Here is a 57,671-nt window from a genome sequence, read left to right as displayed (position 1 = left end):
GTCGAAGAGGAGTGGCAACACCTCAAGGACGGCCCGGCGCAGTTGACCGAGGACGAATATCAACGGGTCGCCAGTGCCTTTGTGCCGCCGGTTTATCACAGCCTGGCCGACACCGATCTGGACTTCGGCACGCGGCTGGCCGAAAGCCCGGCGTTCGCCCGTTGGGTCGCGCGCAATGTACAACCGCACAAGGTGCCGGGTTACACCAGCGTGGTGCTGTCGACCAAACCGGGCATGGCCGCACCGCCGGGCGATGTGACCGGCGCGCAGATGCTGGCGGTAGCCGACTGGTCGCAGCGTTTCGGTTTCGGCGAGATTCGTATCGCCCATGAGCAGAACATCGTCCTGCCCGACGTGGCGAAAACCGACCTCTACGCGCTGTGGCAACTGGCATGCAAACACGATCTGGGCAGTGCCAACGTCGGCCTGCTCACCGACATCATTGCCTGCCCCGGTGGCGATTTCTGTGCATTGGCCAACGCCAAGTCGATCCCGATCGCCCAGGCGATTCAGGCGCGTTTCGACAACCTCGACTACCTGCATGATCTGGGCGATATCAGCCTGAACATCTCCGGTTGCATGAACGCTTGCGGCCATCACCACATCGGCAATATCGGCATCCTCGGTGTCGATAAGAACGGCAGCGAGTGGTACCAGATCACCCTTGGCGGCGCGCAAGGCAAGCACAGCGCACTGGGCAAAGTCATCGGCCCGTCGTTCAGCGCCGCCGAGGTACCGCAGGTGATCGAACGCATCATCGGCACCTTTGTCCGCTATCGCGAGCACGAAGAGTTGTTTGTCGACACCGTGGCGCGGATCGGCCTGGAGCCGTTCAAGGAGCGGGTCTATCCGAAGACGCTGGAGGCGGCGGTATGAATAATCTGTTGCGGCTGGAGTCGGGTGTGGCGCGGATCGTCACGGATGATCCGTGGACGCTGGTGCGCGAACCCTCGACGCCACAGCCCTCGGGTTTGCTGATGTTGCCGCTGGCGCACTGGCTGCAATCGCCGTCGACCCACGCCGTGTGGCTCGGCCCCGACGATGAGGTCGAAAGCCTGCTGCCGTGGCTGGCGTCGTTGCCGCTGATTGCGCTGGACTTCCCGAGTTTTCGCGATGGCCGCGCCTACAGCCAGGCGTATCTGCTGCGCAGTCGGTTTGGCTGGGCCGGGGAGCTGCGCGCGATTGGCGATGTGCTGCGCGATCAGCTCAGCCACATGCGCCAGTGCGGCTTTGACAGTTTTGCCGTGCGTGAGGACAAGTCGGCTGAGGATGCGCTGAAGGGGTTGGCTGGCATGAGCGTGCTCTACGGCCGCTCAGTCATCGAACCGCGTCCACTGTTCCGAAGACGCTAAGCTCCCTCGCCACAGTTTTGCGGTGTTGTCGGGACCGGGGAAACCCTTAGAACCTTCGCCATTCGGGCATTTTCCCTTGGGTCAGTGGTGGCCTTTTGGTAGAGTCGCCGTCGCCAGCGGGTTTTCGGCTGGACGATGGAACCGAAGAAGGGAGTCTGATCAGTGAGTCCGGGCAAAAAAATCCTCGGCCTCACGGCGTTGCTGTTAATGCTGACGCTGTGGGCCAGTTACTTTTACGTATTCAAGGAAAACCGCGACGGCCAGCTCGGCGGCGTCGGCGAAAGCACCGCGTGGTGCGGCACGCCACCGTCCAATGAAGCGGCGTTGCTGGGCAAGGACCAACTGACCTTGCGCGTCACCAACAACCTGCGCGGTGAGTTCATGCTTAGCGGTTCACTGGTGGTCTCCGAACGTACGTTCAACCGCTATGACCTGGGCCGCAACGAACTGCGTTTGCGTATGGAACCGTTGCAGTGGTCCTACGGCGTCACGCCGATCTTCCTTGAACAGGTCAAGGTGCAGCCACTGAGCCGCAACCTCTCGGCCACCAACAAAAGTGCCTACGCCGAACTTGAACCGCGGCCGATCGGCGTGCAGGGTCAGGTCACTGAATTCCCTTTCGACACCTATCGCTACGGCTACAAACCGGTGCTCTATTACCTCAAGGGCAGCGAGCGCATCGACCTGCGTTTCAAGAACATCACCACGCTGATGGAGATGTCCAACACCTTCACGCCGATCCAGAAATACAACCGCGTCGACTACATCAGCGAGAAAACTTCGATGATCCGCGACGAGGATTACAAGGCTTATGGGCCGCACGAATGTGCCTTCAGCGTTGAGCGCAAGGGGTCATTCAAGGTGGTCGTGCTGATGCTTCTGCTGGTGCTGTGCCTGCCGTTGATGCTGGTGTTCTACCGTAATGAACCGGGGATCGACTTCCTCGCCACGCTGTTGGGCGCCGCGATCGTGCGGGTGCTGCTGATCGGGCCGGTGCAGGATTTTCAGCTGTACAACATCGACTTCCTGTTGGGCGCGGCGATTTTGCTGGTGGGCACGGTGTCGCTGATCAAGGCGATGCACATCCACAGCCGACGAGAGATGGCGTTGCGCAGCGGTGAGACTTCGTCCTGGTAATCGGGTGAACCCTTAAAAGCCCCTCACCCTAACCCTCTCCCGGAGGGAGAGGGGACTGAATGGGGAATATTTGAGAAATACACCGACCTGAGCGATTGGCTTTGAATCCATATTCGACTCTATTTTTCAGGTCGATGTATCTCGCCAGATACCTCGGTCGGTCCCCTCTCCCGGAGGGAGAGGGCTAGGGTGAGGGCCAACAATATTCCGCCGATCACTTAAGCGCCGGATCCCCCATATTCATCTTCTTCCACCCCTGCAACAGCACCTGCGCCTTTGGCTCCTGCCCGCTGTCGAGGTACCACTGGATCAGCGACAACCGCGCATTGCGGTTCGCCGGTTGCAACTTGAGCAGCCCTTCCAGCACCGCGCAGGCCTCATCGACCTTGCCGCTCTCATGCAACGCCACCGCCAGCACATAACCGTACTGCGCGTTCTGCGGTTCCAGTTGCGCGGCTTTTTTCAGCGCTGACATGGCCTCGGCCGGCTTGCCAGCACGGATCAGCGCTAGACCCTGGGTGTGCTGCAACAGCGCCGCGTCCGGGTGTTGCTTGAGGCTGTCATCCAACAACTGTTGCGCTTCGGCAACACGGCCATTGGCCTCCAACCATTGCACCAGCGTCACCAGCGCCGGATAGAAGTCCGGATCGCGCTTGAGCGCCGAGCGCAGCAACGCTTCCACTTCCGAACCACGGCCACTCGCCTGATACAACATCGCCAGATTCAGATTGGCCTCGGCACGTTCCAGCAGACTCTTCTGCACCGCTTCGTACTCGGCAATTGCCGCATCCCAGTTGGCTTGCGCAGAACCGAGACCGCCATTGCGCGCCACACCGAGCAGATCCCGCGCGGCAACGATGCGCACGGCTTTCACCGGGTCGCCCAGCAGCGGTGCCAACAACGGCGCACGCTCCGGCGGCGGCAAGAACGCGCTGATCGCCCGCACGGCGCTTTCGCGTACCTGCGGCGCCGGGTTCTTCAGATCCTGCGTCGCCAGTTTCAACGCCTGTTCGCTCGGATACAGCGGCAACTCCGCGAGCAGGGTCGCGCGTTGAATCGCCGGCAGGTTGCTGCGCTGCAACTGCTCATACAGCGCATCGGCAGCACCCGGTTGACCATTGCGGATCAGCCACAGGCTTTCGTCATAACGCGGTGCCTGCGCTGCGCTGGTGGCGCTCCACAATTTGAACTGCGCGGTGACCTTGTCGCCAGCCTTGCCCTGATGGCAGGTCAGGCAGGCATCCGGCGTGCCGAGTTTCTGCGCACGCACAGGGTCGGGAATGCTGAAGCTGTGGTCATGGCGGAAATCGTTGCCCATGTAGAACTTGCCGGGCATATGACAATCCACGCACTGCGAACCCGGCTGGCCCATGGTGTGACGGGTGTGTTCGATGGAATCGTAGTTCTTCGCTTGCAGGCCCTTGCCGTCGACGCCTTCGACTGACGTCTTGCCGGCGGTGTTGTGGCATTGCAGGCACACCGCGTTGCCCGGTGCCTTCAGTTCGCTGCTGTGCGGGTTGTGGCAATTGCTGCACCGCACGCCCTTGTCGAACATTTTGCTTTGCAGGAACGAGCCGTGTTCGAACACCTCATCCTTGATCTTGCCGTCCAGCGCATAGAGTTCGCGGGTGAGGGTGCTCGGCAGGTAATCGTCCATCAAACGCTTGCCGACGGTGTAGCCATCGCCCTGCGGTGCGCGGCGGGCATGGCAACGGGCACAGGTTTCGATCTCGACGGTGGCGTTCTTGTCCTTGAGGTCGACGTCAAAACCCTGATGGATCAGATCGCCTTTTGTCTGCGTCCACTCCAAGTGATTGGACGCCGGGCCGTGGCACGCCTGGCAACCGACGCCGAGGCTGTTCCAGTGACTATTGAACGTGTTGCTGGCCGCATCGAAATTGCGCTTGAACCCGGTGGTGTGGCACTCGACGCACATGAAATTGGCGTTCTGGCTCGGCTTGCTCCAGTGCAACGGATTCTTGAAGTTCACGCCCTGGCCGGGGTAGAGGTGAAACCAGCGGTGTTTCTCGGTATCCCAGGCGACGCCGAGCGCCTGTAATCGGCCTTCGCCAACCTCGATCAGATACTGCTGCAACGGTGCGATGCCGAAGGTGTAGGCGACTTTGAAGTCAGCGTTCTTGCCATCGATGCCGGGCGTGTTGACCCAGAACTCGTCGCCCTTGCGCGCGAAGCGTGTGGTCTCGTTCTCGGCCTTGAAGGTGACGTTATTGAAATCGCCGAGCATGGTCTCGGCGTTCGCCGCTTGCATAGCCAATTGGTGATGCGAGCCTTGCCAGTCCTTGACCTGTTCAGTGTGGCAGCCTTGGCATTGTTGCTCATCGACCATCGTCGCCGGTTTACTTGCGAGCACGGCTTGCGGCTTGGCAGGGGCGGCAACGGGGGCGCTGACCGGCACAGGTTTCACCGGCGCCGCAGCAGGGCTGAACAGAAACCAGCCGATCCCCGCCACGGCGGCCAGCAGCACGCCAATGGTGATCGGGAACAGATATTTTGAGAGTGAAGATCGAGTCGAATCAGGGTCAGGCTGTGCGGTTTTATTTTTATGCTTGGGCATTGCGACTTCCGTAGTCCAGGTGCATTTGCCGTCTGGCGTGCGTTCAAGCTCGATGCAGCTTTGCCGGATGACCGGCGTCTGTCAAATGACCGTTGTGATGCGCCACGCAGCCTTGCGTGAATATTGTGCTTTGCCAGCGCAATTACTGAGGTTTTAGCTATACCTGTAACTCCCCCGGCAAAGTTTTTGGCCTTCTGACAGGAGTTACAGCATGAAGCTAGCAGTGATGATGGGCACACTGTGTTTTGCCACCCTCGCAGTGGTGGGTTGTTCCAGCAAAACCGTCGACCCGAAAGAGTACTCAGGCTTTCTCAAAGACTACAGCCAGCTCAAGGAGGCCAAATCGCCGTCCGGTGCCGAAGTGATGCGCTGGATCGATCCAAAGGTCGACATCAAGAAATTCAACAGTGTGTACATCGAGCCGACCCAGCTTTACCCGAAACCGCAACCGACCGCGAAGATCTCGCAACAAACCCTCAACGGCATAACCTCTTATTACGATCAGGCGCTCAAGCGTGAGATCGGCAAGGACTTGCCGTTGGCCACCGGCCCGGGTCCAGGCGTGATTGTGGTGCGTGCGGCGATCACCGCCGTGAGCAGCGCGACCGAAGGCCTGCACGCCTATGAAGTGATTCCGATCGCCCTGGTCGCCGCAGCGGTCAGCACCGCCAGCGGTATCCGCGATCAGGAAACCACGCTGGCCACCGAAGCGGTGTTCCTCGATGGCGCCAGCAACAAAGTGATCGCGCAAGTGGTGCGCAAAGGCACCGGCAAACCACTGGAAAATGATACTCAGGCGATGACGGCGAATGACGTCAAACCGGTGATCGATGGCTGGGCCTCGGACATGCGTCAGTCGTATCTGAAGCTCAAGTCAGGATCCAAATAACTCAGCGCAGTTGATGGCCACCTCGCGGGCAAGCCCGCCCCCACAGGATTCGGCGTTGTGAATACGATTTTTGACTCACATCGATCCCTGTGGGAGCGGGCTTGCCCGCGATGGCATTTGCTCAGGCGCTACATCATTGCCCGGTAAACCAGCGGAAATACGGATTCCCGCCATCCCACCGCATCACCTCGCGCATATCCCGCCCCCACGCATCCCGATCGCCGTCATAGGCATGCAGACTCGCCCGATAAAACTGCATCAGGCGCTGGCGGTGCGTTTCCACCCGCTCCATCAAGCCGGCATCGGCATTTACCAGCGCAGGCGCCTGATACAGGTCCAGCAGCGCCGGCAGCACGCGGGTGATCTCCTTGCTGCGCACCCATGGCGCGTACTCGATGCGTGGTTGATCGTCGGTCACCGCCGGCGCATCGGCGGCAAAGCGTTCAAGCCCGGCGCGATCCGTCACCCAGGTCGCGAGCAGAGCGGCGGCGGAGCCGATGCCGACATCCTGCAAGGTGCTGCGTACGCTGTCCTGCTGGAAACGCGCGGTGATTTTTGCCGCGTCCAGTGGCATCGGCTGCATTGAACCGACCAGCAACATTTCGTGGAATTCGCTGGTCCACAGCGAGGCATACGGAAACACATCCAGGAAACTGCGCACCAGCGAACGTGAATCGTCGATGTTCTGCGTCGGCAACGGTAGCCATTGCGCGACGATGCCCTGTTGCTCCAGACGGCTGGCCGCCAACTGATAGAAATCGCGCGAATACAGATTGACCACGCCGGCCGCAGAGGGCGGCGGCGGTTCGAGGGTGATCAGGTCGTAGGTTTGCGCGCTGCGCAACAGTTCCTGACGGCCATCGCGCAGACGCACGTCAACCCCCGGGTCGCTGGCGGCGTTGAAGTTGCCCTTGAACAGCGGCGCGGCTTTGACCACCGCCGGCAACAACTCGGCCACGACTCGATGTTCCAGTCCCGGGTAGCGCAGCATGGCGCCGGCAGTGATGCCGGTGCCGAAACCGATCACCAGCGTCGAGCGTGGCTCGCCGTTGTGGATCAGCAGCGGCAGCAGCGCCTGAATGCGCATGTAACGCAGTGAGGGCATGGCATCACCGGTGTTCGACACGCCTTGAATATACAAACGGTGAAAGGTGTTTTCGCCGCGACCTTGCGCCACCACCGCCACCGTGCCACCGCGACCTTCTTCGTAGAAGGCGAGCGTGCCGTTGCGTGCGCCGGGCAACAGGCTGGCGAGTTTGTCGACCGGAGTGAATACGGCCAGAACAACCGACAACAGCCCAAGGGCAACCACGGCCTGACGCCGGCCTTTCTTCACGTGATGACCTTTGCGCACCGCACAGTAGCCGATAGCGGCGGCAATGACCGCCAGCAGGCCCAGTGTGCGCACCAGCCCCAACAGCGGAATCAACACAAACCCGCAGAGCATCACCCCGATAATCCCGCCGAGGGTGTTGAACGCCACGACTGCGCCGACATCGCGGCCGACCCGCTCATGCCCGACACTCAGCCGCAAAGCCAGCGGAAACGCCGCACCGAGCAACAGCGTCGGTATGAACACAATGCTCAACGCTGCGACCGCGAAGCGCGCGCTCATGCCGGCCAGCTCACTGGCGCCCAGACTCAACAGCCACATTTCCGCCTGGCTCTGAGCGATCACCAGCCAGCGCCCGAGCAGGGCGATTTCGAGCAGGGCAATCAGGCCGGCGCCGGCAATCAGCAGGCCAAACACGCCCCACGGATCACGAATGCGCTCGACCCGACGCGCAAGCAGGGCGCTGCCGATAAACAACCCGGTCAGATACGTCGCCAGCACCACGGCAAACGCGTAGGTGCGTGTGCTCATGAACTGCACGATCGATTGCGACCAGACCACTTCATAACCGAGCGCCACGCCACCGGCGATGGAATACAGCCACAACGCGGTGCGATCCGGGGCTTTTTCCGCGTGGTGTTTGATGGTGGTGGTCAGGGGCGCCGGATGCTGCCGGGCCAGCCATAACGCACCGATGGCTGCCAGCAGATTGAGCATCGCCGCGAACAACGCGCTGCCACGCACACCGAGGCTGGCGATCAATACGAAGGCGGCGAGCAGGGTGCCGATAATCGCGCCCAAGGTGTTGGCCGCATACAACTGACCGCCGGCCTTGCCCGGGTCAGATGCCAACGCACGCACCAGCACCGGCAGCGTGCCGCCCATCAGCACCGCCGGGGCGCCGACCAACACGAACGGCAATAGCCACGCGAGTACGCCGACGTGCCCTTGCAACCAGGCGAACGGGCTTGCCGCCAGGCTCATGGCCACCGTCGCGCCGACGCCGAGAATTGCCACCAGCACTTCCAGCCCGGCATACAGCAGAACCGGTTGCTGCAAACGATCCGCCCAGCGACCAAACAGCCAGCCACCGATCGCCAGCCCGGCGAAAAATGCGCTGATGCCAGTGGTTATCGCGTACACCTCGACCCCGACCACCAGCGACAGTTGCTTGATCCACAACACTTGATAAACCAGCGCGGCGGCGCCGGAGATGCACAGGAGCAGGGCGGGGGCGAGCAAGGCTGGGGAGGTGGTTTGCGGTACGGGTATGGCCGATGGCTTGCTGGCGATACGTGAGGACATGCGAAGGCCTTAATTCAAGAGTCACTGTGACTGTGCTGGCCCCTTCGCGAGCAGGCTCGCTCCCACACTGGACCTGTGGCCACCACAAATCCCCTGTGGGAGCGAGCCTGCTCGCGAATGGAGCCAACACGGTCCCAAGTCAAAAAGAGGGCCGCCCGCCGGTGAGGGCGGGCGGCAGTCTTGCGGTTTTACTGGGCTTTTTTCATTTTCTCTTCGATGCGGCGGTCCACGTCCTCACGGATCTGGTCGATGCTGAAGCTCGCCGGACGCTGGCTTGGTGGGTAGTCGACGAAGGTCTGCAGGAACTTCGCAGCCCTGCGGGTACCGTCGAAAATCAGATAGTCGTTTTTCGTCAGCCAGTCATAGTATTGGTCAGACACGATGTCAGCCCGTTCGTACGGGTCCATGCGCAGGTTGAACATTTTCGGTACACGCAGGCACACGAACGGTTCGCTCCACACTTCCAGACCACCGGGAGCACGCTGCTCACAGAAGACCAGTTTCCAATCGTTGAAACGCATGCTGACCAGCACACCGTCATCGTTGAAATAGTAGAACTCGTCACGCGCGCTCTTGTCGGTTTTGCCCGTCAGGTAATCCAGCTGGTTGTAACCGTCCAGATGCACCTTGAAGTTCTTGCCGCCGACGTCGGCGCCTTTGAGCAGGCGATCCTTGATATCGGTGTCGCCGACCGCCGCCAACAGCGTCGGGAACCAGTCAAGACCCGAGAACAGCTGCGTCGAAACTTCACCCGCCTTGACTTTACCCGGCCAGCGAATCATCGCAGGCACTCGATACGCACCCTCCCAGTTGGAGTTTTTCTCGTTGCGGAACGGTGTGGTTGCCGCATCCGGCCACGACCATTGGTTAGGGCCGTTGTCGGTGGTGTAAACCACGATGGTGTTGTCGGTCAGTTTGAGGTCATCGAGCGTTTTGAGCAGTTTGCCGACGTCGCCATCGTGCTCGATCATGCCATCGGCATACTCGTTGCCGACCATACCGCTCTGGCCTTGCATCGATTCGCGCACGTGAGTGAACGCGTGCATGCGAGTGGTGTTCATCCAGACGAAGAACGGTTTGTTCGCCTTCGATTGCTTCTCGATGAACGCCTGAGCGGCGGCAGTGGTTTCGTCGTCGATGGTCTCCATGCGTTTTTTGGTCAACGCGCCGGTGTCCTCGATCTTGCCATCGGCAAAACTGTGGATCACGCCACGCGGAGAGGCTGCCTTGACGAACTCGGCATCATTCTTGGGCCAGTACGGACGCTCCGGTTCTTCTTCGGCATTGAGGTGATAGAGGTTGCCGAAGAACTCGTCGAAACCATGATTGGTCGGCAGGTATTCATCTTTATCACCGAGGTGGTTTTTACCGAATTGGCCCGTTGCGTAACCTTGGGCTTTCAATGCTTGGGCGATGGTTATATCGCGGGGCTGCAAGCCGACTGGCACGCCAGGCATGCCCACTTTCGAAAGGCCGGTACGCAGCGGCGTCTGACCGGTGATGAACGACGATCGTCCAGCCGTACAGCTGTTCTCCGCGTAATAGTCGGTGAACATCATGCCTTCTTTGGCGATGCGGTCGATGTTCGGGGTCTTGTAGCCCACCACACCCATCGAATAGGCACTGATGTTGGTCTGGCCGATGTCATCGCCGAAGATCACGAGAATGTTGGGTTTTTCAGCCGCTGTGGCAGTTGCCGACAGCGCCATGACCGAAGTCGCCACCAAGGCGAGTTTCGGAAGCCACTTGCGTATGCGAGTCATATGACTAGCTCCTTTGCGCGGGGGTCGTTTATTGCGACTAACGTTTATTGCAGTCCTGCAGCACGCTTTCTTATTGCACCTGCTCGGTTGCCGGTGACTCGAACGGGTAGATCCGACGCCATTCGGACGCCATGTCGACCACGATCCAGCCACGGGAACTTGCTTCGTCGAGCGCCTTGTCGAGGCGCCCGATATCGGATTTTCGGTCATACGCCCACTCGCGCTTGGCGTCGGTGTGGTGCACCAGGCCCATGAGGCGTTTGCCAGAACCGGCGGCGGTCCACTGGAGCATTTGCAGGTCACCGTCGGAGTTGCCGAACGCCAGAATCGGCCGCCGGCCAATGACCGCATCGATGCTTTCCGGTTTGCCCGGGCCATCGTCGTTGTGCGCCAGTTTCGGCGTGCGCACGATCGAGGCCTTGCCGTCCTTGAACTGGAACGATGTGATGAAGGTGGTACCGATCACCTGCTCCGGCGGGATGCCGTAGACTTTTTCGGCGAAGGCGCGCATGAACGCGGTGTCACCGCCGGAAACGATGTAGGTCTTGAAGTCCTGGCTGCGCAGGTAGTCGAGCATTTCCAGCATCGGCTGGAAGATCATCTCGGTGTACGGCTTGCCGGTTTTCGGGTGACGGGCCTGGCTGAGCCAGGTCTTGGCGTAGTCGTCGAAGGCTTCGGTGGTCATGCCGGTGTGGGTCGCCCCGACGATTTTCAGCAGGCCTTCCATGCCGGACGCGGCCAAGGCTTTGTGATCGTTTTCCAGCACGGCTTTGAACGGCTGGGTGGTTTTCCATTCCGGGTGCTGCGGCGCGGTGCGTTTGACCTCGTCGAAGGCGAACAACAGTTCGAAGTAGGCCGGTTGCTCGCTCCACAAGGTGCCGTCGTTGTCGAACACGGCGATGCGCTCGGCGGGTTTGACGAAGTCCTTGCTGCTCTGGTCGGTGACCGCCTGTACGAACTCGATGATGCTTTTTTTCGCCGGCCCCTCGTTCCACGAAGGCAGCGGTTCGCTGGCATGCGCAAGTAATGGCAAAGCGAGCGCAAACAACAAAGCCAGGCTGAAGCGTTGGCGGTGCTGCGGCGGGTTCGTCATGGGAAATCCTTCTCGTGAACGGGGTTGAGCGGGCGCAGGGCCGAGGCCGGTTTTGCGTGCTGCTGTTCGGCCTGACTGTGAAGCGTAGTCAACGATTGGCGCAGTTGAACAAGTGTTTGCCCGGCGGCAGGTTCGCGGCCGTAAAGCCCGCGCAACAGGCCTTGCAGGCGCGGCCCGGCATCGACCAGTTTCAGCCCGAGGCGACTGCGCCGCAGCCACAGGTACAAGGCGCTCAATTGCGCCGGTGAGGCGGTCAATTGCGGCTCGATTTGTTGCCAGGCGAAGTCCGCCGATTGCACCCAGGCCAACTGCCGCGCGTGTCGGCGAGCCAGCCATTGGTGGTGGGCACGGGTGACGGCGGGGCGCAGTAGATAAACGCAGACGACGAGAGCAACCAGCGCCGTCAGCCACAACAGCCAGCGCGTGGAGAAGTGCAAGCGATGCTGGCCGAGTTGCTTGAGGTCCTCGCTGATCGAAAACACCGGTTTGTAGGCGCTGTTGGCTGTCGCCGTAAACGTCACGGCTGGAACTTGCGCGGTGCGCGTCTGGCGACTGGTCGAGTCCCACCATTTCACGTCGATGGCCGGCAACGTGTGTGAGCCGCTGCTGTCGACGCGATAACTGACCGTGTCGATGCGCTGGCCGCCGAGGATATCGCCGCGACCGTCATCGAGGCGGGTGACCTGCGGGGTGTTGATGTAGCGACTGAGCCCGGCGACCTCGGCGAACGCTGGAACCGGCAGGGCCATGGCCAGCGCACCGTCGGCTTGCAGGGTCAGTTGGCGGGCGACGGTGTCGCCGACTTTCAGCGGCGTGGCCGAGTGAGTCACGGTTTGGCTGAAGCGTAATCCGCTGGCCACCAGCGGTGTTTCGTTGGCGCTGAACCCCGGTGGCTGGGCGGCGCTGAAGTGCAGCGGTTGGCTTTGAGCGCTGATCTGCGTCGTCGCCTGTCCGGGAGTGGCACGCACGGTCAGCGCTGGAATATCGAACGTGCGCGCAACGTTCGGGGTGATCAGGTAGCTGTAGCGCAGACCGCTGAACGCTTGACCGTCGAGGGTTTGATTGAGGTGCTGGGCCTGACCGTCGGGCGGCATCACCAGCGCGCCGTCGAGTTTCAAGTCGGGCAGGGTGGCGGCGCTGGTGAACCAGGTGTCGGTGAGGACGTCGACTTGCAGTTCGACGAGGCCGCCAACCATGGCGCCTTCGGCGGGTTGCAGGTGGGCCTGGACTTTGAGTTGGGGGTCGGCGGCAAAGGCCTGAAGTGTGAACAGGCCACTGGCTAGACCTATCAGCAGAGCTGTGGTGATCCGGCGGGCCCCTTCGCGAGCAAGCTCGCTCCCACAGGGGGGCTGCGGTGTACACAAGTCCACTGTGGGAGCGAGCTTGCTCGCGAAGGCGGCAGGAGGGTTTGGAAGCTTCATGGCTTGGCCCCTACCTGATCCTGCAAGCTGAACTTCTGCTTGAGAAATTTCGCCGGCGAGGTGGTCAGGTTCTGCAGCCACAAAGCATCGGACGCAGCCTGCTCGGTCTCAACCTTTTTGCTCTGGCCCTTGCCCGGCGCCTTGTCGAATTTCACCTCATCGGGTTTGGTCGCCGGGGCGTTTTTCTCGGCGCTTTCGGTGTCCTTGAGCAGCGCTTGCGCCAGCGCCAGATTGGCCGTGGCTTCGGGGAACTGCGGTTGCAGCTTCAAGGCCTGCGTATACGCGGCGATGGCTTCATCGAACTTGAAGCGGCGCACGTAAATATTGCCCAGATAGAAATACGCCTGTGGCGTGTCCAGCCGCGCAAACGTTGCCAGCGCAAGGTCGTAATCGGCTGCGTGATACGCCGCGACGCCTTTCCAGTACGGGTCGACAAACAGCGCGGCGGCCTGCGGCAAATGCTCATGTTCGAACGCCCAGCGCCCTTGCTGGTCGCGCGTGAAAAACGCATCGGTCAGGGCGTTGGCCTGCGCTGGTGCTGCTGGCCAGCTCAAGCCAATCGCCAGAGCCAGCGCGGGCATCCAGTTGACGCTCCAGCCCTTGCGCACATTGCACAGCGCCAACAGCAACAACGGCCAGCACAGCCAGTAACCGGCATCTTTCCAGTGCAACTCGCGCTGCTCGGCGCTGGCACTCTGAAAATGCCGCTGCGCGTGCAACTCGATCCAGTCCAGATCATCGTCATTGACGGTCAGGCTACCCAGTGGCGCATCGAGAGCGGAGGCCAGTTGCTTGATCGCCGCCTGATCGAAACGGCCCAGCGCCGGACGGCCATTGGCATCGGTGCGCGGTTGGCCGTTGGCGTCGTGAATGATGCCGCCGTCCTCACTGCCAACGGCCAATACCAGCACTTGCAATGGACTGTCGCCCACACGCTTGTCGAGGCCGTCGAGTTCTGCGGTGTCAGCGCCGTCAGTGATCAGCAGCAGGCTGCCGGGTGTTTTTTCGGCATTGAGCAAGCGTTTCGCCTGATCGATCACCGCGCCGACGTCTTTGCCCGGTTTATCGATCAACCCGCTGCCCAAGGCTTGAATGAAGGTGTCGAGCAACGCCGGATCATCGGTCGGCGGCAACACTAGATGGGCGCTGCCGGCGTAGGCAATCAATGCGGTGCGCGCGCCGGCGCGGCGCTGAATCAGGTCGTGCAGTTTGTGTTTCGCCGCTTCCAGTCGACTCGGCTGCACATCGCTCGCGTCCATCGATGGCGATAGATCCACGGCGACAATCAGCGGCGCACGATTTTCAAGGAAGTCCGGTCGATCCTGTTCCCAGGTCGGCCCGGCGGCGGCGACGGCGCCGAGGATCAACAGTGCGCACAGCAGGTGCACCGGGCGCAGGCGCTGATGGTCTTGAGGGGTGATGAGTAAATGCGGCAACAAGTGCTCGGCGATATTGCCGCGCAGGCGTCCTTGCAGGTCGCGACCACGCCGCCAGAGCAGCGGCAGCACGGCACCGAACAGTGCGAGCAGCAGCCATAGGGGGCGCAGGAAATGGAAGTCACTGAGGTTGATCTCCATTTCAGGCCTCCTGCCGCTGACGGGCAAACGCCAGACGCACACGCAGCAACGCGCCGAGGTGATACAGCCCCAACAGCGCAACCGCCGCGCCCAGTGGCCAGTAAAACAACTCGCGTTGTGGTTGATGGCTGAGGGTTTTCACCTGGTGCGGGGTGAGGCGATCAAGGGTGCTGTAGACCTGATCCAGTGCGTTGCGGTCCTCGGCGCGGAAGAACTGGCCGCCGGTGGTTTTGGCGATCTGTTCCAGCGCCGACAAGTTGACCTTGGCCTCACCGGACGCGCTCGGGTCACCGATGCCGATGGTGTGAATGATCACGCCTTTGTTGGCGGCCATTTCAGCGGCGTGATCCGGGGTGATCGCGCTGCTGGTGTCGTTGCCGTCGGTAAGCAGGATCAGCACTTTTTCCTGCTCGTGGGCCTTGTCCAGCAGCTTCAGGCTCAAACCGATCGCGTCACCGATCGCCGTATTGGGGCCGGCCATGCCGATACCGGTGTCGGCCAGCAGCAGCGAGAGGCTGGCGTGATCGAGGGTCAGCGGCGCCTGCGGGTAGGCGCCGGTGCCAAACACGATCAGACCGAGGCGGTCGTCCTTGCGCTTGTCGATAAAGCCCTGCACCACGTCTTTGACGGCAGCGAGGCGGTTGATTTTTGCGCCGCTGGCGTTGGTGAAGTCTTCGGTTTCCATTGACTGCGAGAGGTCGATGGCGAGCATCAGGTCGCGTACCGGTTGTTGCCGTTCGATAGGCTTTTCCACGAAAACCGGGCGTGCGGCGGCCAACAAAATCAGGGCCCATACCAGGAAACTCAGCAGCAGTTGCCAGTGATTGCGGCGGTTGCCGACGATGCCCGGGGCCTCACCGACCGCGCGGCTCATGGCTGCGAAAAACGGCACGCGCACGGCGCTGCGGGCCTCGTTGTAGGCAGGCAGATAGCGGTAAGCCAACCAAGGTAATGGCAGCAGGAGCAACAGCCAGGGGTAATCAAGCTGCCACATGGTGATGCTCCATCCAGTATTGGCAGGTGTCGAACAGCGCCAGGCGTTGTGGCGCAGGGAGGGCGAGCAGGGTGTCGTCGGGGGCGTAGGCGAGTTGTGCGAGTTGTTCGCTGAAATCGGCCGGCAGCGGCTTTTTGCAGTGTCGCTGCAGAAAGCCTTGCCAATCCTCCCTCCCAAGCGCCGCAACCCCCTGTGGGAGCGAGCTTGCTCGCGAAAGCGGTATGTCAGACACCACAGATGTTGAATGTGCCGGCCTCTTCGCGAGCAAGCTCGCTCCCACAGGGGTTGCATTCCATAAGAAAGGTTTGTGTGTTGGCATTGAGAGGGCGACGCGTTTGAGCAGCTCCGGCAACTCGCGCAGAGCATTGAGGTCATCACTGCGGCTGCGCAATTGCGCCAGACGCGCCAGGCCCTCGCGGCGATAAGCATCCCTCCGCCATTGCCAATAACGGCGGATACCGATCAGCAAAGCAGCCAAAACCAGAACGGCGAGCAACACCCACCATCCCCACGTCTGCGGTGCATAGCTGACCGGCTCGGGCAGGCCCAGCTCTTTGAGCTGTTCAATGCTCGGGATATTCGGGTTCATCGCCGTGCTCCGGCGCTTTTACCCAGCTCGGCGCGCAGTTGTGCGTGGGCCTCTTCGGCGGTGCTGAACATCATCAGCGGCACCTGACTGCGGCGCAGCAGGGTCGCAACGTCCTGCAGCCGACCGCTGAGAAAGTCCCCCAACGGCTGGTGCACATTGCGTTTTTCCACCGCCAACTCGACCTGCAACTCGCCCTGAGTGATCAGCAAGCGGCCATTGTTCGGCAGCTTCATGGCCAGCGGGTCATAGACCTGAAAGGCGATCACATCGTTGTGCGCCGACAGCTGCCGCATCAGTTGCAAAGTGCGTTCACCGGCCCCGGCAAAATCGCTGACGATGCAGATCAAATGATCATGTCCGGCCAGGGCGAGACAGCGCTGCAAGACCTTGTCCAGTTGGTCCTCGTCTTCGGCATCGGGGTTGGCAGCGTTCAATGCCTGATTCTGTTCGGCGATGCGACTCAGTAGGGCTTCGACGCGTTTACGGCTGCGCAGCGGGGCGATGCTGTCGATGCGTTGATCGTTGAACACCAGCCCCCCGACCCGATCACCGGCGTTGAACACCATCCATGCGGCCAGCGCCGCGAGTTCCGCGGCGAGGGCAGATTTGAAACTGTGGCGCGAGCCAAAGAACATCGACATGCGCTGATCGACCACGATCAATGCCGGCCGGTCGCGCTCTTCGGTAAAGGTGCGCACCACCGGTTTGCCGGTGCGCAGCGACGCGCGCCAGTCGAGGTGGCGCAAATCATCGCCCGGCTGGTAGCGGCGCAACTCATCGAAATTCAAGCCGCGTCCGCGCAGGCGCGAGGCATGGTTGCCGGCGAGGATGCTGCCCCGGGGCTGTCGCGCCAGAAAACTCAGGTCACGGGCCTTGAACTCCAGCGCCATCAATTGCGCGAGAGAGACGTAGACCCGTCCTTCATCGTTCACGCCGGAATGGCCACTTTGTCGAGAATCCGGTCAAGCACCTGATCGGCACTCACACCATCGGCCACGGCGTCGTAGCTCAATTGCAGACGATGACGCAACACCGGATGCACCACCGCGCGCACGTTGTCTGGCGAGACAAAGTCCTGACCCTGCAACCAGGCATCGGCACGTGCGCACCGGTCCAGACCGATGCCACCACGCGGGCTGGCGCCGATGGCGATCCAGCGCGCGAGGTCTTCGTCGTAATCGGCGGGGTGGCGGGTGGCGTTGATCAGGTCGATCAAATAATTGTCGATGGCCGGCGATACGTGCACGGCGCTGACTTCCTTGCGCGCGGCAAATATGACGTCCTGAGACAGGCTGAAACCCTTGGCTGGCGTGGTGCTCGCACCCTGGGCGAACTCTTCGTTGCGCAACAGACGCAGCACCTGGCTTTCGTTTTCCGCGCTCGGGTAATCGAGCAGGACTTTCATCAGAAAGCGATCCATCTGCGCTTCCGGCAGCGGATAGGTGCCTTCCTGCTCGATCGGGTTTTGCGTGGCCACGACGATGAACAAATCAGGCAAGGCATGACTGTTGCCGGCCACGGTGATCTGCCGTTCTTCCATGGCTTCGAGCAACGCCGCCTGGACCTTGGCCGGGGCGCGGTTGATTTCGTCGGCGAGGATCAAATTGCCGAACAGCGGCCCCGGCTGGAAGCGGATTTCATTCTTGCCTTCGACCTGATGCAGCACCTCGGCACCGGTGATGTCCGAGGGCAGCAGATCCGGGGTGAACTGGATGCGGCTCATCTTCGCGTCGAGGTGTTTGGCCAACGCCTTGACCGTGCGGGTCTTGGCCAGCCCCGGCAGACTTTCCAGCAACAAGTGACCGTTGGCCAACAGGCCGAGGAGGATCTGGCGGATCACCTGATCCTGGCCGAGCACCGCTTCGGCGATGCTGGCTTGCAGGGCGTTGAGGTCGCTGAGCGCAGTCATGGGACAGTCCTTTGTGGCCGATCTAGAAAAATGCCAGGGTCAGGTTGACGCTGAAGCCATTGCCTTCAGGGCGGTTCTTGGTGTCGAACTCCGGTACCCAGCGCGCACTGATGTTGGCTTGGGCATCGGCGAATTTGCCGGTCCAGCCGAGCACCGGGCCGGCACCGACAGCGCGACCGCGATAGCCATTGAAGGTGTCGGCGGTCTGGCCCTTGTCGTCGGTCAGTTGCTGGATATAACCGGCGGCGACACCGGCGTTCCAGCCATTGCCAAAGCCATGGGTCCACAGGGCATCGAGGCGGAAGATGTTGCCGTTGCGGTAATCGGTGATGTCGTTTTCGGTGTAGCGCTCGAAGGCACTCATCAGGCTGAACTCGCCACCCTTGCCATCCAGATGCGTGAAGGCCACCGTCGGCATGAACGTGTAGTTGTTCTGTCCGGGGTTGGCCAGGCGGTCCTTGTTGTAGGCGCCGGTCGGCACGTAGATCGGCAGCGAAAACGAGATGTGATTCAGTTCATCGAAGTGGTAACCGGCGGCAATCGGCGTGATCAAGGCGTCGGCGAATTGCGTGCCGGAATCGCTGTCACCCAAGGTGCGGCCGCGCGGGCCGGTGATGCTCGCCTTGATGTCGGTGTACTGCACCGGCACGCCGATCGCCGAAGCGTAATTCCAGCGACCTTTGCCGGTGTCCCAGACGTGGGTGAAGTTGCCCATGGTGTAGGAGACTTTCATGTCGATCCCGCCACTGACCGCACCGGAAATCGGCGCGCCGGAACTGCCCTTGAGCGAGCCGTCGTACCAGATGCTGGACAGCGACATGACCCAGCCCGGTTCGGGTGGGACGATCCCGGCGTTGGAAAACACCTGTTGCCCGGTGATCGGTCGGCCGACGCCGCCCTCAGCTGCGTAAAGCAGAGGACTGCCGATCATGCACAGCGCCAACAACGGGCGCACAACGTTGGGCTTGATCATCACCATCTCCGCTTATTGTTTTGAATTGATCGGGTTGAGCATCGGCGCCGCAGTGCCGATCCGGTTGAAGGGCGCCTCGACGCCCGTGCGCTTGGCGATGCCGAGGGCTTCTTCAGGGCTGGCGCTGAAACTCTGGGCGCCAACGCCACAGCTGACAAACATGATCATCAGGCAGTAACCGGCGACTTTGAGGGCAGCTTGCATGGCATTTTCCTTATTTGCCGAATGTCACGTTGATGCCGGTGTACACGACGAACTGCGGCAGTCCGTCGCCCTTGCGATCAACCGTCCACTGCGGCTCGACGAAGGCGTTGAGAATGTTGCTGCCGGACTTCCAGGCTTTGCCGACACCGAGGCCGAGCGGGATGTAGTGCGTGTCGTTTTTCAGGTCGAAAGTCCAGGTGCCGGTGGAGCGCAGGTACCAGCCTTTTTCCAGGTTATGGATGATGAACGGCTGCATCGTGGCGCTCTCGACGTGCTGACGATCGTTGTCGCCGGCAAACGAGCTTTGATATTGCACCAGGGCGCCGAGCAAACCGCGCGGCGAGGCGTCGATGGCTACGGTGGCAAGGCCACCTTGCCATTTGCCGGTACCGAGTTCGTCCTGTTCGGCGGTCGGTGCAGTGATCAGCGGGCCGACGCCCAACTGCACGCCTCCGGTTTTCACAATGAAGATATCGAACAGGTTCAGATCGCCGATGCCGGTGCTGTAACCGTGGTGCGGATCGGGGCGGGTGCTGATCGGCAGCGTGGCGCGGACCAGTTGCGGCACGCCGATGAAATCGTTCGGGGCGATCGGCAGGGTGCCGCGCAGCAACACGTCATTGCTGTGCGCATTGCTGTCGTAGAGTCTGGGGGTGTAGTAGTCCTGCAGATTCGCGCCCGGTGCGACGTTCAGCGGGTTGTTGCTCTTGTTGGAGTCCTCGGCGTTATCCGCCCGCGCGCAACACGCAGCCGCCAGCGAACTCGCCAGAAAAAGAGTCTTCCCCACTCGATTGAACATCATCCCCGATTCCCTGGTGGCCTATGGATAACTCGGCACTTGTCAGCCGTTACGGCGTAATCCCTTTCTTATCAAGCCTGTAGGACGCGTCTGGTTGACGCTAGCAGCTAATCGGGAGTTAGCCAGCCGAATGGATTAATTCTTTGGTTTTGTGTACGGGTTCACAGGTGATTGTGTACTAACCGTTCCATTGCTCATGGTGTAGGAGCTGTCGAGGGAAACGAGGCTGCGCCTACCTATGCGTATTTCAATTCGGGATGTTTAAACGTTGTTTGGAATTTGCGGAACGTTCCCACAAGGTTTTCAGGTTGTCCGTCGGACGTCGGGTCTCTAGCCTGTGTTCGTCGCTGCCAAATCAGCGACCGGGACTGGAAACCCCGACGGGTATTAGTGGCGCGTACACGCCTTTCATAACGTATCCTTGCGCACTTCGAATGTGTGCACTCCGTTATGGCGGCTGTGCGCGGGAGACCTTCGGGTCGACCGGGTCGCCGCTGCCCGGGTTTCCAACCTGCGTACAGCTGCCACCTCTTCGTCCGGAAACCGAATGGGGCAGCTCCAATTTTCCAGTGGAGTTACACCATGAAAAAGCCAACACCCAATCCCCCAGAATCAGACGCCGACACCACATCCCCCCTACGCCTCAATCGACAGTAAAAAACTTCACGAAGCCGCCGACCGCGCCCTCGATTACTACCTCAATCCCGCCGCCCGCATCATGTCCAGCGCCAATGAACCGGAACCCATGTACCTCGCCAATCCCAGGTACAACACCGAATCCCTGCTCGCCAACGCCAGCGAAACCCTCGGCTCGGCCAGCGAGATGCTGATCAACTTCGCCGCCTCGCTGGAAACCTCGCAGCGCAAGACCGCACTGGGGATCGCACAAGTTGTCATGCTGGGTGAACTGGCGGTGAATCAAGCGCTGGATCACGTCGAACTCAAGAACTGATCGCTCTTGAATGATCGTTCCCACGCTCTGCGTGGGAATGCAGCCCTTGACGCTCTGCGTCAAATTCGCAAGCTGGAACGCAGAGCGTCCCTTGAGGCATTCCCACGCAGAGCGTGGGAACGATCAAGATCTGCTCTTTGCCCGACTGACCGGTTCTGTAGATGTCGAGTGAAACGAGGCTGTGATCTTTTGACGTTGCTTCTCAAGATCAAAAGATCGTCCGATCGCGGCCCGAACTTCGGCAGCTCCTACATGTGATATCCGGTTCAGCTGTTTTTCTTTGCTTGTTCGCGGATACGCTCTTCCTGTTCCCGCGCTTCGGGGGTGAATTCGGCGCCGAAGTCTTCGGCAGAGAATATCTGGCGGATTTCAATATCAGAATCGCCTGACATTGGGTTAGGGCAGCGCTTGACCCATTCGATAGCTTCTTCTTTGGATTTCACTTCCCAGATCCAGTAACCGGCCACCAGTTCTTTGGTCTCGATGAACGGCCCGTCGATCACCGTGCGTTTGTCCCCGGAGAAACGTACGCGGGCGCCTTTGCTGCTCGGATGCAGGCCATCGCAATCGATCAGGATGCCGGCCTTGACCAGTTCTTCGTTGAAGTTGCCCATCGCGGTGATCAGCTCTTCGCTGGGCATGATGCCGGCTTCCGAATCGGCGCTGGCTTTTACAAGGATCATGAAGCGCATGGCGGGTACTCCGTGGATTGTGGGGATTCACTACTTAGTCGAACGGGCCGGCGGTGAATCGACAGGGGCTCTAAATAAAAGACCAATAACACCGCAGAATCCAATGTGGGAGCGAGCCTGCTCGCGAAGAGGTCGTCACATTCAACATTTATGCTGACTGATCCGGCGCCTTCGCGAGCAGGCTCGCTCCCACATGGGAATTGTGCTGGTTTTGTATACAATTTTTCGCGCAGGCACCCAACAATTTCAAAACAGGGCATAGGTCGTCGGACAATTTCGTGGTTAACTTCGGCCTCTTGCATGCTTTCCAATCAAAACATCAGAAGGACTCAAGTCATGGCTCAAGTCACCCTTAAAGGCAATCCGGTTCAAGTCAACGGCCAGTTGCCACAAGCCGGTTCCAAGGCGCCAGCCTTTTCTCTGGTTGCCGGCAATCTGTCCGACGTCACCCTGAAAGACTTCGCCGGCAAACGCAAAATCCTCAACATCTTCCCAAGCGTCGACACCCCGACCTGCGCGACTTCCGTGCGCAAGTTCAACGCTCAGGCCAACGACATCGCCAACACCGTTGTGCTGTGCATCTCCGCTGACCTGCCATTCGCCCAGGCACGCTTCTGCGGCGCTGAAGGTCTGGAAAACGTACAGAACCTGTCGACCCTGCGCGGTGCCGAGTTCATCGAGAACTACGGCGTGGCCATCGCTGACGGCCCGCTGAAAGGCCTGACCGCTCGCGCCGTCGTGGTTCTGGACGAAAACGACAACGTCCTGCACAGCGAACTGGTCAAGGAAATCGCTGAAGAGCCTAATTACGAAGCGGCACTGTCCGTTCTGAAATAAGCGCATTTACAATTGTTAACGGCCTGGCCCTGTCCAGGCCGTTTTCATTTGTGTATCAGTGTTTTGCCTCACACCTTGAAACGTAAGTTGAAGGTAAATTGCCGGTAAAGCTGCTTTGCTTAATCCCCATCAGTGCTTATCGTTCAGCCTCCCGTAAAAGAAGCCCACGCGCCCAATGGTTAATGACTCCATGCAATCGTCCCCACGCAAATCCCGTCGCTGGCTGATCAGCCTGCTGGTCCTGTTGGTTATCGCCGTCCTGTGCTGGAAATTCTGGCCGGCCGGTTCAGCCCACAAGGAGACCGGTGAGAAGGCTGCAGCCGGGCATGCCGGGCGTTCGGGGATGATGCGGCCGGGCTTCGGCGGTGGCACCGGGCCGATTCCGGTGCGCGTGGCGCCGGCGGTTACCGGCGACTTCCCGCTGTATTACAAGGCGCTGGGCACCGTGACCGCGCTCAACACCATCAATGTGCGCAGCCGGGTGGGCGGCGAACTGGTCAAGATCAATTTCGAAGAAGGGCAAATGGTCAAGGCCGGCGACCTGCTGGCAGAGATCGATCCGCGCCCGTACCAGAACGCTTTGCTGCAGGCCGAAGGCACCTTGCTGCAGAATCAGGCGCAACTGAAGAACGCTCAGGTTGATGTCGAGCGTTATCGCGGTCTGTTCAAAGAGGACAGCATCGCCAAACAGACGCTGGACACCGCCGAAGCGCTGGTCGGTCAGTATCTGGGCACGGTCAAGACCAATCAGGCGGCGGTCAACGACGCCAAGCTCAATCTCGAATTCACCAAGATCCGCGCGCCGATTGCCGGCCGCGTCGGTCTGCGTCAGGTCGATGTCGGCAACCTCGTTACCGCCAACGACACCACGTTCCTCGCCGTGATCACCCAGACCCAACCGATCAGCGTCGCTTTCACGCTGCCTGAAAACAGCCTCGAAACCGTACTCGCGCGCTATCGCAGCGGCGCCAGGCTGCCAGCCGAGGCGTGGGACCGTGGCGACACCAAACTGCAAGCCACCGGTGTTTTGCAAAGCCTCGACAACCAGATCGACGTCGCCACCGGCACCCTGAAGTTCAAGGCCCGCTACGAAAACCGCGATCAGGCGTTGTTCCCCAACCAATTCGTCAATGTGCACTTGCTGGCGGATACGCTGAAAGGCGTGGTGCTGGCCCCGTCGGCGGCCATCCAGTTCGGCAACAACGGCACGTTCGTCTATGCGCTGGAGGGCGACAAGAAAGTCACCATTCGCCAGTTGAAGATTGGTGCCAGTGACGGTGAAAACACCGTGGTCACTGAAGGCCTGGCCGCCGGCGACCGCGTGGTGCTGGAAGGCACTGACCGTCTGAAAGAGGGCAGCGAAGTGGAAGTGGTCAACGACAGCAATCAGGTCCCGACCACGCCGACCGAACACCTGCAAGGCAAGTCCGCCGCCAACCCGACTGACGCTGCTGTCACCGATAAGGCCAAGAAGGGCGCATGAACATTTCGCGGCTGTTCATCCTCCGTCCGGTAGCCACCACCCTGAGCATGCTGGCCATTGTCCTGGCCGGCCTGATCGCTTATCGCTTGCTGCCGGTGTCGGCACTGCCGCAGGTCGATTACCCGACCATTCGCGTCATGACCCTGTATCCCGGCGCCAGCCCGGACGTGATGACCAGTGCCGTGACGGCGCCGCTCGAGCGTCAATTCGGACAAATGCCGGGCCTGATACAGATGGCCTCGACCAGCTCCGGCGGTGCTTCGGTACTGACCTTGCGTTTCAGCCTCGACATCAACATGGACGTCGCCGAACAACAGGTGCAGGCCGCGATCAACGCCGCGACCAATCTGCTGCCAACCGATTTGCCCGCACCGCCGGTGTACAACAAGGTCAACCCGGCAGACACCCCGGTGCTGACTCTGGCGATTACCTCGAAAACCATGCTGCTGCCCAAGCTCAATGACCTGGTCGATACGCGCATGGCGCAGAAAATCGCCCAGATCAGCGGTGTCGGCATGGTCAGCATTGCCGGCGGTCAGCGTCAGGCCGTGCGCATCAAGGTCAACCCGGAAGCGCTGGCCGCGAACAGCCTGAACCTGTCGGACGTGCGTACTTTGATCAGCGCCTCCAACGTCAACCAGCCGAAGGGTAACTTCGACGGCCCGACGCGGGTATCGATGCTCGACGCCAACGACCAACTGACCTCGCCCAAGGATTACGCCAACCTGATCCTCGCCTACAAAAACGGCGCGCCGCTGCGGCTCAAGGACGTTGCGGAAATCGTCGATGGCGCCGAGAACGAGCGCCTCGCCGCGTGGGCCAACCAGAATCAGGCGGTATTGCTCAATATCCAGCGTCAGCCGGGTGCCAACGTCATCGAAGTGGTCGACCGCATCAAGGCATTGCTGCCGAGCATTACCGACAACCTGCCGGCCGGTCTCGACGTGACGGTGCTGACCGACCGCACGCAAACCATCCGCGCCTCGGTCACCGACGTGCAACACGAATTGCTCATCGCCATCGCTCTGGTGGTGATGGTCACGTTCCTGTTCCTGCGCCGCGCCAGTGCGACGATCATTCCGTCGGTGGCCGTGCCGTTGTCGCTGATTGGCACCTTTGGCGTGATGTATCTGGCCGGGTTTTCGGTGAACAACCTGACCCTGATGGCGCTGACCATTGCCACCGGTTTTGTGGTCGACGATGCCATCGTCATGCTCGAGAACATTGCGCGCTTCATCGAAGAGGGCGACAGCCCGATGCAAGCGGCGCTCAAGGGCGCCAAGCAGATTGGCTTCACCCTGATTTCCCTGACCCTGTCGCTGATCGCGGTGTTGATCCCGCTGCTGTTCATGGCCGATGTGGTCGGGCGGTTGTTCCGCGAATTCGCCATCACTTTGGCCGTGGCGATCCTGATTTCGCTGGTGGTCTCGCTGACCCTGACGCCGATGATGTGCGCGCGTCTGCTCAAGCGTGAACCGGAAGAGCACGAACAGGGCCGCTTCTACCGCGCCAGCGGTGCTGTCATCGACTGGATGATTGCCGCTTACGGGCGCAAGTTGCAGTGGGTGCTCAAGCATCAGCCGCTGACCCTGCTGGTGGCCATCGGCACCCTGGCTCTCACCGTGTTTCTTTATATGGTGGTGCCGAAAGGCTTCTTCCCGGTGCAGGACACCGGGGTCATTCAGGGCATTTCCGAGGCGCCGCAGTCGATTTCCTTTGCGGCAATGGGCGAGCGTCAACAGGAACTGGCGAAAATCATTCTCCAGGACCCAGCGGTGCAGAGCCTGTCGTCCTACATCGGTGTCGACGGTGACAACGCCACGCTCAACAGCGGCCGCTTGCTGATCAATCTCAAGCCCCACAACGATCGTGATCTGAGCGCCACTGAAGTGATTGCGCGCTTGCAACCGCAACTGGACAAACTAGTCGGCATTCGTCTGTTCATGCAGCCGGTGCAGGACCTGACCATTGAAGACCGGGTCAGCCGTACGCAGTACCAGTTCAGCATGTCCTCGCCGGACTCCGAACTGCTCAGCCAGTGGAGCGGCCGTCTGGTCGAAGCACTGGCGCAGCGACCGGAGCTGACCGACGTCGCCAGTGATTTGCAGGACAAGGGTTTGCAGGTCTATCTGGTGATCGACCGCGATGCCGCTTCCCGCCTTGGCGTCTCGGTGGCGAACATCACCGATGCGCTGTACGACGCCTTCGGCCAGCGGCAGATTTCGACCATTTACACCCAGGCCAGTCAGTACCGCGTGGTGTTGCAGGCGCAGGCTGGGGAGAAGATCGGCCCGCAGGCGCTGGACCAGATCCACGTCAAGACCACCGACGGTGCGCAGGTACGCCTGTCGAGTCTGGCCCACGTCGAAGAACGTCAGGCGCAACTGGCGATTACCCACATCGGCCAGTTCCCGGCAGTAATGATGTCGTTCAACCTCGCGCCCGGTGTGGCGCTGGGGCATGCGGTCGACATCATTGAACAGGTGCAGAAGGACATCGGCATGCCGGTCGGCGTGCAGACTCAGTTCCAGGGTGCGGCCGAAGCGTTCCAGGCATCGCTGTCGAGTACCTTGCTGCTGATTCTGGCGGCCGTGGTGACCATGTACATCGTGCTCGGCGTGTTGTACGAAAGTTACATTCACCCGATCACCATTCTCTCGACCTTGCCGTCGGCGGCGGTCGGCGCCTTGCTGGCGTTGCTGCTCAGCGGCAATGACCTGGGCATGATCGCGATCATCGGTATCATTCTGCTGATCGGTATCGTCAAGAAGAACGCGATCATGATGATCGACTTCGCCCTCGATGCCGAACGCAATCAAGGCATGGCCCCGGAGGAAGCGATCTATCAAGCCGCGCTGCTGCGCTTCCGGCCAATCCTGATGACCACGTTGGCGGCGCTTTTCGGTGCGGTGCCGTTGATGCTCGCCACCGGCTCCGGGGCGGAATTGCGTCAACCGCTGGGTCTGGTGATGGTCGGTGGTCTGCTGGTGAGTCAGGTGCTGACGCTGTTCACCACGCCGGTGATCTACCTGTATTTCGACCGCCTCGGGCGACGCTTTGGCAAGACCAATGCTGACACTGAAGAGGTGTCGGTATGACTTTGCATCACCACAAAACCTGTGGGAGCGAGCTTGCTCGCGAAAGCGGTCAGTCAGTTACTGACTCTGTTGGATGTGCCGGCCTCTTCGCGAGCAAGCTCGCTCCCACAGGGTTGGGCGGTGGAGCAGGGGACTGCGGTCAATGAACCTCTCCGGTCCTTTCATCAAGCGTCCGGTCGCGACGATGCTGCTGAGCCTGGCGATCATGCTGCTTGGCGGTGTCAGCTTCGGTCTGCTGCCGGTGGCGCCGCTGCCACAAATGGATTTTCCGGTGATCGTTGTGCAGGCCAGTCTGCCCGGTGCGAGTCCCGAGGTCATGGCGTCCACCGTGGCCACACCACTGGAACGCTCATTCGGCGCCATCGCCGGCGTCAACACCATGAGCAGTCGTTCCAGTCAGGGCTCGACCCGGGTCATTCTGCAATTTGACCTCGACCGCGACATCAACGGCGCGGCGCGGGAAGTGCAGGCGGCGATCAACGCCTCGCGCAACCTGTTGCCGAGCGGGATGCGCAGCATGCCGACCTACAAGAAGGTCAACCCGTCGCAAGCACCGATCATGGTGCTGTCACTGACCTCGGACGTGCTGGAAAAAGGCCAGCTCTACGATCTGGCCTCGACCATTCTTTCGCAGAGCCTGTCGCAGGTGCAGGGCGTCGGTGAAGTGCAGATCGGCGGCAGCTCGCTGCCGGCGGTGCGCATCGAGCTCGAACCGCAGGCGCTGAACCAGTACGGCGTGGCGCTCGACGATGTGCGCAAGACCATCGCTGATGCCAACGTGCGCCGGCCCAAGGGTTCGGTCGAGGATGGTCAGCGTCTGTGGCAGATCCAGGCCAACGACCAGCTGGAAAAAGCCAAGGACTACGAGTCACTGATCATCCACTACGCCGACGGCGCGGCGCTGCGCCTCAAGGATGTGGCCAAGGTCAGCGACGGCGTCGAAGACCGCTACAACAGTGGTTTCTTCAACGACGACGCGGCGGTGCTCCTGGTGATCAACCGCCAGGCCGGCGCCAACATCATCGAGACGGTCAACGAGATCAAAGCGCAACTGCCTGCCCTGCAAGCCGTGCTGCCGGCCAGCGTGAAGCTGAACCTGGCCATGGACCGCTCGCCGGTGATCAAGGCCACGCTGCACGAAGCCGAGATGACTTTGCTGATTGCCGTGGCGCTGGTGATTCTGGTGGTGTTCCTGTTCCTCGGTAATTTCCGCGCCTCGCTGATTCCGACATTGGCGGTGCCGGTGTCGCTGGTCGGCACGTTTGCGGTGATGTACCTCTACGGCTTCTCACTAAACAACCTGTCGCTGATGGCGCTGATCCTCGCCACCGGTCTGGTGGTGGACGACGCCATCGTGGTGCTGGAGAACATTTCCCGGCACATCGACGAAGGCGTCAAACCGATGCAGGCCGCGTACCTTGGGGCCAAGGAAGTCGGTTTTACCTTGCTGTCGATGAACGTCTCGCTGGTGGCGGTGTTCCTGTCGATTCTGTTCATGGGCGGGATTGTCGAAAGCCTGTTCCGCGAGTTCTCTATCACGTTGGCCGCGGCTATTGTCGTGTCGCTGGTGGTTTCCCTGACACTGACGCCGATGCTCTGCGCCCGTTGGCTGAAACCGCACACGCCGGGGCAGGAAAACCGTCTGCAACGCTGGAGCCGCCGCACCAACGACTGGATGGTCGGCAAATACGCCACCAGCCTCGACTGGGTGCTGCGCCACCGCCGCCTGACCTTGCTCAGCCTGCTGATCACCGTCGGCGTCAACGTTGCGCTGTACGTGGTGGTGCCGAAAACTTTCATGCCGCAACAGGACACCGGCCAGTTGATCGGTTTCGTGCGCGGCGACGACGGCCTGTCGTTCAGCGTGATGCAACCGAAAATGGAAATTTTCCGCCGTGCCGTGCTCAAGGACGAAGCGGTGGAAAGCGTTGCCGGGTTCATCGGCGGCACCAACGGCACCAATAACGCCTTCATGCTGGTACGTCTGAAGCCGATCAAGGAGCGCCAGCTCAACGCGCAGAAAGTCATCGAACGCCTGCGCAAGGAAATGCCCAAGGTCCCTGGTGCGCAACTGATGCTGATGGCGGATCAGGACCTGCAGTTCGGCGGCGGTCGTGAGCAGACCACCTCGCAATACAGCTACATCCTGCAGAGCGGTGATCTGGCTTCGCTGCGCGAGTGGTATCCGAAAGTCGTCAGCGCGTTGCGGGCGCTGCCTGAACTCACGGCGATCGACGCCCGTGAAGGGCGCGGTGCGCAACAGGTAACGCTGATTGTCGACCGCGATCAGGCCAAACGCCTCGGTGTCGACATGAACATGGTCACCGCGGTGCTGAACAACGCCTACAGCCAGCGGCAGATTTCGACGATCTACGACAGCCTCAACCAGTACCAGGTGGTGATGGAGGTCAATCCGAAATACGCCCAGGACCCGGTGACGCTCAAGCAAGTGCAGGTGATTACCGCCGATGGCGCGCGGGTGCCGTTGTCGACCTTTGCCCATTACGAAAACAGCCTGGAAGACGACCGCGTCAGCCACGAAGGCCAGTTCGCCTCCGAAGACATTTCCTTCGACATGGCCGAAGGCGTGACGGTGGAGCAGGGCAGCGCCGCGATCGAGCGGGCGATTGCCAAGCTCGGCCTGCCGGAAGACGTCATCGCGAAAATGGCCGGTACTGCCGACGCCTTTGCCGCGACGCAGAAGAGCCAGCCGTTCATGATTCTCGGCGCGCTGCTGGCGGTGTATCTGGTGCTTGGCGTGCTGTATGAAAGCTACGTCCATCCGCTGACGATTCTGTCGACGCTGCCGTCAGCCGGTGTCGGTGCGTTGCTGTCGATCTATGCCTTGGGGGGCGAGTTCAGCCTGATCTCGTTGCTCGGGCTGTTCCTGTTGATTGGCGTGGTGAAGAAAAACGCCATTCTGATGATCGACCTGGCGCTGCAACTGGAACGCCATCAGGGCCTGTCCCCGCTGGAATCGATCCGCAGTGCTTGCCTGCAGCGGTTGCGGCCGATTCTGATGACCACGCTGGCGGCAATCCTCGGTGCCTTGCCGTTGCTGCTCAGCCGTGCCGAAGGTGCGGAAATGCGCCAGCCGCTCGGTTTGACGATCATCGGCGGGCTGATTTTCAGCCAGGTGCTGACGCTTTACACCACCCCTGTGGTTTACCTCTATCTCGACAAGCTGCGCCATCGTTTCAACAAATGGCGTGGCGTGCGTACTGACGCCGCTCTGGAAACTCCGCTATGACTGACCGTTCGTTTCTCAATCTGGCCACTGCTCGCGGCTCGCGTCTGTTGAGCCTGTCGCTGTGCGTGGCGATGCTCAGTGCCTGCGCCGTCGGCCCGGACTACCAGCGTCCGCAGACCGCTGAAATTGCCCAGTACAAGGAAGCCGAGGGCTGGACCCAGGCCAACCCGAGCGATTCGCTGGCCCGAGGTGCCTGGTGGGAGTTGTACGGCGATCAGCAGCTCAACGGGCTGATCGAGAAACTCAACAGTTTCAACCAGACAGTCGCGCAATCGGAAGCCCAGTTCCGTCAGGCGCAGGCTTTGGTGCGCAGTGCGCGCGGGGCGTTTTACCCCAGTGTTGACCTGAGCCTGGGTAAAACCCGTTCCAGCCAAGGCACCGGCAGCAGCAGTTCGAGTTTGAGCAGTTCCTCCAGCGGCATCCGTGACACCTACAACGCCGAGTTGGGCGTCAGTTGGGAAGCCGATGTCTGGGGCAAGCTGCGCCGTGGACTCGAGGCCGACAAGGCCAGCGCCCAGGCCAGTTTTGCCGATCTGGCGGCGATGCGCCTGAGCCAGCAATCGGAACTGGTGCAGAACTACCTGCAACTGCGGGTGATCGATCAGCAGAAACGCCTGCTCGAAGCGACGGTTGCCGCCTACGAACGTTCGCTGAAAATGACTCAGAACCAGTACCGCGCCGGTGTTTCCGGGCGCGATGCGGTGGCGCAGGCGCAGACCCAACTGAAAAGCACCCAGGCCGATCTGGTCGATCTGATCTGGCAGCGCGCGCAGTTTGAAAACGCCATCGCCGTACTGACCGGGCAGGCACCGGCGGATTTCAACATCGCTGAAACCCAGACCATCCCGAACCTGCCACAGGTGCCGTTGAGCCTGCCGTCGCAGTTGCTTGAGCGACGTCCGGACATCGCTTCGGCAGAACGCTCGGTGATCGCGGCCAACGCCAACATCGGCGTGGCGAAAGCAGCGTATTACCCGGACCTGTCCTTGAGCCTGAGTGGCGGCTACAGCAGCAGTACCTCGCAGAATCTGGTCAGCCTGCCGAACCGCTTCTGGTCGGTCGGGCCGAAACTGTCGTTGCCGATTTTCGATGGCGGCATCCGTTCGGCCGAAGTCGACCGCACTGAAGCGGTCTACGATCAGACCGTGGCCAAGTACCGCCAGACTGTGCTCGACGGTTTCCGCGAAGTGGAAAACTATCTGGTGCAACTGAAGGTGTATGAGGACGAAGCCGCGGTGCGCCAGGAAGCGCTGGATGCCGCCCGGGATTCCCTGCGCCTGACGGAAAACCAGTACAAGGCCGGATTGATTGCCTACATCGATGTGGTGGTGGTGCAAGCGACAGCGTTGAGCAACGAGCGCAATGTGCTGAATATTCTGCAAAGCCGCTTGATCGCCAGCGTGCAATTGATTGCTGCGCTGGGCGGTGGTTGGGACGGACAACTGGATGTCAGCGATAACACCCGCTGAAGGTTGGCTTCACTGATCGTTCCCACGCTCCGCGTGGGAATGCAGCCCGGGACGCTCCGCGTCCCATCCAGAGCCGAACGCAGAGCGTCCGCTGAGGCATTCCCACGCAGAGCGTGGGAACGATCGGGTAAAGCCGTGAACGCCGCGCCAGAGCCTCGTCGGACGATCAAACAAGCGTTTCATCGGGTTGATGGCAATTTGATTACTTTGTCAGTGCGTTCTTCTGTGCAATCAGTACAATCGCCGCATTTGCCCGACCGAGAATGGACGCAATCCGCGTCGGGTGGCCACGAGAATCCTCATGCTCATCGGTAGTTATTCCTCCACCCTGGTTTTCATTTCGCTGTGCGTGGCGATACTCGCTTCGTACACCGCGCTCGACCTCACCGGGCGCATCGCCACCGCCAAGGGGCGGGCGGTGCATTTCTGGACCGCAGGTGGCGCATTGGCCATGGGCGTCGGTGTCTGGTCGATGCACTTCATCGGCATGCTGGCTTTCAAACTGCCAATCGATCTGGGCTACGACATCGGCATCACCGCGCTGTCGCTGTTGATCGCGGTGCTGTCCTGCGGTTTTGCCTTGTGGCTGGTCAGTCAGCCGAAGCTGCCGATGCTGCAACTGGCCTTTGGCGCGTTGATCATGGGCAGCGGCATCAGCGCCATGCATTACACCGGCATGGCGGCGATGCGCATGACGCCGGGGATCGATTATGACCCTGCCCTGTTCGGTGCCTCATTGCTGATCGCCGTCGGTGCCTCTGCCGCCGCGTTGTGGATCGCTTTTCGCCTGCGCCAGCATTCGCCGTATGTCCGCCTGGTTCGTGGCGGTGCGGCGATCATCATGGGCGTCGCGATTGTCGGCATGCATTACACCGGCATGGCCGCTGCCCAATTCCCGGATGGCAGTTTTTGTGGCGCCACGCTCAATGGCCTGAAGGGCAGCGGCCTCGACAGTCTGGTGCTGATCACCACGTTGGCGGTGTTGTCGATTGCCTTGCTCACCTCGATTCTCGATGCACGTCTGGAAGCGCGCACTGCTGATCTGGCGCACTCGCTGACCGTGGCCAACCGCGAACTCACGCAACTGGCCCTGCACGACACCCTGACCGGTTTGCCGAACCGCATGCTGCTCGACGACCGGATCAATCAGGCGATGAAGAAGGTCCATGAGCAGGGCGGCTGTTTTGCCTTGATGTTCATCGACCTGGACGGTTTCAAACCGGTCAACGATGCGTTCGGTCATCACATGGGCGATCAGTTGTTGCGCGAAGTCGGCGTGCGTCTGCGTGAAGACTTGCGCAGCCTCGACACACTGGCGCGGATCGGTGGCGACGAATTCGTGCTGCTGGTGCGCCTGAGCGAACCCAATGATGCGCTGGGACTGGCGGCGCGCCAGGTCGGCCTGATCGCGCAATCGTTCCGCGTCGCCGAGCATGACTTGCAGATATCCGCCAGCGTCGGCATCGCGCTGTACCCAGGCAATGGCCAGACCGCTCAGGAGTTGCTGATGAACGCCGACGCGGCGATGTATCACGCCAAGGGCGGTGGCAAAAATGGTTACAGCTTTTTCGATGCCTCGATGAACAACAACGCGCGCAAGCAGTTGCAGTTGTTGCAGGACCTGCGCGCGGCGCTGGAGCACAGTCAGTTCAGTCTGCATTACCAACCGAAGTTCGACGCTGCCAATGGCTGCCCGGTCGGCGCCGAAGCGCTGTTGCGCTGGCAACACCCGATCCACGGCATGCTGATGCCGGACAAATTCATCGATCTGGCCGAGAAGTCCGGGTTGATCATTCCGATCGGGGAATGGGTGCTCAACGAAGCCTGCCGGCAGATGCGCGAGTGGTTTGTGCTCGGTTATACCGATTGGCGCATCGCGGTGAACCTGTCGGCATTGCAGTTCTGCCACACCGGGCTGGTGCGCAGCGTGGCCAAGGCCTTGGCCACGCACCACTTGCCGGCCAACAGCCTGACGCTGGAGATCACCGAAACCACAGCGATGAGCGATGCCGACGCGAGCATGACAGTGTTGCAGGAGTTGTCGGACATGGGCGTCGATCTGTCGATCGATGACTTTGGCACCGGCTATTCGAGCCTGATGTACCTCAAGCGCTTGCCGGCCAACGAGCTGAAGATCGACCGTGGTTTTGTTCGCGATCTGGAGCGTGACAGCGATGATGCGGCCATCGTTTCGGCGATTGTCGCGCTGGGGCAGGCGCTGGGTTTGCGCATTGTCGCTGAAGGGGTTGAAACCGGGGTGCAGCAGGAATTTCTGACGCAATTGGGTTGCGATTCATTGCAGGGTTATCTGCTCGGTCATCCGATGCCGGCGGACAAATTCATGCAGGATATTGCACGGGGCGAGGCGCTGGCGGCGGTCTGATCGACCGCGTTATCGTTCTTCGCGAGCAAGCTCGCTCGCACATTTGGAATGCATAACCCTGTGGCAGCGAGCTTGCTCGCGAAGGCGTCTGCCCAGACACCACAGACTCCATGCAAACTCCGCCAATGGCGGTTATTCTTCCCCCCGACTGTTACGTGTGCATTTGGGGGAAAGGCCAGCATGGATAAAGTCATTGTGATCACCGGCGGCGGGCGCGGGATTGGCGCCGCTACGGCGTTGTTGGCTGCCGAGCAGGGCTATCGGATCTGCATCAACTATCAGTCGGATGAACAGGCCGCGCAAAGCGTGCTGGAGCAAGTCCGTGCACTGGGCGCACAAGCCATCGCGGTGCGCGCCGATGTCAGCATCGAAGATGAAGTGATCGCGCTGTTTCACCGGGTCGACACCGAACTGGGTCGGGTCACCGCGCTGGTGAATAACGCCGGCACCGTCGGCCACAAATCGCGGGTCGATGAAATGTCCGAATTCCGCATCCTCAAAATCATGAAAACCAACGTTCTGGCACCGATCCTCTGCGCCAAGCACGCGATCCTGCGCATGTCGCCCAAGCACGGTGGGCAAGGCGGCAGCATCGTCAACGTGTCGTCGGTGGCCGCGCGTCTAGGTTCGCCCAACGAGTACGTCGATTACGCGGCGTCCAAAGGTGCACTCGACACCTTCACCATCGGTTTGTCCAAGGAAGTGGCGGGCGAGGGGATTCGGGTCAATGCAGTGCGCCCGGGTTTCATCTACACCGATTTCCATGCGTTGAGCGGCGATCCGGATCGGGTCAGCAAGCTGGAGTCGGCGATTCCGATGGCCCGTGGCGGGCGACCGGATGAAGTGGCGGAAGCGATTGTCTGGTTGTTGTCGGACAAGGCTTCGTATGCGACCGGGACGTTTGTTGATTTGGGGGGTGGGCGCTAATCTTTGGGGTTTGTGTTGCCTGATCCGGCCCCATCGCTGGCAAGCCAGCTCCCACAGGTTTCTGTGTCGTACACAACATGCGCTGTGACATAGAACACTGTGGGAGCTGGCTTGCCAGCGATGGGGCCAGTGCAGTCAGCAATAATCTTTCAGAACGACCGCACAATCCGCCCCAATGTCTCCATGGCCTTTTCCGAATCCTCGGTCCACGGACTGCCGTAATTCAAGCGAATACAATTCCTGAAGCGCTGCGTCGGCGAGAATATCGGCCCCGGTGCGATGCTGATGCCTTGTGCCAGCGCCATCTGAAACAACTTCAACGAATCCATCTGCGGCGGCAATTCCAGCCACAAGAAGTAACCGCCCGCCGGTTGGCTGACCCGTGTCTGCGCCGGGAAATACCGGGCAATCGCGGCGAGCATCGCGCTTTGCTGCTCTTCGAGGGCGTAACGCAGTTTGCGCAGATGCCGATCGTAGCCACCGTGCTGCAGATAATCGGCAATCGCCGCTTGCGCGGGCATCGAGGCGCACAGCGAAGTCATCAGTTTCAGCCGTTCGATTTTCTGCGCGTAACGCCCGGCGGCGACCCAGCCGATGCGGTAGCCGGGGGCCAGGCTTTTGGCGAACGAGCCGCAATGCATCACCAGGCCTTCGGTGTCGAACGCCTTCGCCGGTTTTGGCGCTTGCTGGCCGTAATAGAGCTCGGCGTAGACATCATCTTCAATCAGCGGCACCTGGTGACGGCGCAGCAGTTCCACCAGTTCCTGCTTCTTTGCCTCGGGCATGGTTGCGCCCATCGGGTTCTGGAAACTGGTCATGCACCAGCACGCCTTGATCGGATGCCGCTCCAGCGTCTGCGCAAGCACGCCGAGGTCGATGCCGTCGCGCGGGTGCACGGGGATTTCCACAGCCTTGAGTTTCAGGCGTTCCAGCACTTGCAGGCTGGCGTAGAACGCCGGGGCTTCGATGGCCACCAGATCGCCGGGTTCGGTCACCGCTTGCAGGCACAGGTTCAGCGCTTCGAGGGCGCCGTTGGTGATCAGCAGCTCTTCCATCGGCAGCATCAGACCGCCGACCATGTAGCGCAGGGCGATCTGCCGACGCAACTGCGGATTGCCCGGCGACATGTCGGTGACGACCATGCGCGGGTCCATTTCCCGCGCGGCACTGGCCAGCGAACGCGACAGGCGTTGCAGCGGGAACAGCGTCGGGCTGGGGAACGCCGAGCCGAAGGGCACGGTGCTCGGGTCCTTGATCGATTCCAGCACCGAGAACACCAGTTCGCTGACGTCGACTTCGGTGGAGTCGTTGACGTGGCTGCTGATCACCGGCTCGGAAAACGGGCTCGGCGCGTGAGTGTTGACGAAGTAGCCGGAACGCGGCCGGGCGCGGATCAGGCCACGGCGTTCGAGCAGGTAATAAGCCTGGAACACCGTGGACGGGCTGACGCCGTAGGTCTGGCTGGCGTAACGCACCGAAGGCACGCGCTGGCCGGGGCCGAGGACGCCGGAGCGGATCAGTTCAGCGATGTCGTCGGCGAATTTTTCGTAGCGTTTCATCGAGGAGCCTTGGTGCTGGTTGAATTATTGGGTGTCAGGGAGGGAAAAGCCCTCACCCTAGCCCTCTCCCAGAGGGAGAGGGGACTGATTGGGGGATGCTTGCGAACTACACCGACCTGACAGTACTTTGCTGAATCCATAATCGACTCAGCCTGAAAGTGCTTTGCTGAATCCATAATCGATTCGGCCTAAGAATGCTTTGTTGAATCCATAATCGACTCGGCCGGAAAGTGCTTTGCTGAATCCGTAATCGATTCGGCCTGAGAATGCTTTGCTGAATCCATAATCGACTCGGTCTCTCAGGTCGATGTATAGCGACAGACACCTCGGTCGGCCCCCTCTACCCCTGGGAGAGGGCTGGGGTGAGGGGAAAAGATTCTAACGGCTCAACGATTCATCGGCGCCACAAACCTGCTCTTCGCCACGCTATAAATCTCAGGCTCATCGCTGTCGGCTATCTTGAAGCTCAAGGTCTGCGAACTGCTGGCCGGGCGTTCTGTGGTCATCGCCACCGACACCGGCACATCGACAATCTCGCCCGGCGCCAGGCTCAGCGCGGTCTTGCCTTGCAGCTGGAAGCCCTCGCCGTCGACCAGGCTCAGGTTGTAGTCCTGGCGTTGCTGGGTTTTGTTGATGACTTTGAGCGTGTAGATATTTTCGATCTGACCCTGACCGTTTTCCCGGAACAAACCACGGTCCTTGGTCACGTCCAGCGAAACCATCGGCCGCTCGACCAGCGCCAACGCCAGTGCGCCGATCATCGCCACCAGCACCACGGTGTAACCGATCAGGCGCGGCCGAAGCAGGTGTGTCTTGCCACCCTGCAATTCACGCTCGGAACTGTAGCGGATCAAACCGCGAGGGTAATTCATCTTGTCCATGATCGAGTCGCAGGCGTCGATGCACGCCGCGCAGCCGATGCACTCCATCTGCAAGCCATCGCGAATGTCGATGCCGGTCGGGCAGACCTGCACGCACAACTGACAGTCGATGCAATCGCCCAGGCCTGCTTCCACCGGCTTCACGTCGCGCTTACGCGGGCCACGGTTTTCACCACGCGCCACGTCGTAGGAAATCGCCAGGGTGTCTTTGTCGAACATCACGCTCTGAAACCGTGCGTACGGGCACATGTGCATGCACACCGCTTCACGCAGCCAGCCGGCGTTGATGTACGTGGCGGCGGTGAAGAACAGCACCCAGAACAGGCTGACGCCGCCGATTTGCAGGGTCAGCAGTTCCTCGGCCAGTGGCCGGATTGGCGTGAAGTAACCGACGAAGGTCAGGCCGGTCATTACGCTGATCGCCAGCCACAAGGTGTGCTTGGCGGCGCGTCGGGCGAGTTTGTTCAATCCCCACGGCGCCGCTTGCAGTTTGATCCGCTGGTTGCGCTCGCCTTCAGTAATTTTCTCGCACCACATGAAAATCCACGTCCACGAACTCTGCGGGCAGGTGTAGCCGCACCAGACCCGACCGGCGAACACGGTGATGGCGAACAGGCCGAACGCGGCGATGATCAACAGCGCCGAGAGCAGGATGAAGTCCTGCGGCCAGAAGGTTGCACCGAAGATGTGGAATTTGCTTTCGGAAAGATCCCAGAGTACCGCCTGACGTCCGCCCCAGTTCAGCCACACGGTGCCGAAAAACAGCACAAACAGAAAACCCGCGCCGCTCATGCGCAGGGTGCGGAACAGGCCGGTGAAGCTGCGGGTGTGGATCTGGTTGTCGCTGGATTTGGCCGTCGCCTTCATTGGGCGTGCGGGCACACTCTTTATAGTGGGCGTTGCTTCTACGGTTCGGACGGGGATTTGTTCGCTCATGGTCATTCGCTCATCAGCCTCCATCAGGCCAGAGCACTATGAGCGTCGATCTGTTTGCATAACAGACTCAGGTATTTCAATAAAAAGCGGATCAGATGCGATTTGAAGCGGTGCCTGCGACAACTTGAAGCAGCCGGCAGGCGTGGGCGCAAACGCCTATCGCAGACGTTTGCGCGGGGTGTTGACCAGGGTCAGTCAAATCACCGAATCACTCTCGTCGGCCTTCAAGTGCTTACGACCGTCCTTGGCGCCCGCAACGGTGAGGGCGTCGGCTTCTGCTTCGGTGATGTAGACGCGTCTGCCTTCGATTTCCACGAACGACATGGCTTTTTCGCTATCGGTCCTGACTTCCAGGGTGTCGCAAATGCGAATTTCCTCACCATGTTCAACAGTGAAAAAACACACTTTTTGCTCGGGATTGGATTCATCGACTCGAACGGGCATGGGGCAGTCCTTTTTTCAGGGGTGTCTGAACGGTTAGGGCGCACGCTTCGACGATGGTTCTGCGCAACCGATTAATGGTCGCCGTTGTCCATCCTCTATCCAGCCAATAACAAGGACTGCACGATGAACGCGTGGTGGCATGAAGTGTGGGAAACCCTGCAAGCGGAATTCGCCGACGTCGGCGATGCTTCGCAACTGACGCGCATTACCGTGCGCCTGCTGATGGCAGCGGTGCTCGGCGGAATCCTGGGCTTTGAGCGCGAACACAAAGGCAAGGCGGCCGGGGTGCGTACGCACATGCTGGTCGCGCTCGGTGCCGCACTGTTTGTGCTGGTGCCGCAGACTTCGGGGGCGGAGTCTGACGCGATGAGTCGGGTGGTGCAGGGGGTGATTGCCGGGATCGGCTTTCTTGGTGCCGGCACTATTCTGAAAAACAAGGAAGGCGATGAGGGGCATGTCAAAGGCCTGACCACGGCTGCCGGGCTGTGGATGACAGCGGCGATTGGTGTGGCTGCCGGGTTGGGCAAAGAGGCTACGGCGTTGCTCAGCACCTTTTTGGCGCTGGCAATTTTTAGCGTGATGCCGCGCATCGTGAAGCTTTTCGAAAAGGATGAGGAAAAGACTGATGACCACTGATCATTCCTGCGCCGGATGATCGTTCCCACGCTCTGCGTGGGAATGTCTCAATGGACGCTCCGCGTCCGCTATGGGACGCGGAGCGTCCCGGGCTGCATTCCTTTGCTGCGCGTGGGAACGATCAAACGATCAACGAGCAGCTACACGATCACGGGCGGCATCGTGCTCGGCGGTTCTTCCTTGGGCGGCGGCGTGGTGCCGGGGGGTTCCTGCTCGGGGATCGGTTGTGGCTCGGTCTCGGGCAGGGTGGGTTTGTCGATGTTCGGATCGGGCGTTTCCGCCGGGATCGGGATATTCATCTGATGACCTCCGTGTGGCACATGGCGTGAGAAGTGCTTAAGTGAGTTGACCACCTCGCGCGCCATTCGATCCGCTTTTCTGACACGGTAATTTCATCTGAACTTTTCCCCGCGGCGGTCGCTCGGAACCTAAGTGAGTTCATTCCGGGGCAGGCGCTGTGTTGCGAACACTGACCCGGCACAAGAGCGTCCTTTGGGCGTTAAGGAGAGATGCTCAATGACTGCTGAAAAATCCTCTGAACTGAGTTACAACCCGCACATGCCGCTGTCCCAGGCGTTATTGCTGCCGCGCATCGTCATCGAAAACACCATGCCGACGCTGGATGGCGGGCAGTTCGCGGTGAAATCGATCGCCGGCCGCGATGTCGTCGTGACCAGCAAAGTGTTTGCCGACGGTCATGACAAACTGGCGGTGCGCATTCGCTGGCGTGAGGAAGGCGAGGAGACGTGGCAAAGCGAGGTCATGTCCGACCAGGGCAATAATGGCTGGCAGGGCCAGTTCCGCCCGGAGCATCAGGGCCGTTACCTGTATTGCATCGAAGCGTGGATCGATCATTTCGCCAGTTTCCAGTACGAGCTGGAAAAGAAGCACTCCGCCGCCGTACCGGTTTCGCTGGAGCTGCAAGAAGGCCGGACGATGGTGCAACAGGCTGCCGAACGCAGCGAAGGTCAGCTCAGCGAGCAATTGGCCGCGTTGCACCACGAACTGTCCGGGCTGCTCGAAACCGAGCAGGTCGCGCTGTTTCTGCACTCGCGCAGTGCGCAGTTGATGGCGCAAGCCGATCATCGCGCCTACCTGAGCGTGAGTGCCGAATTCCCCATGGACGTCGAGCGCGAACTGGCCGAGTTCGCCAGTTGGTACGAGCTGTTTCCGCGCTCGATGACCGACGATCCGCACCGTCATGGCACTTTTAATGACGTGCACGCACGCTTGCCGATGATTCAGGACATGGGTTTCGACGTGCTGTACTTCACGCCGATTCACCCGATTGGCCGCGCCCATCGCAAGGGCCGCAACAACTCCCTGACAGCCGGGCCGGAAGATCCGGGCAGCCCTTATGCGATCGGCAGCGAGGAGGGCGGCCACGAGGCGATTCACTCCCAGTTGGGCACCCGCGAAGACTTCCGTCGACTGGTCGCTGCGGCCGCTGATCATGGACTGGAAATCGCCCTCGATTTCGCCATTCAGTGTTCCCAGGATCACCCGTGGCTCAAGCAACACCCGGGCTGGTTCAACTGGCGGCCGGACGGCACGATCAAATACGCGGAAAACCCGCCGAAGAAATATCAGGACATCGTCAACGTCGACTTCTATGCGCCGGAAGCGATTCCGAGCCTGTGGGTCGAACTGCGCGACATCGTCATCGGCTGGGTCGAGGAGGGCGTGAAGATCTTCCGTGTCGACAACCCGCACACCAAACCGCTGCCGTTCTGGCAATGGCTGATTGCCGACGTTCGTGCGTTGCATCCGGAGGTGATCTTCCTCGCCGAAGCGTTCACCACGCCGGCGATGATGGCGCGGCTGGGCAAGGTCGGTTACACCCAGAGCTACACCTATTTCACCTGGCGCAATAGCAAGGCTGAGCTGGCGACGTATTTCACTGAATTGAATGAATCGCCGTGGCGCGAGTGCTACCGGCCGAACTTCTTCGTCAATACGCCGGACATCAACCCGGCCTTCCTGCATGAATCCGGGCGCCCCGGCTTTTTGATTCGGGCAGCGCTGGCGACCATGGGTTCGGGGTTGTGGGGGATGTATTCGGGGTACGAACTATGCGAAGCGGCGCCGGTGCCGGGCAAGGAGGAATACCTCGACTCGGAGAAGTATGAGATTCGCGTCCGCGACTTCAGCGCGCCGGGCAACATCATTGCCGAGATCGCCCAACTCAACCGCATCCGCCGGCAGAACCCGGCGCTGCACACGCATCTGGGGCTGAAGGTCTACAACGCCTGGAACGACAACATTCTGTACTTCGGCAAGCGCAGCTTTGACGGCAGCAACTTCATTCTGGTCGCGGTCAGCCTTGATCCGCATAACGTGCAGGAAGCGAATTTCGAACTGCCGCTGTGGGAAATGGGCCTACCGGACGACGCGACAACCCACGGTGAGGATTTGATGAACGGGCATCGCTGGGACTGGCATGGCAAGTATCAGTTCATGCGCATTGATCCGGCGTATCAGCCGTTCGGCATTTGGCGAATCACTGCTTCGTAAGGCTCGCAATGATTCAAATGTGGGAGCTGGCTTGCCAGCGATTGAGGTCTGTCTGCTTGCATCTTCATTGCTGAACCACCGCTATCGCTGGCAAGCCAGCTCCCACAGTGACCGTATTTCTTCAGTTAAGACATCTTCAGAATTTTTCAGGAGTTTCACATGGCGAAGAAACCCAAGGCAGCCACCTTCATCAAAGACCCGCTCTGGTACAAGGATGCGGTGATTTATCAAGTTCACGTCAAATCGTTTTTCGACTCCAACAATGACGGGATCGGCGACTTTCCCGGCCTGATCGCCAAACTCGATTACATTGCCGATCTCGGCGTCAATACCATCTGGCTGCTGCCGTTCTACCCCTCGCCACGCCGCGATGACGGTTACGACATCGCCGAATACCGTGGCGTGCACAGCGATTACGGGACCATGGCCGATGCCAGGCGCTTTATCGCCGAAGCGCACAAACGCGGCTTGCGGGTGATCACCGAGCTGGTCATCAACCACACCTCCGACCAGCATCCGTGGTTTCAGCGTGCGCGCAAGGCCAAGCCCGGTTCGGCGGCGCGCGACTTCTACGTGTGGTCGGATGACGATCAGAAGTACGACGGCACGCGGATCATTTTTCTCGACACGGAAAAATCCAACTGGACCTGGGACCCGGTCGCCGGTCAGTACTTCTGGCACCGTTTCTATTCGCACCAACCCGACCTGAACTTCGACAACCCGCAAGTAATGAAAGCCGTGCTCTCGGTGATGCGTTACTGGCTGGACATGGGCATCGACGGCCTGCGCCTCGACGCGATCCCGTACCTGATCGAGCGCGACGGCACCAACAACGAAAACCTGCCCGAGACCCACGACGTCCTCAAGCAGATCCGTGCGGAAATCGACGCCAATTATCCCGACCGCATGCTGCTGGCCGAGGCCAACCAGTGGCCGGAAGACACCCAGCTGTATTTCGGCGATACCGATGCGGCTGGCCTCAACGGCGACGAATGTCACATGGCGTTCCACTTCCCGTTGATGCCGCGCATGTACATGGCCCTGGCGCAGGAAGATCGTTTCCCGATCACCGACATTTTGCGGCAGACCCCGGAAATCCCTGCCAACTGCCAGTGGGCGATTTTCCTGCGCAATCACGATGAGTTGACGCTGGAGATGGTCACCGACAAGGAACGCGACTATCTGTGGAATTACTACGCAGCCGACCGTCGCGCACGGATCAACCTCGGTATTCGTCGGCGTCTGGCGCCGTTGATGGAGCGTGACCGTCGTCGCGTCGAGTTGCTCAACAGCCTGCTGTTGTCGATGCCGGGCACGCCAACCCTGTATTACGGCGATGAGATCGGCATGGGCGACAACATCTACCTGGGTGACCGCGACGGTGTGCGCACGCCGATGCAATGGTCGATCGATCGCAATGGCGGCTTCTCGCGCGCCGATCCGGCGAGCCTGGTGCTGCCGCCGATCATGGACCCGCAATACGGTTACCTGTCGGTCAACGTCGAAACCCAGGCCGGCGATCCGCATTCGTTGCTCAACTGGACGCGACGCATGCTCGCTGTGCGCAAGCAGTCCAAGGCGTTTGGTCGAGGCACGTTGAAAATGCTCTCGCCGAGCAATCGCCGGATTCTCGCCTACACCCGTGAATTCACTGACGCCGACGGCAAGCACGAAATCATCCTGTGCGTGGCCAACGTCTCGCGCAGTGCGCAAGCGGCAGAGCTGGATTTGTCGGCGTACGTCGGCATGGTCCCGGTGGAGATGCTCGGCGGTAACGCGTTCCCGCCTATTGGCCAGTTGAATTTCCTCCTGACGTTGGCGCCGTACGGTTTCTACTGGTTCGCGCTGGCCAGCGAAAACCAGATGCCGAGCTGGCACGTCGAGCCGGCACAAAGCCTGCCGGACTTCACTACGCTGGTGCTGAAAAAACGCATGGAAGAACTGCTCGAAGCGCCGTCGCGCACGACGCTGGAGCAAAGCATTCTGCCGAGCTGGCTGCAGAACCGTCGCTGGTTCGCCGGCAAGGACGCGGCCATCGACAAGGTTCATCTGGCTTATGGCGTGCGCTTCGGCGATGCGCAGCATCCAGTGCTGCTCAGCGAAATCGAAGTCACCAGCGCCGGGCAGACCAGTCGCTATCAACTGCCCTTTGGCTTCATTGCCGAAGATCAGGTTGGCCCGGCATTGCCGCAGCAATTGGCCTTGTCGCGTGTACGCCGGGTACGACAGGTCGGTTTGATCACCGACGCGTTCAGCCTCGAGTCCTTTATCCACGCGGTGCTGCAAGGCATGCAGAACAATACCGTGCTGGCGTCGGCTGAGGGCGAAATTCGCTTTGCGCCGACACCGCTGCTGGAAAAACTCGGCCTCGGCGCCGACTCGGAAGTGCGCTATCTGTCCGCCGAACAATCAAACAGCTCGGTGGTGATCGGCAACAGTCTGGTGCTCAAGCTGATACGTAAAGTCGCTTCTGGCGTACACCCGGAACTGGAGATGAGCGCTTACCTGACCGAGGCCGGATTTGCCAATATCTCCCCGTTGCTTGGTTCGGTGATCCGCCGCGACGCCAAGGGCGAAGACAATCTGCTGATGATCGCCCAAGGCTATCTGAGCAATCAGGGCGATGCCTGGGAATGGACGCAGAACAACCTCGAACGGGCGCTGCGCGATGAACTGGCTGACGCCATGTCCGAGCAGGAGCAGCATTACAACGCTTTGGGCGAGCTGAAGGATTTTGCCGGCATGCTCGGTCAGCGTCTGGGTGAGATGCACCAGGTGCTTGCCGTACCGACCGACAATGCTGATTTCGCTCCACACGTGTCGACGGCCAAGGATGCACAGGCCACGGGCAAGGATGTTGCCGCGCAGGTCGAGCACGCATTGAAGTTGCTCAAGCAGCATCAGGGCGAACTCAGTGCGGCGGATCAAAAACTGGTGAAGCGGCTGGTCGACGAGAAGAAAACCATCCTCGCCCACGTGCAGGATCTGGCGAAAAAAGCCGTCGGTGGTTTGCAGATTAGGGTTCACGGCGACCTGCATTTGGGCCAGGTGCTGGTGATCAAGGGCGATGCTTACCTGATCGACTTCGAAGGCGAACCGGCGCGGCCACTGAGCGAACGCCGGGGTAAACACAGCCCGTACAAGGACGTCAGCGGTGTGCTGCGTTCCTTCGACTATGCGGCGGCGATGACTATCAACGTGCACAACGTCGATCACAGCGCCGAGTCCGAGGCAGCACGCCATCGGGTGGCCGAACGTTATCTGTGTGAAGCACGCGAGGCATTTGTCCAGGCATATCGCCAAGCGGCAGCTAGTCTTGATCATGCCTGGCAAGATCCTGAAGGTGCCGACGCCGCGCTGGCGTTGTTCGGCCTGGAGAAGGCCGCTTATGAAGTGGCCTATGAAGCCGAAAACCGCCCTACGTGGCTGCCCGTACCGTTACACGGTTTGTACGGGTTATTGACGGGGCTTAAACCCTTTTCCGATCTTGGTGGAGAGTAGTCATGAGTTTCTCGAACAAGGAACAGGGTCAGGTCAAAGAAGCATTGCTGCCCTCGGCAAAAGATATCGATGCCTTGGTCCGTGCTGAACATCACGACCCTTTTTCCATTCTTGGCCCGCACGGCGATGGCGCTGGCGGGCAGTTCATTCGCGCCTATCTGCCCGGTGCACTGAGCGTTGTAGTGCTGGACAAGGACAGCGGTGAAGAGCGCGGCCCGTTGGAGCAGACCGAAACCCCGGGATTGTTCGTCGGCCATTTCGATCAGGCACGACCGTATCAGCTGCGCACGCGCTGGGCGGGCGGCGAGCAGGTCGCCGAGGATCCCTACAGCTTCGGGCAGTTGCTCGGTGAGATGGATTTGTATCTGTTCGCCGAGGGCAATCACCGCGACCTCAGTGCCTGCCTTGGCGCGCAACTGAAAACCGTCGATGGCGTCGACGGCGTGCGCTTCGCGGTGTGGGCACCGAACGCCCGGCGGGTCTCGGTGGTCGGTGACTTCAACGTCTGGGACGGGCGCCGGCATCCAATGCGTTTGCGTCATCCGTCCGGGGTCTGGGAGTTGTTCATTCCGCGCCTGCAAGCCGGTGAGTTGTACAAATACGAAATTCTGGGCGCCCACGGGATTCTGCCGCTCAAGGCTGACCCGATGGCGCTGGCCACCAGTCTGCCGCCGGACACCGCGTCGAAAGTCGCCGAGCCGCTGCAAATCGACTGGCAGGATCAGGACTGGATGAGCAGCCGTCGTGATCGGCAGAAACATTCGGCGCCGCTGTCGATCTACGAACTGCACGCCGGTTCCTGGCAGTGCGAACTGGATGATCTGGGCGAAGTCGCCCGTCAGTACACCTGGCCGGAACTGGCCGAGCGGCTGATTCCGTACGTCAAGGAACTGGGTTTCACCCACATCGAACTGATGCCGATCATGGAGCACCCGTTTGGTGGCTCTTGGGGTTATCAGTTGCTGTCGCAATTCGCGCCGAGTGCGCGGTATGGCTCGCCGGCGCAGTTCGCCGAATTCGTCGACGCCTGCCACCGGGCCGAGATCGGCGTGATTCTCGACTGGGTGCCGGCGCATTTTCCGACCGATGCTCACGGCATGGCGCAGTTCGACGGCACCGCGCTGTATGAGTACGGCAACCCGCTGGAAGGTTTCCATCAGGATTGGGACACGCTGATCTACAACCTCGGGCGCACCGAAGTGCACGGCTACATGCTCGCTTCCGGGCTGCACTGGTTGAAGCATTTCCACGTCGACGGTCTGCGCGTCGATGCGGTGGCTTCGATGCTTTATCGTGACTATTCGCGCAAGGCCGGCGAGTGGGTGCCGAACCGTCACGGCGGCCGCGAGAACCTGGAAGCCATCGACTTCCTGCGGCACTTGAACGACGTGGTCGAACTGGAAGCGCCGGGCGCGTTGGTCATTGCCGAAGAATCCACCGCGTGGCCCGGTGTCAGCCAGAGCACGCAGCAGGGCGGCCTCGGTTTTGCCTACAAATGGAACATGGGCTGGATGCACGATTCGCTGCATTACATTCAGCAGGACCCGGTGTACCGCGCGCATCACCACAACGAACTGAGTTTTGGCCTGGTCTATGCCTGGTCCGAGCGCTTCATCCTGCCGATCTCCCACGACGAAGTGGTGCACGGCAAACATTCGCTGATCGACAAGATGCCTGGCGACCGCTGGCAGAAATTTGCCAACCTGCGCGCTTACCTGAGCTTCATGTGGACCCATCCGGGCAAGAAACTGTTGTTCATGGGCTGCGAGTTCGGTCAGTGGCGCGAGTGGAATCACGATCAACAGCTCGATTGGTATCTGCTGCAGTATTCCGAGCACAAAGGTGTGCAGAAGCTGGTCGGCGATCTCAATCGACTGTATCGCGAAGAACCGGCACTGCACGATCAGGACGACGCGCCGCAGGGCTTTCAGTGGTTGATTGGCGATGATGCGATCAACAGCGTTTATGCGTGGCTGCGCTGGAGCAAGGAGGGTAAACCGGTGCTGGTAGTGGCCAACTTCACCCCGGTGCCACGTCAGGCCTATCGGGTCGGCGTGCCGTTTGCCGGGCGCTGGACCGAGTTGCTCAACAGCGATGCCGACACCTATGCCGGTTCCAATTACGGCAACGGCGGCGGGGCGTTTACCGAAGAAGTGCCGAGCCATGGCCAGTCGTTATCGCTGGAGCTGAATCTGCCGCCGTTGGCGGTGTTGATCCTCAAGCCGGAGGGTTGATCCGAGGTAACTGAATAACCTGTGGGAGCGAGCAAGCTCGCGAAGGCGATATGTCAGTCAATAATGATGTTGAATGTTACATCGCTTTCGCGAGCAAGCTCGCTCCCACAGGGACTCTCGGTGGTCTGAAAATTACCAACGCATCCGCACCCCCAAACTGCCAATAATCCCGTTCAAATCATTGTCATCGACATCGCTGCTGTAATCGGCACTCACATACAGACTCACCGCCGGCGTCACTCGCGCCACCAAACCCAAACCCAGCTCCACGGTCGAGGATTTGCGGCTGCTGCTGATCTTGTCGACCTGATCCAGGGTCACCGTGCTGCCGGTGTACACCGTGTGCCAGAGGTTGGTGCGCACATAGGGTTCGACCGGCAAACCGTTCAAATCGTAACTGCCTTTCAGCCGTGCGCCGACGCGGCCACTCCATGCGCTCAGATCGGTCGATGAGGCATTGCCGGAACCTGCATACGGCGTATCCAGGGTAATCCGCTGATTGATCAATTGCGCCTGCGGTTCGACCACCCAGTTTTCACTCAAGCCAATCGGGTAACCACCTTCTACGGAGAAGGTCATCGCGCTGCCCTCGGTGGCTTGCCGAGCGCCTTGTTCGTTGCGGCTGAAACCACTGACCCGGCCACCGCTGGCCGACAGATCGACGTGCCAGCCCTGGGCACCGATCAGGCTGTAATAGGCGCCAAGGCTCTGGCCTTGCAAGTTGAGTGTGTCGCTGCTCGGGTCGGAGAGGGCACGGGTAGTGATCAAGCCGTTGCCGTTTGCCTGAATCTGGTTGAGGCCGCCGATCAAGCCGATCTTCTGGGTATGGCTGGCGCTTTGCAGCGTCAGTACCGCCGGACCTTTGAAATCGCCGCTGCCCGGTGTGGCGAACCCCGAGGACAGCACATCGGTTTGCGCCTGGCGTGCGCTGCGCCCATACAACTCATCCCATGCCGAAGGTGCGAGATCTTCGGCAATCAGGCGTGTGCCTCGCGGACTGAAGCGTTGCGGTTCTGGCGTGATGACGGTCGTGGGCAGGGTCATCACCGGGACGTCCGCGCGATACCACGCGGTGGTTTCATCCGCCGCAGGACTGGCCTGCGCCTCCATGGATGAGCACAACAAGATAGAACTCGACACTGTGCAGAACGTGATTTTGATCTCGTGTGGGGTGAATGAAATTTTCATGGAGGTCTACCTTGCAGGCGCATGTGGCATCTCGATGTGGCGTCTCTCCTACCCCGAACGAGGGGCGACCGAATGGAGCGGGGCGAACCGTGGCCGCCCGATTTCGCGAGTGTCCGAAGGCTCGCCCCGGGCAGTGATTCCGGGGGTAGTAAGGTAGAGATAAGAAGAGCGATGGCCACCCGTCAAGAAATTGAACGATGAGCGGTCGTCGCCGGGCATGCGCTGCAAGCGTTTGTTTTTCTGCACATAACTAAGTGGTTGTTTGTAGGGGGAAACGCGTTATAGGCCCCGTGGGAGAGAAGTTTTATTGCCGACGGAAGGTTTACCAACTCACGCGGACGCCCAAAGTGCCGGTCACGCCGCGTTGATCATTACTGTCAATATTGCTGCTGTAATCGGTACTCGCGTACACACTGACGGCTCGGTCGAGGGTCAACACGACGCCGAGGCCAATGTCTGCCGTGGAGGATTTCTGTTCGGTGCTGATCACATCGTTGTCGCCAAACGTCACCGAGTCGGTACCGGAAAACGTGTGCCACAGATTGGCGCGCAGATAGGGCTCCACCGGCAACCCACTGACCTGATAACGGCCCTTGAGCCGAGTACCGAGGCGACCGGTCCACGATCCGTCGGAGTCAAACGACACTTTGGAGATACCGTCGTCCTGGCTGTCGAGGGAGATTTTCTGGTGGATGACCTGCGCCTGTGGCTCGATCACCCAGGTGTCATTGATCGGAAACGGATAACCGGCTTCTGCCGACAACGTCAGGGCATGCCCGCGATTGTCGAGTTTGACCCCGCGATCGGAATGGTTGTCGCCGTCGAAACGGGTGCCCATCACTACCGTATCGAGGTAGCCGCCGTGTGGATCAGTCAGCGTCCAGTACAGGCCATAGCTGTCGCCCTCGAGTTTGATCTTGCCGGCGCTGTTGTGCTGGAAGCCCTCGTTGAACCCATCGACATCACCTTGCAGGCGACTATGGCCGACAAAGAACCCGACGCGCTGAGTCTGGCCCCCGGACGTCTGCGAGCTGTACAAATCATTACCGACCTGGAAACCGTTGAGCGAGCCGTCCAGACGCGGGGCGACCGTGCCGGCCCAGGTTTGCTCGAGATTCTTGCCGTAGACACGCCCCCAGCCGGCACCGAATGCACCGGTTTCCGTCAGTAGACGCTGATCGCCCTGGCGGTCGTGAAAGGTGCCCAGCGCGTTGAGGGTCAGTTGCGCAGCAGCGGGCGGCAGCACGGACCAGGTCGGCACTTCCGGGCGGTACAGCGGAATCGGTTCGGCGCCGGCGATGGCGGCTGGCAGCACCGGCAGCGTGGGCAACGTCGGCGCCGGTTGCCCCGGTGATGCGGCGATCGGTGTGATCGCCGCTGCCACCGGTGTCGCGACGACGGGCACGAGTAGCGGCGGCAGCGTCGGGTCAGGGTTAGGCACGCTGACGACCTGCGGGGCGACCACGGCAGAACGCAAATACCAACTGTTTTCAGTGCCGGCGGTGACGCCACCCTTGAACAGGTAGTAGTCATAAGCGCCGGCCGATATCGGTGCGCTCAGGGTAAAGGCATTGTCGGTGCTCACCGTGCTGCCTTGCGCCTGCACCAGTTGGATACCGTTGACCTGAGTCAGCCCTCCCGGCCCGCCGAGGTTGCTGACGCTGATCACCGTGCCGCCGCTGAGGCTGCCATTGTTGACCACCAGTTTGTCGCTCGGCGAATCATCGCCGCCAATCACGCTTTGCAACAGCAACTGGCCGTTGTTGCCAACGTAGTTGCCCTGCACGGTCAGCGTGTCGTCGGTGCGGCTGTTATTGCGCGTCAGGTCGATGACCCCGGCGTTGTTGAGGGTCGCCGCCTGACCGGCCACGGCCGGTGCCACTGTGCCCTGGCTTGCGAACAGCGCGCTGCTGGCGTCGATATTCAACACGCCAGTGCCGCTGCCTGCGTCGCCCAGGGTCAGGGCGGACGATCCCAGATCCAGTTGTGAACCGTTGCTGAGGTTAACGCTTTCCCAGTTGACGAAACGTGCGGGCAGGGCGGTCCGGCTGTTGTCGAAAGTCAGGGTGTCGGTGCCGGCGCCGCCATTGACGCTGGGTGTCAGCGCGAGGAGGCTGTCGTCGAGGTTGCGCAGGATGGCGCTGTCATTGCCGACGTCCATCAGGATCGCCGAACGGATGATACCGCCGCCGTCCCACAACAAACGGTCATCACCGACACTGGTGCGAATCTCGCCAACGATTTCCCCACCGGTCACGGTGATGCTGTCGTTACCACCGCTGACGCTGATGTTGCCGCCGATGCGGCCGCCAGAAACGATGATCGTGTCGGTGCCGAAACCGGTGACCAGATTGCCGAGAATCTGCCCGCCGGACAGGTCGAAAATGTTGTTGTCGAGCTTCATGTCGACGCGGCCGATCGTGCCGCCGGTCATGCGCGCCACGTCGCCGTCCTCGAAGGCGCCGGCGATGGTGCCGCCGGTCATCAGAAAGGTGTCGCGCCCGTCGCCCTGGGCGAGAGAACCCAGCGAGCCACCGGTCATGACGAAATCATCGATGCCCGCACCCTGGTTGACCGCGCCGGTGATGACCCCCGAGTGGATATCGACCCGGTCAGCGCCGGCACCAAAGGTCACGCTGCCGTTAATCAGGCCGCTGCCATTGGCCGGCAACGTCAGGCTGTTGTTACCTGAAAGGTCGGTCAATGGGCCGCTGCTGCCGCTGTCGCAGGTGAACGCGTCGTTACCGGGGCCGGGCGTGAGCACGCAACTCGACCAGGCCGGTGGGCTGGCGAGCAGTGCGAGGGAGGCGGGCAGAATAAAAGTGCGAGGCAAAAACCTCAGAGGTCGAATAGAACGCATCGTCGCCAATTCCCGTGCAAGTAGTGGAATTCATCCTTGAACGGGTGCGTGATCTAAAAAACTTCTGAAGCTAATCAACTACGTGAGATCTGAACCCTAACGTTTTGAAGTGCCAATCCTTCAGCTTTATTAGGTGTAGAAGGTATTTGCGCTTTTGGGCATAACGGCTGACGAGCGGTCCCGTGTAACACGTCGCTAAAGATGCACCTCCACCGCCAACGGCAAGTGATCAGACAAATGCGTCCACGGCTTGTTACCCAGGATTCGCGGGTCATGACTGCTGGCATTGCGCAGGTAGATCCGATCCAGTCGCAGCAACGGAAACCGCGCCGGGTAAGTCTTGGCCGGGCGCCCGTGATGGCGCTCAAAGGCTTCGTGCAGATAGTCGCGGCGGGCGAGGGCGGCATTGCCCTGCAACTGCCAGTCGTTGAAATCGCCGGCAATGATCACCGGCGCGTCATCGGGTAATGATTCGAGCAACTGACACAACAGCTGCAACTGCAATTGTCGATGGCTTTCCAGCAGGCTCAAATGCACGCAGATCGCATGGACTTCTGCGTGCCCCGGCACATCCAGCACACAGTGCAACAGGCCACGACGTTCGGGCCCAGTGATCGACACATCGAGGTTGCGGTATTCGCGAATCGGGTACTTCGACAGCAGCGCGTTGCCATGATGACCGTCGGGATAGACCGCGTTCCGCCCGTAGGCAAAATCGCTCCACATGCTGTCGGCGAGGAATTCGTATTGCGAGGTTTGCGGCCATTCGTTGTAGCGGCTGGAGTGGCGTTCGTGTTCACCCACCACCTCTTGCAGAAACACCAGATCGGCCGAGGTACTGCGCACAGCCTCACGCAATTCCGGCAGGATGAAACGCCGGTTCAGCGCGGTAAAACCTTTGTGGGTATTGACCGTCAGCACCCGCAGGCGATGAATGACGGGCGCGTCGACAACATGACGCTTGGGATTGCTGGACACGGTTACTCCTCTGAATCCTGAGTGCCTGTTCATGCGACTGACAGGTGGGGCTGGCAGTTCCTTGCGAATCAATAATGTTGCCTGGATTCTTTGGCTGTGGGAGTTGCAGAAACGCCGCTCCTTCAGAATCAAAAGAGTGCTGCTTTTGGTCGTTCGATCTCGGTATCAAGGTTCAGATCGCTCCCGGGAGTTTGTACTGCAAGGGAGGCGTTAGAGCGGTGAGTCAAATGCTCGGCACAAGATGAAAACCAATAAGCGCCGCGTCCATTTGGTTCGCGGCGTTTATCTTGGTGGCCAGGGCTTACCGGACCCGTTCAGATGTCAGTGTTTGAATCACTCCCGTTAGCTTGGCGAGAATGGTTCGGTTGAGTGACTCAAATGAGCACGATTTCAATGTCATCAATCTCATAGTCGTTGCCAACACCTGTTGCGACGTTGCTGTAGACATCAACCGTGATGGAGCTGGTTGTTGGGGTAAAAGTGCCTGATAAGGTGACCCAATTGATTATAGAACTGATTTGGGTAGGGCCGTCGACGAGGATGCCAGCGGCTCGGATCGAGAGTGATGGCATCGCGGATGCACCTTGATACCGGATAGCTTTAATAGTGAAACGATACTGGTAACGCGGCTGCAGATTGGAGAGCGTCTTTTGAATGATCACCCCGTTTGAATTTTCTGTGTAGGTGTAGTTATGGAATCTCCAGTTGCCACCCACATTTCGTAACTGCAAGTCCCGATTATCTACACCAGGTCCACCGACCCAGCCGTTCCAGTTCTGATTGGCAAAATCGGTGAAATCTCTTTTCAAACCTGAGGCGACGGTAAAGCTGCGCACCTCCGACACCGGTTGCGCACCATAGAGCGCTTTGGCCTTGATGGGGTGCGTGGCGAGGCTCAGTCCACTGATCACTCTGTTCCAGTCGCCATTGGCATCGACCCGTACGACGGGCGTCAGCGCCGTGTTGCCGTCGTACAGTTCCACGGTCTGGTCGGGACTGGCCTTGCCGGTGACGGTGACGCTGGTGTCGAAGGTCGTGCCGTTCGGTGCAACGATGCCCTTGGAGTCGGTGATGTCGGTGAGGGTGGGCGATATCCACCCAGCCACCCGTAAATCTAACGCTGCCGAGTATTCATTCCGCTGCGTGGCGGCCCGCCACACTGTATAGAGCACCCTCACGCTATTACCGATGTTGGCCGTCACGAATTTTCCGTCCACCGGAAAACGTACAGGTTGGCCTTCGGTCACGGTGGTGACGGGCAGCCAGTCACTGGTGCTGGCGAAGGGGTTGGGACTGCGCCAGTAATAGGTAAGAACATCCCCCTTCAAGGTCTTCGCCTCGCTGATCCACACGTGCACCCTATCGAGCACCTTGGACGGATCAAGCACATCCCCCGGCGGATCGGCCTCTTCCACTTCGGGGGCGGGCAATGTTGCCGGGATCTTCTCGACCTTGGCCAGCAGCCGCTCGGACTCTCTGATGTCGAGGAGGCCCGGTGCATCGTTGGCGACGACGTAGGACAGGTCGAGCGTGCCGTTTTCAAGCACACTGATGTGTTCATCGTTGATGTAGAACGTGACCAGGCCTTCCTTGGCTTCGTTGTCGCTGACGATATGAGAAACCTCGTGCGGATAGGCATCGCCATCAGACTTGATGCCAGACCATCTCAGGCAGATCAGGTCGCCATTTTTCATCGCGTAGCGCACGTCGACCGTGGCGTAAGGCTCGTCCGGTTCGAGGGTGTCGCCGATCAGTTCGCGAAGGGTCGGCTCGGGCAACATGTTGACGTCGCCCACTACACTGGCAATGGTCCGCCTGGAAGACAGCGGGTCGCCACCGTCCTTTTTGTAGAGAATATAAGAGGCGTCGGCGCTGCCTTGAGCCAGGGCCCTGATCAGGTCATAGGGCACATCGATTTCCAGCACCGAGGGAATGTTGTCGATATTGCGGGTTGCGCTGCAAATGATCGGTTCAGCGTTACCTGGCGGTTTACCGATGAAGGTCATTTCCACGTTGTCGCCCAGACCAAAGTCTTTGGCGTTGACGTGGATCTGTACTGTTACTGGCAGCTTGTTCAAATCCTTGATAGTAATTCTGCCATTGACCGCTTGCTTGAAGAATGGCGGATCCAGGCGCCAGCCGCCGGCGTCCACGTCAATGTAGGTGCGTTTGGAATGGCGGTCGGCCCAGTTCCACACCTCATCATTGATGTCGTATTTGATTTCCCGTTTCAGGCCATCGCCGGCGCGGAGAATGTGTTCCTGTTCGATGCGGATTTCGATCGGTTGCTTGTCGTCGGCCTGGTCTTGGGTAATGAGGTGCGCGGGTAGGGAATAGTCGCCGATCTTCAATCTGACTTCATCGCCCCGCGTGCAGTACACGTAGTGAGGGATTGTGACCGGCACTTGGTTTTTTGCCCATTCGGCGTCTATGACGCCCTGTTCGACCAACTCCGGCGGCAACTGCACGATGTTCAGTTCTGAATGGCCGTCGGGCAAATGGGGGGCCTTGTCACGATTTCCCGGCTTGTAAAGCTTGATCAATACCCGCAAGGACACCGACGGTGGATCGGGCTGAGTCTCGCCCGCTCGGGTCAGTACATAATGGCAATTCTCGGCCCACCCCGACTCTGTCGGCGTCGGCAAATAAAAGAACACTCGCTGATCGACTTCATCGGCCGTTACGAGTCGCTCGAGCACGTTCTCGTTGTTCCAGAAGATCTCAAGTTTGTCCCCCTCTTTCATGGGGGGCAGATAAGGATTGATCACGCAAAGCAGACCCTGCGGATCGTCAGTGGCCACGTTGATGTTGATACCACCATCGCCATCTTGGACCGGTTCCAGCATCCCCGGAATCAGCAGCGGGCGCAGCGCCAGTGTGTCATTGCCTTCCCTGAGGGCAGGGAAGCGGAAGCGTGTGTGAGAAGGCATCAGGCATGACCTCTTGAGGAGCGCGCAGGCGTCGTGTGGCAGTCGAATTCATCGAGAGGCTGGGTGTTTGCAAGCGCGAGGTGGATAGCGAACATGAACGTGCACTCCGTGTCGGGTGATGGAGTGATTGAACCTGTGTTGAGGCGTTTGCACACCTGTCAAGTCTGACAGGTTCCGTGTGGTTTCCGACGAGTGGTCGATTGTGACTCGGACGAAAAAAGAGCGCTGTCAAACGACAAAAACCGCTGTCCCGATTCAACGCGGCAGCGGTTTTTTACTTGCTTGAAACGATGTAGAGCTGCGACGCCGCCTTCGTGAGCAGGTTCACACACACAGTAGTTCGCAGTGCATCACGGCCTATGTGGGAGCGAGCTTGCTCGCGAAGGGGCCAGCACTGACCCCAAATAGCTCAGCCAATATTCACGCCCGAATCACCCCGGCAACTCCAGATTATCCAGTGCGCGATTTACCGCCAGTTCCCCCAACATAATCAACTGCGCAATCCCCAACAGCGTCCGGCGCTGCGACGCGGGTATGAGGTTGGCGAAGTCATTGGCGATGGTTCTGGCTGAAGCGAGTGATTCGCTAGCGTTGGCCAACAGTTCTTCGTTTTTGAAGTCGGCGGTCACGGCGAACATCGAGCGGGTTTTGCGTTGAATGGGAGGGGAGCCGGGCGGGCAGAGGTAGTGATCGAGCGCGCGGTCGGCGGCTTCGTGGAGTTTTTTTGAGTTGAGGGATTCGTAGGGGGGAGGTGGAGTCGGTTTCGGGTGGGTTGGGTGTTGGTTTGATCATGGTGAAGCTCCTTGATTGTTGGAGCTGCCACGTTCGCGGTCAAACAAACGGGTGGCAGCTGTACGCGGGTTGACCGACCGGAAATCAAGGAATCCGGCACACCCGAGGGTGTCCCACGCACAGCCACCGCAACACGATAATTCAGAGAGTTTCTGAAACCGGCATTGAATGCTGATGCGCCTTGATTGAGTCGGACGGTCAAATCCGATCGCTGATTCGTCAGCGACCGACCCACAATAGAACCCGACCCCAAAGCGCACTTAGCGCCAATTGCGTAATCAGGCCGTGCTTCTTTCGAGGCACGGCGTGGTTGATTACCGTTTGTATAAAATTGAATGTTTTAAACCACTCCACTGAGGATGGCAGGAATGATCCGGTTTAGTCACTCAAAGGGCTATGATCTCCATATCCAGAACTCCGTAGTCATTGCCATCGCCTGTGGCGACATTGCTATATATATCCACAGTAATGGAGGTGCTAATCGCAAAAAATGTGCCTGACACGAAGTGCCTGGTATTGGTCTCGATTATGGTAGGGCCGGCGATCCTGACCCCAGCCGCTCGGAGCGATAGTGACGGTAGCGCTCCGTGACCTATAACGCGATAGACGTTTATAGCAAACCTGTATTGGCGCTCCGGCTCCATATTGTTGAATGCCTTTTGGATGATCACTCCGTCGGAATGTTCGGTGTGGGTTTGGTTAAGGAATAGCCAACGCGAATTTAAATAAGCTAATTTCAGATCCCGCGGATCTACACCTTCTCCGCCGACCCAGCCATTCCAGCTCTGGCCACTGAAATCAGTAAAGTCTCTGAATAGATATGGGAAGGCTACTGTAAAAGTACGAGGTGGTTTGGACTCTGGATTATCGCCGTACAGGGCCAATGCGGTGAGACTATAAAATTTGTTGGGTAGTGCACTGAGGACTTTACGCCAGACACCATTAGCGTCAGCGCTTGCTTCGCCCATGCTTGCGTCATGATTAAAAATCTCTACTTTCTGGCCATTGGCGGCGACCCCGGACAGCGTGACGGCGTTTTCTACCGTGGTGCCGTTTGGCGGAATATCTTTACCGCTCGGCGAGCCCTTCGCGGAGGTGAGCGTAGGAGCAGTCGCCACCGTCACGGTAAGCGTCCTGACTGCCGATTCGGCACCCGCTCCATACAAGGCCTTGGCCTTGAAGTTGTGAACGGCGACCGTCAGGCCTGACACCAA

The 57,671-nt window shown here is 60.2% G+C and carries 38 protein-coding genes and 2 pseudogenes (1 of these 40 running past the window's edge); 16 read left to right on the top strand and 24 right to left on the bottom strand.

The features are described 5' to 3' along the window. The 3 genes from WA225_RS21560 to WA225_RS21550 form a co-directional block, all read left to right on the top strand. Window positions 1–876, top strand: the 3' portion of a protein-coding gene (locus WA225_RS21560) for a nitrite/sulfite reductase (RefSeq protein WP_422609513.1). It extends 798 nt beyond the left edge of the window; 876 of the gene's 1,674 nt are visible here — the last part of the coding sequence; its start codon lies off the left edge, out of view; the stop codon is at window positions 874–876. Beyond that, window positions 873–1,352 carry a DUF934 domain-containing protein gene (locus tag WA225_RS21555; RefSeq protein ID WP_422609512.1) on the top strand — a complete coding sequence of 160 codons (480 nt, stop codon included), beginning with the start codon at window positions 873–875 and terminating at the stop codon, window positions 1,350–1,352. Before WA225_RS21560 ends, WA225_RS21555 begins: the two co-directional genes overlap by 4 nt. A 162-nt stretch (window positions 1,353–1,514) precedes the next feature. Beyond that, window positions 1,515–2,489, top strand: coding sequence for a hypothetical protein (locus WA225_RS21550; RefSeq protein WP_422609511.1), 975 nt, complete (start codon window positions 1,515–1,517; stop codon window positions 2,487–2,489). A 214-nt stretch (window positions 2,490–2,703) separates the two neighbouring features. On the opposite strand, the gene WA225_RS21545 is transcribed toward WA225_RS21550, so the two are convergent. Next, window positions 2,704–5,064 (bottom strand): tetratricopeptide repeat protein, encoded by a 2,361-nt coding sequence (locus tag WA225_RS21545; protein WP_422609510.1) that lies wholly within the window; start codon window positions 5,062–5,064, stop codon window positions 2,704–2,706. Between the two features lie 211 nt (window positions 5,065–5,275). Here WA225_RS21545 and WA225_RS21540 point away from each other — a divergent pair, with 211 nt between their 5' ends. Beyond that, window positions 5,276–5,953, top strand: a complete 678-nt coding sequence (locus WA225_RS21540) for a DUF3313 domain-containing protein (protein WP_422609509.1) — start codon at window positions 5,276–5,278, stop codon at window positions 5,951–5,953. A 133-nt stretch (window positions 5,954–6,086) separates the two neighbouring features. Here the strand turns inward: WA225_RS21540 and WA225_RS21535 are convergent, their stop codons facing one another. From WA225_RS21535 to WA225_RS21480, 12 genes are all read right to left on the bottom strand, one after another. Beyond that, complete coding sequence (locus WA225_RS21535; protein ID WP_422609508.1) at window positions 6,087–8,591, bottom strand: fused MFS/spermidine synthase; 2,505 nt, start codon at window positions 8,589–8,591, stop codon at window positions 6,087–6,089. A 188-nt stretch (window positions 8,592–8,779) separates the two neighbouring features. After that, the gene (locus WA225_RS21530) at window positions 8,780–10,354 is read right to left on the bottom strand and encodes an arylsulfatase (protein WP_064391057.1); all 1,575 of its coding nucleotides are present in this window, start codon (window positions 10,352–10,354) and stop codon (window positions 8,780–8,782) included. Window positions 10,355–10,424: 70 nt separating this feature from the next. Continuing rightward, a complete protein-coding gene (locus WA225_RS21525) occupies window positions 10,425–11,447 on the bottom strand; it encodes an HAD family hydrolase (protein ID WP_422609506.1) in 1,023 nt (340 codons plus the stop codon). Continuing rightward, window positions 11,444–12,868 carry a hypothetical protein gene (locus WA225_RS21520; RefSeq protein ID WP_422609505.1) on the bottom strand — a complete coding sequence of 475 codons (1,425 nt, stop codon included), beginning with the start codon at window positions 12,866–12,868 and terminating at the stop codon, window positions 11,444–11,446. Before WA225_RS21520 ends, WA225_RS21525 begins: the two co-directional genes overlap by 4 nt. Beyond that, window positions 12,865–14,445 (bottom strand): VWA domain-containing protein, encoded by a 1,581-nt coding sequence (locus tag WA225_RS21515; RefSeq protein WP_422609504.1) that lies wholly within the window; start codon window positions 14,443–14,445, stop codon window positions 12,865–12,867. The genes WA225_RS21520 and WA225_RS21515 overlap by 4 nt, the downstream gene beginning before the upstream one ends. Window position 14,446: 1 nt before the next feature. After that, window positions 14,447–15,439, bottom strand: a complete 993-nt coding sequence (locus tag WA225_RS21510; protein ID WP_422609503.1) for a vWA domain-containing protein — start codon at window positions 15,437–15,439, stop codon at window positions 14,447–14,449. Beyond that, window positions 15,426–16,028, bottom strand: coding sequence for a DUF4381 domain-containing protein (locus WA225_RS21505; protein ID WP_422609502.1), 603 nt, complete (start codon window positions 16,026–16,028; stop codon window positions 15,426–15,428). Before WA225_RS21505 ends, WA225_RS21510 begins: the two co-directional genes overlap by 14 nt. Next, window positions 16,025–16,960 carry a DUF58 domain-containing protein gene (locus WA225_RS21500; RefSeq protein ID WP_422609501.1) on the bottom strand — a complete coding sequence of 312 codons (936 nt, stop codon included), beginning with the start codon at window positions 16,958–16,960 and terminating at the stop codon, window positions 16,025–16,027. The genes WA225_RS21505 and WA225_RS21500 overlap by 4 nt, the downstream gene beginning before the upstream one ends. Next, a complete protein-coding gene (locus tag WA225_RS21495) occupies window positions 16,957–17,937 on the bottom strand; it encodes an AAA family ATPase (RefSeq protein WP_422609499.1) in 981 nt (326 codons plus the stop codon). Before WA225_RS21495 ends, WA225_RS21500 begins: the two co-directional genes overlap by 4 nt. A 22-nt stretch (window positions 17,938–17,959) precedes the next feature. Continuing rightward, entirely contained in the window at window positions 17,960–18,910 is a 951-nt protein-coding gene (locus tag WA225_RS21490; protein ID WP_422609498.1) for a SphA family protein, read from the bottom strand. 12 nt (window positions 18,911–18,922) lie between these two features. Then, complete coding sequence (locus WA225_RS21485) at window positions 18,923–19,114, bottom strand: hypothetical protein (RefSeq protein WP_422609497.1); 192 nt, start codon at window positions 19,112–19,114, stop codon at window positions 18,923–18,925. A 10-nt stretch (window positions 19,115–19,124) separates the two neighbouring features. Further along, window positions 19,125–19,913, bottom strand: coding sequence for a hypothetical protein (locus WA225_RS21480; RefSeq protein ID WP_422609805.1), 789 nt, complete (start codon window positions 19,911–19,913; stop codon window positions 19,125–19,127). Between the two features lie 745 nt (window positions 19,914–20,658). Between WA225_RS21480 and WA225_RS21475 the strand changes: the two genes are divergently transcribed. Then, complete coding sequence (locus WA225_RS21475; protein ID WP_422609496.1) at window positions 20,659–20,865, top strand: DUF6124 family protein; 207 nt, start codon at window positions 20,659–20,661, stop codon at window positions 20,863–20,865. Window positions 20,866–21,131: 266 nt separating this feature from the next. Here the strand turns inward: WA225_RS21475 and WA225_RS21470 are convergent, their stop codons facing one another. Continuing rightward, the gene (locus tag WA225_RS21470) at window positions 21,132–21,557 is read right to left on the bottom strand and encodes a YciI family protein (RefSeq protein ID WP_422609495.1); all 426 of its coding nucleotides are present in this window, start codon (window positions 21,555–21,557) and stop codon (window positions 21,132–21,134) included. Between the two features lie 336 nt (window positions 21,558–21,893). Here WA225_RS21470 and tpx point away from each other — a divergent pair, with 336 nt between their 5' ends. The 7 genes from tpx to WA225_RS21435 all read left to right on the top strand — a co-directional run bounded on the left by tpx (window position 21,894) and on the right by WA225_RS21435 (window position 35,004). After that, a complete protein-coding gene (tpx, locus tag WA225_RS21465; protein WP_093432986.1) occupies window positions 21,894–22,394 on the top strand; it encodes a thiol peroxidase in 501 nt (166 codons plus the stop codon). Between the two features lie 175 nt (window positions 22,395–22,569). Beyond that, window positions 22,570–23,877, top strand: coding sequence for an MdtA/MuxA family multidrug efflux RND transporter periplasmic adaptor subunit (locus tag WA225_RS21460; RefSeq protein WP_422609494.1), 1,308 nt, complete (start codon window positions 22,570–22,572; stop codon window positions 23,875–23,877). After that, window positions 23,874–26,975: an MdtB/MuxB family multidrug efflux RND transporter permease subunit gene (locus tag WA225_RS21455; RefSeq protein ID WP_422609493.1), complete on the top strand. Its 3,102-nt coding sequence runs from the start codon at window positions 23,874–23,876 to the stop codon at window positions 26,973–26,975. The genes WA225_RS21460 and WA225_RS21455 overlap by 4 nt, the downstream gene beginning before the upstream one ends. 142 nt (window positions 26,976–27,117) lie before the next feature. Further along, a complete protein-coding gene (locus WA225_RS21450) occupies window positions 27,118–30,225 on the top strand; it encodes an efflux RND transporter permease subunit (protein WP_422609492.1) in 3,108 nt (1,035 codons plus the stop codon). After that, on the top strand, window positions 30,222–31,694 hold the full coding sequence (locus tag WA225_RS21445) for an efflux transporter outer membrane subunit (RefSeq protein ID WP_422609491.1): 1,473 nt from the start codon (window positions 30,222–30,224) through the stop codon (window positions 31,692–31,694). The genes WA225_RS21450 and WA225_RS21445 overlap by 4 nt, the downstream gene beginning before the upstream one ends. A gap of 301 nt (window positions 31,695–31,995) precedes the next feature. Beyond that, window positions 31,996–34,077, top strand: coding sequence for a putative bifunctional diguanylate cyclase/phosphodiesterase (locus WA225_RS21440; RefSeq protein ID WP_422609490.1), 2,082 nt, complete (start codon window positions 31,996–31,998; stop codon window positions 34,075–34,077). Window positions 34,078–34,257: 180 nt separating this feature from the next. Next, window positions 34,258–35,004: an SDR family oxidoreductase gene (locus WA225_RS21435; protein ID WP_422609489.1), complete on the top strand. Its 747-nt coding sequence runs from the start codon at window positions 34,258–34,260 to the stop codon at window positions 35,002–35,004. Between the two features lie 149 nt (window positions 35,005–35,153). Here the strand turns inward: WA225_RS21435 and mapR are convergent, their stop codons facing one another. The 3 genes from mapR to WA225_RS21420 all read right to left on the bottom strand — a co-directional run bounded on the left by mapR (window position 35,154) and on the right by WA225_RS21420 (window position 38,824). Next, a complete protein-coding gene (mapR, locus tag WA225_RS21430; RefSeq protein WP_008087199.1) occupies window positions 35,154–36,563 on the bottom strand; it encodes a GntR family transcriptional regulator MpaR in 1,410 nt (469 codons plus the stop codon). A 386-nt stretch (window positions 36,564–36,949) separates the two neighbouring features. Then, window positions 36,950–38,380, bottom strand: coding sequence for a cytochrome c oxidase accessory protein CcoG (ccoG, locus tag WA225_RS21425; protein WP_422609488.1), 1,431 nt, complete (start codon window positions 38,378–38,380; stop codon window positions 36,950–36,952). Between the two features lie 195 nt (window positions 38,381–38,575). Then, window positions 38,576–38,824, bottom strand: a complete 249-nt coding sequence (locus tag WA225_RS21420) for a DUF3203 family protein (RefSeq protein ID WP_422609486.1) — start codon at window positions 38,822–38,824, stop codon at window positions 38,576–38,578. A 123-nt stretch (window positions 38,825–38,947) separates the two neighbouring features. On the opposite strand from WA225_RS21420, the gene WA225_RS21415 reads away from it, so the two are divergent. After that, window positions 38,948–39,460, top strand: coding sequence for an MgtC/SapB family protein (locus tag WA225_RS21415; protein WP_108224787.1), 513 nt, complete (start codon window positions 38,948–38,950; stop codon window positions 39,458–39,460). A 140-nt stretch (window positions 39,461–39,600) separates the two neighbouring features. On the opposite strand, the gene WA225_RS21410 is transcribed toward WA225_RS21415, so the two are convergent. Next, on the bottom strand, window positions 39,601–39,759 hold the full coding sequence (locus WA225_RS21410) for a hypothetical protein (protein ID WP_016985118.1): 159 nt from the start codon (window positions 39,757–39,759) through the stop codon (window positions 39,601–39,603). A gap of 217 nt (window positions 39,760–39,976) precedes the next feature. Between WA225_RS21410 and WA225_RS21405 the strand changes: the two genes are divergently transcribed. The 3 genes from WA225_RS21405 to glgB all read left to right on the top strand — a co-directional run bounded on the left by WA225_RS21405 (window position 39,977) and on the right by glgB (window position 47,709). Then, a complete protein-coding gene (locus tag WA225_RS21405) occupies window positions 39,977–41,974 on the top strand; it encodes an alpha-1,4-glucan--maltose-1-phosphate maltosyltransferase (protein ID WP_422609485.1) in 1,998 nt (665 codons plus the stop codon). 159 nt (window positions 41,975–42,133) lie between these two features. Next, window positions 42,134–45,475, top strand: coding sequence for a maltose alpha-D-glucosyltransferase (gene treS / locus WA225_RS21400; RefSeq protein ID WP_422609484.1), 3,342 nt, complete (start codon window positions 42,134–42,136; stop codon window positions 45,473–45,475). Between the two features lie 2 nt (window positions 45,476–45,477). Beyond that, a complete protein-coding gene (gene glgB / locus WA225_RS21395; protein ID WP_422609483.1) occupies window positions 45,478–47,709 on the top strand; it encodes a 1,4-alpha-glucan branching protein GlgB in 2,232 nt (743 codons plus the stop codon). Window positions 47,710–47,841: 132 nt separating this feature from the next. Here the strand turns inward: glgB and WA225_RS21390 are convergent, their stop codons facing one another. The 6 genes and pseudogenes from WA225_RS21390 to WA225_RS21365 form a co-directional block, all read right to left on the bottom strand. Continuing rightward, window positions 47,842–48,897 (bottom strand): autotransporter domain-containing protein, encoded by a 1,056-nt coding sequence (locus WA225_RS21390; protein WP_422609482.1) that lies wholly within the window; start codon window positions 48,895–48,897, stop codon window positions 47,842–47,844. Between the two features lie 322 nt (window positions 48,898–49,219). Next, the gene (locus tag WA225_RS21385; RefSeq protein ID WP_422609481.1) at window positions 49,220–51,757 is read right to left on the bottom strand and encodes an autotransporter outer membrane beta-barrel domain-containing protein; all 2,538 of its coding nucleotides are present in this window, start codon (window positions 51,755–51,757) and stop codon (window positions 49,220–49,222) included. Between the two features lie 195 nt (window positions 51,758–51,952). Beyond that, window positions 51,953–52,735 (bottom strand): endonuclease/exonuclease/phosphatase family protein, encoded by a 783-nt coding sequence (locus tag WA225_RS21380; RefSeq protein WP_422609480.1) that lies wholly within the window; start codon window positions 52,733–52,735, stop codon window positions 51,953–51,955. A 374-nt stretch (window positions 52,736–53,109) separates the two neighbouring features. Further along, the gene (locus WA225_RS21375; RefSeq protein ID WP_422609479.1) at window positions 53,110–55,665 is read right to left on the bottom strand and encodes a hypothetical protein; all 2,556 of its coding nucleotides are present in this window, start codon (window positions 55,663–55,665) and stop codon (window positions 53,110–53,112) included. 431 nt (window positions 55,666–56,096) lie between these two features. After that, window positions 56,097–56,457: pseudogene (locus WA225_RS21370) on the bottom strand (DUF6124 family protein). A 386-nt stretch (window positions 56,458–56,843) separates the two neighbouring features. Continuing rightward, window positions 56,844–57,671: pseudogene (locus WA225_RS21365) on the bottom strand (hypothetical protein); the annotation flags it as partial.

The sequence above is a fragment of the Pseudomonas sp. genome, from assembly GCF_049300855.1.
Classification (GTDB): Bacteria; Pseudomonadota; Gammaproteobacteria; order Pseudomonadales; family Pseudomonadaceae; genus Aquipseudomonas.
This window is presented reverse-complemented; position numbering and strand designations above follow the sequence as displayed.

Bases quoted from the DNA above. Each gene is read 5' to 3' on its own strand.
- WA225_RS21555 (WP_422609512.1), top strand. From the start codon at position 873: ATGAATAATCTGTTGCGGCTGGAGTCGGGTGTGGCGCGGATCGTCACG.
- WA225_RS21545 (WP_422609510.1), bottom strand. From the start codon at position 5,064: ATGCCCAAGCATAAAAATAAAACCGCACAGCCTGACCCTGATTCGACT.
- WA225_RS21540 (WP_422609509.1), top strand. From the start codon at position 5,276: ATGAAGCTAGCAGTGATGATGGGCACACTGTGTTTTGCCACCCTCGCA.
- WA225_RS21535 (WP_422609508.1), bottom strand. From the start codon at position 8,591: ATGTCCTCACGTATCGCCAGCAAGCCATCGGCCATACCCGTACCGCAA.
- WA225_RS21530 (WP_064391057.1), bottom strand. From the start codon at position 10,354: ATGACTCGCATACGCAAGTGGCTTCCGAAACTCGCCTTGGTGGCGACT.
- WA225_RS21525 (WP_422609506.1), bottom strand. From the start codon at position 11,447: ATGACGAACCCGCCGCAGCACCGCCAACGCTTCAGCCTGGCTTTGTTG.
- WA225_RS21520 (WP_422609505.1), bottom strand. From the start codon at position 12,868: ATGAAGCTTCCAAACCCTCCTGCCGCCTTCGCGAGCAAGCTCGCTCCC.
- WA225_RS21515 (WP_422609504.1), bottom strand. From the start codon at position 14,445: ATGGAGATCAACCTCAGTGACTTCCATTTCCTGCGCCCCCTATGGCTG.
- WA225_RS21510 (WP_422609503.1), bottom strand. From the start codon at position 15,439: ATGTGGCAGCTTGATTACCCCTGGCTGTTGCTCCTGCTGCCATTACCT.
- WA225_RS21505 (WP_422609502.1), bottom strand. From the start codon at position 16,028: ATGAACCCGAATATCCCGAGCATTGAACAGCTCAAAGAGCTGGGCCTG.
- WA225_RS21495 (WP_422609499.1), bottom strand. From the start codon at position 17,937: ATGACTGCGCTCAGCGACCTCAACGCCCTGCAAGCCAGCATCGCCGAA.
- WA225_RS21490 (WP_422609498.1), bottom strand. From the start codon at position 18,910: ATGATCAAGCCCAACGTTGTGCGCCCGTTGTTGGCGCTGTGCATGATC.
- WA225_RS21485 (WP_422609497.1), bottom strand. From the start codon at position 19,114: ATGCAAGCTGCCCTCAAAGTCGCCGGTTACTGCCTGATGATCATGTTT.
- WA225_RS21480 (WP_422609805.1), bottom strand. From the start codon at position 19,913: ATGTTCAATCGAGTGGGGAAGACTCTTTTTCTGGCGAGTTCGCTGGCG.
- WA225_RS21475 (WP_422609496.1), top strand. From the start codon at position 20,659: ATGTACCTCGCCAATCCCAGGTACAACACCGAATCCCTGCTCGCCAAC.
- WA225_RS21470 (WP_422609495.1), bottom strand. From the start codon at position 21,557: ATGCGCTTCATGATCCTTGTAAAAGCCAGCGCCGATTCGGAAGCCGGC.
- tpx (WP_093432986.1), top strand. From the start codon at position 21,894: ATGGCTCAAGTCACCCTTAAAGGCAATCCGGTTCAAGTCAACGGCCAG.
- WA225_RS21460 (WP_422609494.1), top strand. From the start codon at position 22,570: ATGGTTAATGACTCCATGCAATCGTCCCCACGCAAATCCCGTCGCTGG.
- WA225_RS21455 (WP_422609493.1), top strand. From the start codon at position 23,874: ATGAACATTTCGCGGCTGTTCATCCTCCGTCCGGTAGCCACCACCCTG.
- WA225_RS21450 (WP_422609492.1), top strand. From the start codon at position 27,118: ATGAACCTCTCCGGTCCTTTCATCAAGCGTCCGGTCGCGACGATGCTG.
- WA225_RS21445 (WP_422609491.1), top strand. From the start codon at position 30,222: ATGACTGACCGTTCGTTTCTCAATCTGGCCACTGCTCGCGGCTCGCGT.
- WA225_RS21440 (WP_422609490.1), top strand. From the start codon at position 31,996: ATGCTCATCGGTAGTTATTCCTCCACCCTGGTTTTCATTTCGCTGTGC.
- WA225_RS21435 (WP_422609489.1), top strand. From the start codon at position 34,258: ATGGATAAAGTCATTGTGATCACCGGCGGCGGGCGCGGGATTGGCGCC.
- mapR (WP_008087199.1), bottom strand. From the start codon at position 36,563: ATGAAACGCTACGAAAAATTCGCCGACGACATCGCTGAACTGATCCGC.
- ccoG (WP_422609488.1), bottom strand. From the start codon at position 38,380: ATGAGCGAACAAATCCCCGTCCGAACCGTAGAAGCAACGCCCACTATA.
- WA225_RS21420 (WP_422609486.1), bottom strand. From the start codon at position 38,824: ATGCCCGTTCGAGTCGATGAATCCAATCCCGAGCAAAAAGTGTGTTTT.
- WA225_RS21415 (WP_108224787.1), top strand. From the start codon at position 38,948: ATGAACGCGTGGTGGCATGAAGTGTGGGAAACCCTGCAAGCGGAATTC.
- WA225_RS21410 (WP_016985118.1), bottom strand. From the start codon at position 39,759: ATGAATATCCCGATCCCGGCGGAAACGCCCGATCCGAACATCGACAAA.
- WA225_RS21405 (WP_422609485.1), top strand. From the start codon at position 39,977: ATGACTGCTGAAAAATCCTCTGAACTGAGTTACAACCCGCACATGCCG.
- treS (WP_422609484.1), top strand. From the start codon at position 42,134: ATGGCGAAGAAACCCAAGGCAGCCACCTTCATCAAAGACCCGCTCTGG.
- glgB (WP_422609483.1), top strand. From the start codon at position 45,478: ATGAGTTTCTCGAACAAGGAACAGGGTCAGGTCAAAGAAGCATTGCTG.
- WA225_RS21390 (WP_422609482.1), bottom strand. From the start codon at position 48,897: ATGAAAATTTCATTCACCCCACACGAGATCAAAATCACGTTCTGCACA.
- WA225_RS21385 (WP_422609481.1), bottom strand. From the start codon at position 51,757: ATGCGTTCTATTCGACCTCTGAGGTTTTTGCCTCGCACTTTTATTCTG.
- WA225_RS21375 (WP_422609479.1), bottom strand. From the start codon at position 55,665: ATGCCTTCTCACACACGCTTCCGCTTCCCTGCCCTCAGGGAAGGCAAT.